Source organism: Streptomyces sp. NPDC104581 (assembly GCF_055583685.1).
Genome location: NZ_JBVJNN010000052.1, coordinates 1 through 44,866 on the forward strand (window position 1 = coordinate 1; position 44,866 = coordinate 44,866).

General features: G+C 71.6%; 37 protein-coding genes. 22 read left to right on the forward strand and 15 right to left on the reverse strand.

Features of this window, described 5'->3' with window-relative positions; translation table 11 throughout:
* Positions 1 to 112: 112 nt before the first annotated feature.
* On the reverse strand, positions 113 to 340 hold the full coding sequence (locus tag ACZ61E_RS29100) for a type A2 lantipeptide (RefSeq protein ID WP_469703021.1): 228 nt from the start codon (positions 338 to 340) through the stop codon (positions 113 to 115).
* Between the two features lie 344 nt (positions 341 to 684).
* Positions 685 to 933 carry a hypothetical protein gene (locus ACZ61E_RS29105; protein ID WP_469703022.1) on the reverse strand — a complete coding sequence of 83 codons (249 nt, stop codon included), beginning with the start codon at positions 931 to 933 and terminating at the stop codon, positions 685 to 687.
* A gap of 1,240 nt (positions 934 to 2,173) precedes the next feature.
* Between ACZ61E_RS29105 and ACZ61E_RS29110 the strand changes: the two genes are divergently transcribed.
* Both ACZ61E_RS29110 and ACZ61E_RS29115 read left to right on the forward strand, forming a co-directional pair.
* The gene (locus ACZ61E_RS29110; RefSeq protein ID WP_469703023.1) at positions 2,174 to 3,475 is read left to right on the forward strand and encodes a hypothetical protein; all 1,302 of its coding nucleotides are present in this window, start codon (positions 2,174 to 2,176) and stop codon (positions 3,473 to 3,475) included.
* Positions 3,476 to 3,641: 166 nt separating this feature from the next.
* Entirely contained in the window at positions 3,642 to 6,311 is a 2,670-nt protein-coding gene (locus ACZ61E_RS29115; protein ID WP_469703024.1) for an ATP-binding protein, read from the forward strand.
* A 451-nt stretch (positions 6,312 to 6,762) separates the two neighbouring features.
* Here ACZ61E_RS29115 and ACZ61E_RS29120 read toward each other — a convergent pair whose 3' ends face one another.
* Positions 6,763 to 8,094 carry a D-alanyl-D-alanine carboxypeptidase family protein gene (locus tag ACZ61E_RS29120; RefSeq protein ID WP_469703025.1) on the reverse strand — a complete coding sequence of 444 codons (1,332 nt, stop codon included), beginning with the start codon at positions 8,092 to 8,094 and terminating at the stop codon, positions 6,763 to 6,765.
* A gap of 353 nt (positions 8,095 to 8,447) precedes the next feature.
* Between ACZ61E_RS29120 and ACZ61E_RS29125 the strand changes: the two genes are divergently transcribed.
* The 5 genes from ACZ61E_RS29125 to ACZ61E_RS29145 all read left to right on the forward strand — a co-directional run bounded on the left by ACZ61E_RS29125 (position 8,448) and on the right by ACZ61E_RS29145 (position 13,282).
* On the forward strand, positions 8,448 to 10,253 hold the full coding sequence (locus ACZ61E_RS29125) for a sensor histidine kinase (RefSeq protein WP_469703026.1): 1,806 nt from the start codon (positions 8,448 to 8,450) through the stop codon (positions 10,251 to 10,253).
* The gene (locus ACZ61E_RS29130) at positions 10,250 to 10,657 is read left to right on the forward strand and encodes a roadblock/LC7 domain-containing protein (protein ID WP_469703027.1); all 408 of its coding nucleotides are present in this window, start codon (positions 10,250 to 10,252) and stop codon (positions 10,655 to 10,657) included. The genes ACZ61E_RS29125 and ACZ61E_RS29130 overlap by 4 nt, the downstream gene beginning before the upstream one ends.
* The gene (locus ACZ61E_RS29135; protein ID WP_469703029.1) at positions 10,654 to 11,025 is read left to right on the forward strand and encodes a DUF742 domain-containing protein; all 372 of its coding nucleotides are present in this window, start codon (positions 10,654 to 10,656) and stop codon (positions 11,023 to 11,025) included. Before ACZ61E_RS29130 ends, ACZ61E_RS29135 begins: the two co-directional genes overlap by 4 nt.
* On the forward strand, positions 11,006 to 11,617 hold the full coding sequence (locus ACZ61E_RS29140; RefSeq protein WP_469703030.1) for a GTP-binding protein: 612 nt from the start codon (positions 11,006 to 11,008) through the stop codon (positions 11,615 to 11,617). The genes ACZ61E_RS29135 and ACZ61E_RS29140 overlap by 20 nt, the downstream gene beginning before the upstream one ends.
* 75 nt (positions 11,618 to 11,692) lie before the next feature.
* Positions 11,693 to 13,282 (forward strand): cytochrome P450, encoded by a 1,590-nt coding sequence (locus ACZ61E_RS29145; RefSeq protein WP_469703031.1) that lies wholly within the window; start codon positions 11,693 to 11,695, stop codon positions 13,280 to 13,282.
* A 55-nt stretch (positions 13,283 to 13,337) separates the two neighbouring features.
* Here the strand turns inward: ACZ61E_RS29145 and ACZ61E_RS29150 are convergent, their stop codons facing one another.
* On the reverse strand, positions 13,338 to 14,420 hold the full coding sequence (locus ACZ61E_RS29150) for a terpene synthase family protein (RefSeq protein ID WP_469703032.1): 1,083 nt from the start codon (positions 14,418 to 14,420) through the stop codon (positions 13,338 to 13,340).
* Positions 14,421 to 14,673: 253 nt separating this feature from the next.
* On the reverse strand, positions 14,674 to 16,308 hold the full coding sequence (locus ACZ61E_RS29155) for a CAP domain-containing protein (RefSeq protein ID WP_469703033.1): 1,635 nt from the start codon (positions 16,306 to 16,308) through the stop codon (positions 14,674 to 14,676).
* A 301-nt stretch (positions 16,309 to 16,609) separates the two neighbouring features.
* Between ACZ61E_RS29155 and tdh the strand changes: the two genes are divergently transcribed.
* The 5 genes from tdh to ACZ61E_RS29180 all read left to right on the forward strand — a co-directional run bounded on the left by tdh (position 16,610) and on the right by ACZ61E_RS29180 (position 22,584).
* Complete coding sequence (gene tdh / locus ACZ61E_RS29160) at positions 16,610 to 17,641, forward strand: L-threonine 3-dehydrogenase (protein ID WP_469703035.1); 1,032 nt, start codon at positions 16,610 to 16,612, stop codon at positions 17,639 to 17,641.
* A gap of 128 nt (positions 17,642 to 17,769) precedes the next feature.
* Positions 17,770 to 18,951: a glycine C-acetyltransferase gene (locus ACZ61E_RS29165; protein WP_469703037.1), complete on the forward strand. Its 1,182-nt coding sequence runs from the start codon at positions 17,770 to 17,772 to the stop codon at positions 18,949 to 18,951.
* 109 nt (positions 18,952 to 19,060) lie between these two features.
* The gene (locus tag ACZ61E_RS29170; protein ID WP_469703039.1) at positions 19,061 to 19,975 is read left to right on the forward strand and encodes a LysR family transcriptional regulator; all 915 of its coding nucleotides are present in this window, start codon (positions 19,061 to 19,063) and stop codon (positions 19,973 to 19,975) included.
* A gap of 543 nt (positions 19,976 to 20,518) precedes the next feature.
* Positions 20,519 to 21,253: a D-Ala-D-Ala carboxypeptidase family metallohydrolase gene (locus ACZ61E_RS29175; RefSeq protein ID WP_469703041.1), complete on the forward strand. Its 735-nt coding sequence runs from the start codon at positions 20,519 to 20,521 to the stop codon at positions 21,251 to 21,253.
* Positions 21,238 to 22,584 (forward strand): ABC transporter substrate-binding protein, encoded by a 1,347-nt coding sequence (locus tag ACZ61E_RS29180; protein ID WP_469703043.1) that lies wholly within the window; start codon positions 21,238 to 21,240, stop codon positions 22,582 to 22,584. The genes ACZ61E_RS29175 and ACZ61E_RS29180 overlap by 16 nt, the downstream gene beginning before the upstream one ends.
* A 221-nt stretch (positions 22,585 to 22,805) precedes the next feature.
* Here ACZ61E_RS29180 and xylB read toward each other — a convergent pair whose 3' ends face one another.
* Positions 22,806 to 24,281 carry a xylulokinase gene (gene xylB / locus ACZ61E_RS29185; protein ID WP_469703044.1) on the reverse strand — a complete coding sequence of 492 codons (1,476 nt, stop codon included), beginning with the start codon at positions 24,279 to 24,281 and terminating at the stop codon, positions 22,806 to 22,808.
* A gap of 250 nt (positions 24,282 to 24,531) precedes the next feature.
* Between xylB and xylA the strand changes: the two genes are divergently transcribed.
* Together xylA and ACZ61E_RS29195 are read left to right on the forward strand one after the other, a co-directional pair.
* On the forward strand, positions 24,532 to 25,701 hold the full coding sequence (gene xylA / locus ACZ61E_RS29190; protein ID WP_469703046.1) for a xylose isomerase: 1,170 nt from the start codon (positions 24,532 to 24,534) through the stop codon (positions 25,699 to 25,701).
* A gap of 315 nt (positions 25,702 to 26,016) precedes the next feature.
* Positions 26,017 to 27,135, forward strand: a complete 1,119-nt coding sequence (locus ACZ61E_RS29195) for a YVTN family beta-propeller repeat protein (protein WP_469703048.1) — start codon at positions 26,017 to 26,019, stop codon at positions 27,133 to 27,135.
* A gap of 231 nt (positions 27,136 to 27,366) precedes the next feature.
* On the opposite strand, the gene ACZ61E_RS29200 is transcribed toward ACZ61E_RS29195, so the two are convergent.
* The 3 genes from ACZ61E_RS29200 to ACZ61E_RS29210 all read right to left on the reverse strand — a co-directional run bounded on the left by ACZ61E_RS29200 (position 27,367) and on the right by ACZ61E_RS29210 (position 29,604).
* Positions 27,367 to 28,605, reverse strand: coding sequence for an ROK family transcriptional regulator (locus tag ACZ61E_RS29200; protein ID WP_469703049.1), 1,239 nt, complete (start codon positions 28,603 to 28,605; stop codon positions 27,367 to 27,369).
* Between the two features lie 115 nt (positions 28,606 to 28,720).
* A complete protein-coding gene (locus tag ACZ61E_RS29205) occupies positions 28,721 to 29,149 on the reverse strand; it encodes a hypothetical protein (protein ID WP_469703051.1) in 429 nt (142 codons plus the stop codon).
* A complete protein-coding gene (locus ACZ61E_RS29210) occupies positions 29,143 to 29,604 on the reverse strand; it encodes an ATP-binding protein (protein WP_469703052.1) in 462 nt (153 codons plus the stop codon). The genes ACZ61E_RS29205 and ACZ61E_RS29210 overlap by 7 nt, the downstream gene beginning before the upstream one ends.
* 198 nt (positions 29,605 to 29,802) lie before the next feature.
* Between ACZ61E_RS29210 and ACZ61E_RS29215 the strand changes: the two genes are divergently transcribed.
* The 4 genes from ACZ61E_RS29215 (at position 29,803) to ACZ61E_RS29230 (ending at position 32,610) form a co-directional block, all read left to right on the forward strand.
* The gene (locus tag ACZ61E_RS29215) at positions 29,803 to 30,663 is read left to right on the forward strand and encodes a helix-turn-helix domain-containing protein (protein WP_469703053.1); all 861 of its coding nucleotides are present in this window, start codon (positions 29,803 to 29,805) and stop codon (positions 30,661 to 30,663) included.
* Complete coding sequence (locus tag ACZ61E_RS29220) at positions 30,664 to 30,900, forward strand: DUF397 domain-containing protein (protein ID WP_078074169.1); 237 nt, start codon at positions 30,664 to 30,666, stop codon at positions 30,898 to 30,900.
* 196 nt (positions 30,901 to 31,096) lie between these two features.
* Entirely contained in the window at positions 31,097 to 31,897 is an 801-nt protein-coding gene (locus ACZ61E_RS29225; RefSeq protein ID WP_469703054.1) for an SAM-dependent methyltransferase, read from the forward strand.
* 254 nt (positions 31,898 to 32,151) lie between these two features.
* Positions 32,152 to 32,610: a YchJ family protein gene (locus ACZ61E_RS29230; protein ID WP_469703055.1), complete on the forward strand. Its 459-nt coding sequence runs from the start codon at positions 32,152 to 32,154 to the stop codon at positions 32,608 to 32,610.
* A 15-nt stretch (positions 32,611 to 32,625) separates the two neighbouring features.
* On the opposite strand, the gene ACZ61E_RS29235 is transcribed toward ACZ61E_RS29230, so the two are convergent.
* Complete coding sequence (locus tag ACZ61E_RS29235) at positions 32,626 to 33,690, reverse strand: ATP-dependent DNA ligase (RefSeq protein WP_469703056.1); 1,065 nt, start codon at positions 33,688 to 33,690, stop codon at positions 32,626 to 32,628.
* A gap of 75 nt (positions 33,691 to 33,765) precedes the next feature.
* On the opposite strand from ACZ61E_RS29235, the gene ligD reads away from it, so the two are divergent.
* Complete coding sequence (gene ligD, locus ACZ61E_RS29240; RefSeq protein WP_469703057.1) at positions 33,766 to 34,797, forward strand: non-homologous end-joining DNA ligase; 1,032 nt, start codon at positions 33,766 to 33,768, stop codon at positions 34,795 to 34,797.
* A gap of 73 nt (positions 34,798 to 34,870) precedes the next feature.
* Here the strand turns inward: ligD and ACZ61E_RS29245 are convergent, their stop codons facing one another.
* Entirely contained in the window at positions 34,871 to 37,027 is a 2,157-nt protein-coding gene (locus ACZ61E_RS29245; RefSeq protein ID WP_469703064.1) for an OmpL47-type beta-barrel domain-containing protein, read from the reverse strand.
* A gap of 62 nt (positions 37,028 to 37,089) precedes the next feature.
* Positions 37,090 to 39,567 (reverse strand): ThuA domain-containing protein, encoded by a 2,478-nt coding sequence (locus tag ACZ61E_RS29250; RefSeq protein WP_469703065.1) that lies wholly within the window; start codon positions 39,565 to 39,567, stop codon positions 37,090 to 37,092.
* A gap of 203 nt (positions 39,568 to 39,770) precedes the next feature.
* On the opposite strand from ACZ61E_RS29250, the gene ACZ61E_RS29255 reads away from it, so the two are divergent.
* The 3 genes from ACZ61E_RS29255 to ACZ61E_RS29265 all read left to right on the forward strand — a co-directional run bounded on the left by ACZ61E_RS29255 (position 39,771) and on the right by ACZ61E_RS29265 (position 42,103).
* On the forward strand, positions 39,771 to 40,799 hold the full coding sequence (locus ACZ61E_RS29255) for a multicopper oxidase domain-containing protein (RefSeq protein WP_469703066.1): 1,029 nt from the start codon (positions 39,771 to 39,773) through the stop codon (positions 40,797 to 40,799).
* A gap of 130 nt (positions 40,800 to 40,929) precedes the next feature.
* Positions 40,930 to 41,727, forward strand: a complete 798-nt coding sequence (locus ACZ61E_RS29260) for a VOC family protein (RefSeq protein ID WP_469703059.1) — start codon at positions 40,930 to 40,932, stop codon at positions 41,725 to 41,727.
* A 79-nt stretch (positions 41,728 to 41,806) separates the two neighbouring features.
* Positions 41,807 to 42,103, forward strand: a complete 297-nt coding sequence (locus ACZ61E_RS29265) for a WhiB family transcriptional regulator (RefSeq protein WP_469703060.1) — start codon at positions 41,807 to 41,809, stop codon at positions 42,101 to 42,103.
* Between the two features lie 75 nt (positions 42,104 to 42,178).
* Here the strand turns inward: ACZ61E_RS29265 and ACZ61E_RS29270 are convergent, their stop codons facing one another.
* The 3 genes from ACZ61E_RS29270 to ACZ61E_RS29280 form a co-directional block, all read right to left on the reverse strand.
* The gene (locus ACZ61E_RS29270) at positions 42,179 to 43,039 is read right to left on the reverse strand and encodes a chitosanase (protein WP_469703068.1); all 861 of its coding nucleotides are present in this window, start codon (positions 43,037 to 43,039) and stop codon (positions 42,179 to 42,181) included.
* A 229-nt stretch (positions 43,040 to 43,268) separates the two neighbouring features.
* Positions 43,269 to 44,243: an acyl-ACP desaturase gene (locus ACZ61E_RS29275; protein ID WP_469703061.1), complete on the reverse strand. Its 975-nt coding sequence runs from the start codon at positions 44,241 to 44,243 to the stop codon at positions 43,269 to 43,271.
* A gap of 115 nt (positions 44,244 to 44,358) precedes the next feature.
* Complete coding sequence (locus tag ACZ61E_RS29280) at positions 44,359 to 44,589, reverse strand: hypothetical protein (RefSeq protein WP_469703063.1); 231 nt, start codon at positions 44,587 to 44,589, stop codon at positions 44,359 to 44,361.
* Positions 44,590 to 44,866 lie beyond the last annotated feature (277 nt).

Sequence of the window (44,866 nt, forward strand, 5' to 3'; positions counted from 1 at the left end):
CCCCCCCCCCCCCCCCCCCCCCCCCCCCCCCTCCCCCCCCCCACCCCCCCCCCCCCCCCCCCCCCCCCCCACCCCCCCCCCCCCCCCCCCGCGGCCGAACTGGAGTCTCAACTCAGAGGCTGGAGACCACACCGGTGGCGAGACCGGTCACGCCCGACGTGTCGATGCCGGTGGCACCCTCGACGGTGCCGACGACGCCGCCAACCGTGCTGGAGACCGGGACGACGGAGTCGACGGTGCCGGTGACGGTGCCGACGAGGCCCCCGACGAGACCGCCCGACACGTTGTCGAGGTCGGCGTCGGAGATTTCCTGGGTCTCAACCTGGGGAGAGCGGTTCATGATGTGAGATTCCCTTCGCATGGCTATTCACAATGGCCACGACCGGCCTCGCCGTAACAGGCGGCGCCAGGTCGTCGCAGCGGTCGTCGAGGCGCTACCGCGGATTTTCCGAGTATCAGGATTCGGAAATCCGCAGAATGGCGCCGGGTGACTTCCCGCAGTGCGAAGGATCAAAGCACGACGGCCCGCCGAGTAGCCACTCGAACGCCGAACACCCGGGCCCGGCCGTGGTGTTGGAGCACGCCGAAGTGCCCGGTCGTCCATGACTTGGTGGCATCTTCTTCACGTGATCGACAACCGCGAAGTGGACATTCCCCCACCAAAGTGCCCGCAGTCGGGGTGTCTCAGGTACGGACCTGCGGCGAACTGTGTCCACCTGCGCATTCGGTGTGCAGATTCGCCGCAGAAGGCAGCCGCCGCGAAAGCCCGCCGCCGGCCGGGCGGATTGCCTCGTCACGGTATTTCCGGGGAAACGGCGCGCCTTCCAGGAGAAGGCAACATAAACGCATAACACCGTTGCGCCGGACGCGGGGCAAATGGACTGCTTCCGTCCGGTCGCCGCCCGGTTCGATATTTTCGGTGCCTTCTGTCATCCTGTGACTGGAATCGACTCTCTCGCCGGTTCTGTCCGGCGGACCGTGGGCCTCCGGTAACGCGCGCGCACTCGATGGGTGGCTCGGAGGCGTGCACCGCCGCGCGGAGGCGAGGCCGTGTTTTTCCAGTTCACGAAGGTGTCGTTGCGGCATCCTCGCCGTTTCTCCGTGCCGCCGGGCGTCGGCCGAGGGCCCCGGGAAAAGCGGAAGTTCTCATTCTCCTTGCGGTGATCGATACCGCCGGTGATTGCCCGCTCAGGTCGTCCGGCAGGCCCGGCGACACGGAGGACGGCACCCAAATGTGCCTATCCGGCGCCCGGAAAGTTCTGTGTACGGTCCGAGCCGGAGGTGAGGACACATGATTCTCGAACGCATTCGCCACCGAATTCCCGAGAGCCGCTCGGAAGAATTCGAAGCCGCCCGCGCGCGGCGGCCGGCCCGCTGGGCAGGTCGCCCGTCTGCCACGGCTTCGAGCTCTCGTGCTGTGTGGAGGAGCCAGGCCACTCCATCCTGTAGATCCGCTGGGAGTCGCTCGACAAGCATCTCAAGGACTTCCGGTCCAGCGCGGAGTTCCGCGCCTTCTTCACGGAGATCCGGCCCTGTGCCGGCGCGATCGAGGAGATGCGGCACTGCACGCCGACCGAAGTCACCGGAATCGGTGCCGGCACACCCGCGGCCCCGACCCTCTGTGAATGGGCCGGAGGCGGCGAGGCGTTCGATCGCCTTTCCAGCCGCTTCTGTGAAATCGCCGCCACCAACGAATTGCTCGCGCCGATGTTCGCCGGAATGAGCGTGGACCATCCCCGCCATGTGGCGCTCCGGGTCGGCGAGGTGTTCGGCGGCCCCGCCGAATACACGGCTCGCCACGGCGGTTACGAGGCCGTGCTCGCCCACCACGTCGGCAGTGCCGTCACCCCGGCGCAGCGCCGGCGCCGGGGTGGGACTCCTCACCGACGCGGTGGACGACATCGGTCTCCCCGCCGACCCGGAATTCGCGCCGCCTTCACGGGCCACCTCGAATGGGGCGCCCGGATCGCCCTGGAGAACTCCCCCCGACGCGGCCCCGGTACCCCGTGCCCCGGTCCCGCGCCGGGGCCGGGGAGTGGCGCCGCCGTACCGGCCGTGATCCCGGGGGACCGGCCCCCGGCCCCAACTGCCGCGCGGTAACCTCCTGATGACCGACCCGGAGGAACCCGAGGAGGACCGTGGAGCGGCGCCGCGAGCGAGGGACACGGCAGCGATGACCGACAACGTCCGCGCCCTCGAAACCGTCACCGGCGCACGCCAGACGCTCACCGTCGTCCTCCCCGTCCGGCTGCACCGCACACCCGACCCGCGCACCGGATGGACCCAGGGCCCGTACCCCTTCACCCAGGGTGCCCGCCGCACCGACACCGCCACCCGGTCCGGGTACTTCGCGCCGGCCTCCGCCCGTGTCCTCTACGGGACACCGGACCGCCCCTGCCGCTGGCACCGGGCCCTCGCGGTCAGCCACGACGGTCTGCACCTCGTCGGCCTGGAGATCCTGCGCACCGCCACCACCCGCGACCCCCGGCACGCCCTCGCCGTACTGCACTTCACCGTCGACGGGCCGCTGCTCCCGGTCCTGCGGGCCATCGGCCACCGCCCCACCGCCGGCCCCGAACCCCTCAGCGGCCCGCTCGACCCCGGCACCCTGCTCGACCCGGTCGCCGAAGTACGCGACAGGGCCGGCACATTCGCCCTCGCCCGCCCCTACACGGTCGCGTTCCTGACCCCCGGGGCCCACCACGCACCGGCACTGCGCCCGGACCCCGAAGCGACGCTGCCGCCCACCGCCGACCGCTGGCTGTGGCAGCTCGCCTCCCGCTCCACCCCGGGCGACTTCCCCGTCGCACCCGAGAGCGCTCCGCACCACGACGCCTCCACGGTGCGGATATCCGCCGACTGGAGCGCCCTCGTCCTGCGCCACGGCGCCGCGTTCCTCGGACACCGCGCCGACAGCGGGGACGGCGACTTCTACGACTTCGGCGCCCTGCACGCCCGCACCGTCTACCTCGACGCGCTCCTCCTCGGATCGCTCCAGCGCGACCACATCGACGAACTCACCGAGGAACTCTCCGAAGCCTTCGACTCCGAGCGCCTCACCCGCCGGGTGACCGCCCTGGAGAAGAACATCGCCCGCTTCCGCAGCACCTACTGGCGCCAGCACCTCACCGCCCACGGGCCCGCCAACGGTCTGCTGCGCGCCTTCCAGCACCAGCACCGGCTCCCCGAGCGGTTCGCCGAGATCCTCGCCGAGGCCGCCGACTACAGCCGGCTGGTCCAGACCCTGGAGAGCCAGCAGATCAGCGGCGCGCTGGGTGTCCTGACCATCCTCGGGCTGCCGCTCGGCACGGCGCTGAGCGTCCTTCAAGTACTCGGCGACGAATCCGTCCGCCATCTCCTCGTCGCGCTCGGCCTCTCCGTCGCCGCGACGGCCGCGGCCCTCACCACCCGCTACGGCCGGCTGGTCCTGTCCTCGCTCCGGGGCGGCAGCACCGCACCCGGCAGACGCCGCTGAACGCACCGGCGAGGGCCCCGCCGGACCTGCGCGCGATCGGTACATGGATACGAACGATCACCATCGGCCGAAAACGTTCGGATCCGTACGCGTCCCTGCCCATCCGCCGGATGAGCGGACTAGTGTCGGCAACTGATCTGCCCGCCCGCTCACCTCAAGGAGAGTGATGGTGCCCGCGTCGGAGCACTCGGTCGGCCTCCCGCTCCTCGAACGCGAACCGGAGATCGCCGCCGCCGCGCACGCCGTCGACGGGCTCTTCGGAGCGACACCGTCCGGCGGGCTTCTCGTCTACCGCGGCGCGGCCGGACTCGGCAAGACCGCTCTGCTCTCCGAGGTCCGGCGCATGGCGGCCGGCCGCTGCACGGTCCTTTCGGCGCGCGGCGGCGAGACCGTGACCTCCGTGCCCTTCCACGTCGTACGGCAGCTCCTGCAACCTGCCCTGACGGAGCGTCAGTCCGACGGAATACGCCAACTGCTCGGCGACGGGTACGACATCGTGGGACCCGCACTCGGAGTCGCGCCGCCCGGCGCGCGGCACGCCGATCCCCAGGGCGTCAGGGACGGCTTCGACACCCTCTTCCGCGCACTCGGCGAACAACTGCCCCCGCTCGTCCTGATCATCGACGACGCACACTGGTCGGACCTCGAATCCCTCGCCTGGCTCGCCTCCTTCGCCCGGCGTACGGGCGGCCCGCCGATCCTGGTCGTCGTCGCGTACCGCGTCGAGGACGCCATCGGTGAATGCGCCCACCTCCTGCGGGCCCTCGGCGAGAGCGCCCGGCTCCTCGTCACGCTCAAGGCACTCACCTCCGAGGCCACCGCCGAACTCGCCCGCGCCACCCTCGGAGAACACGCGGACGAACCGTTCTGCCGCGAGGTGTGGGAAGTCACCGGCGGCAACGCCTACGAAACCGTCGAACTCCTCGCCAAGGCGCGCGACCAGGCCCTCGACCCGGTCGGCGAGTCCGCCGACGCGCTCGGCGCGCTCGGCGCCGCGACACGGGGCACCGGCCTCGTCGCCGGACTGGAGGAACTCGGCACCACCACGGTCCGCTTCGCCTGGGCCGCCGCGATCCTCGGCACCGACATCTCGCCCCAACTCGTCATGTCCCTGGCCGGGATGGGCCCAGCGGAGGCCGCCGACTGCGCGGAACGGCTCCGGCTGGCCCGCATCCTCGTCGGCACCGACCCGCTGGAATTCGTCCACCCCCTCATCGCCACCGCCGTCTACCGCGCCATCCCGACGGCCGTCAGGACCGCCCTCCACGGCCGGGCCGCCTGGCTCGTCACCCGCAGTGGGCGGGGCGCCGCCCTCGCCGCCCGGCACCTCCTCGAAGTCCACCCCGACAACGACGCCGAACTCGTGGAGCAGTTGCGCGAGGCAGCCGCCGAACATCTCTCGGTCGGCGCCCCGGACGCCGCCCGTCGCTGCCTCGAACGTGCCCTGAAGGAACCGCCGTTGCCCCGCATAGGGGCCGAGGTGCTGTACGAACTGGGCTGCGCCACACTCCTGTCGTCACCGGCCACCACCGTCGGCCATCTGCGCGCGGCGATCGACACCCAGCTCCTCGACGACAGCCTGCGCGTCGACGCGGTCTTCCGGCTCTCCCAGGCCCTGACCCACAACGACCAGACCCGGGAGGCGGCCCAGGTCGTCGCCGCCGAAGCAGCCCGCACCGCGCCGGGACCCGCCCAGATGCGCCTCAGGGCCGCGCACTTCCTGTGGGAGGGCGTCCAGGACGCCGAGGACGACGGCGGGGAACGGGCCCGCCGTCTCACCCGGACAGCGGCCCGTCTGAGCGGACGCGACAACACCGAACGCGTCCTGCTCATGCTGCGCGCCTTCGACGCCACGGCACGCGGTGAGAGCGCCGACGAGATCGTCCAGATCGGAGAACGCGCCCTGGTCGACGGCGCGCTGGCGCCCGGCACCGGCTGGACCGGCACGTCCTGGGGCTTCGAACCACCCGCGCTGCTCGCGCTGTCCTTCGCGTTCGCCGACCGGCTCGACCGCGCGGAGAGCCTGTTCGACGAGGGCATGCGGGCCTTCGAGATCTCCGGCTGGAGCGGCGGCCATCTCGCCTTCGCCCATACGCTCGTCGGCTACGCCCACCGCAGACGGGGCCGGCTCGCCGAGGCGGAGGCGTATCTGCGCGAGAGCCTGCGCCTGGCCGACCGGGTCGGCGACCGGCTGCCGATGCACTGGAACGGCATCTGCATGCTCGTCGACACCCTGCTCGCGCGTGGCCATGTCGACGAGGCGCACGAAGCCGCCGAGCGCTATGCCTTCGCGCCGCCGTACGCCTCCTCCATCGCCGTCCCCGACGCCCGCTCCGTACGCGGCCGGCTGCTGCTCGCCCTCGGCCGCACGGAGGAGGCGATCACCGAACTCGAGAACACGGGGCGGGCGTTGACCGCGCGTGGCAGGCACAACGGGGTGATGGCGCCCTGGGCGTGCGACCTGGCGCGGGCACTGGCCGATGTGAACCCGGATCGCGCCGCGGAACTCGCCGCCTACGCCCGCGACCGGGCCGAGCGTTTCGGCACGCACACCGCGATCGGTGTCGCGCTGTGCACCTCGGCCGCTCTGACCGAGGGACCGGCCGCCGTGGAACTGCTGGCCGACGCCGTCACGCATCTCGAAGCGTCACCCTGTACGTACGAGCTGGCGGTCGCGCGGGTCGAGTACGGCATCGCCGCACGTTCCGCCCCGGATCTCGGGCGTGGCCGCGTGCTCGCCGAGGAGTGCGGCGCCGACGGGCTCGCGGAGCGTGCCCGGCTGGCGCTGGAGGGCACCCGCACGGCGGGCGGCGGCGCGGGTCACCACCAGGACTGAGGACCGCGCCACGGATGGGCGTCGTCCCCGCCGGGACGGCTCCTTCCTGTCGGCTGAACGGCGCACGCGGCGGCGCGGAGGGCTGAGGGCCGGCGCCGCGCCACGGGTGGGCTCCGCCCTGTCGGCCGAACGGCGCACGCGGCGGGGCGTGTCACCGCCAGGGTTGAGGGCTGCCGCCGCGCTACGGGTGGGCGTCGGCCTCGCCGGGGCGGCTCCTTCCTGTCGGCCGAACGGCGCACGCGGCCGAATGGCGCCGCGGCGGCGCGGAGGGCTGAGGGCCGGCGCCGCGCCACGGGTGGGCTCCGCCCTGTCGGCCGAACGGCGCACGCGGCAGCCGGTCGCGGCCGTCGCCCCGGGACGCACGTGCCGGGACGAGGGCCGGACGCCCACGCCCCTCGCGTCCGCCGTGTCGGCGTGGGCGCCGTCCGCGTCCCCACCGCGACGCACGCGTTCAGGACACCGGCGGCGTCGGGTGCGGCTCCGTCGGACTCCGGCGGCGCCGCGCGTTGCGCCGTACGAGGAACAGCGCCAGCGCGGCGAGGCACGCGGCCCCGATGAACACGACGGGCCAGACGTACCCCGACGGCGCGGACGGTTCGGCCCGCGCCGCGTCGGCGAGACGGGGCGCCCGCGCGCTCTCGGTGGCCGTGGCCGCGACCGACTCCGGCCCCGCCGCACGGCCCACCCGCGCGATCAGCCCCCGCTTCTCCTGCTCGGACGCCTGACGCGGCGGGCTCGGGGGCCGGGGCGGCTCCAGCGACCCCACGGGCGTCACGGCGGGCGCCGCCCTGAAGCCCCAGTCCAGCAGGGTCCTGGCCTCCTCGTACACCGCGTGCGAGACCCCGGACTGCGGGTTCATCACCGTCACCAGCAGGGTGCGGTCCCCACGCCGGGCCGCCGCGATCAGCGTGTTCCCCGCGTTCGTCGTGTAGCCGTTCTTGACGCCGATCAGCCCCCGGTAGCGCCGCACGCCGTCGGCGCCCGTCAGCAGCTTGTTCGTGTTCCGGATACCGAAGGCCGAGCCGCGGTCACCGGGGAACCGCGCTTCTGCGGTCGAGCAGTACTTCGCGAACTCCGGCATCTTCAGCCCGGCGCGGCCGAACACCGCGAGGTCGTACGCCGACGACACCTGCCCCGGCTCGTCATAACCGTCCGGTGAGACCACGCGGGTGTCGCGGGCTCCCAACTGCCGTGCCTTCGCCTGCATCTGCGCGATCGTCGATTTCCAGCCGCCGTTCATCCCGGCCAGTACCCGCACCGCGTCGTTGCCCGAGCTGAGGAACACACCCCGCCACAGATCGGCCACGTCGTACTTCTGTCCAGCGGCGATGCCCACCAGGCTGCTGCCCTCGCCGATCCCCGCCAGATCGGCCCTGGTCACGCTGTGCCGGGTGCCCGAGGGGATCCGGGGCAGCGCGGTGACGGCGAACAGGGCCTTGAGCGTGCTGGCGGGCGGCAGCGCGCGGTGCGCGTTGCGCGCGGCGAGCACCGCGCCCGTGTCCGCGTCGGCGACGACCCAGGAGAGGGCGGAGACGTCCTTGGGAGGCGCGGGCGCGCCCGACGTCGTGCGTACGTGCGTACCGGGCCGGTGGAGCAGCGCGGGGTCCGCCCGCGAAGGCGTGTCGGCGGTGGAGGCCGTGGTGGTCCCGGTGGTCGCGGCGGTCGCGGCGGTGGCCGTGGGGCCGGACACCGCCGCCGGGAGAAGGGCCAGCAGGCCGGCCAGTCCGCTGGTCAGGGCCACCGTGCGGGCGAACGCGGGACGCGGGAGCAATCTGATGATCATTCAGCCACCGTAGAAACGGCGGAAGCCCCGCGCACGGCCGCCTGAGCCGACCGGAGGTATCCCCGTCCGCCGCCGCCCGCCCGGTCCGACCGCGGTCGCCAGGGGCACAAAAACCCGCAATTCGAACTGGTGTCGTCACTCTCCGTGCCGTCTGCGCCGCGCTCCGTACGAAACGCGCGAGTCTATGCCTGCCGGGCCGGTCCCCGCGCGAGGTTCATGAATATGCCGGTGACCACTTTCCCTCGCACTAGGCTCTCGCGGAGCGCCCCGAGTTGATACGTAATCAGGCGCTTGTTCCCGTGTGCCGCAATAGTTTCGAATACCCGGCCTGAATCGACCGCCAGAGGGCTTACATGGTTCGTGTTGAAGCACCGATGAATGATCAGGCGTCACCCACCGTTCGCGCGCTTCTGCTCTCCGCGGCCCTGATGACGACGGTGACCGCCGCCGTCGTGGTACTCGTCGCCGACGCCGCCCGGATCCCGGTCGCGGCGTACGGCGCGGTCGCCACCCTCCTCGTCACCTGGGGGGCCGTCGAGATCGCGCGGCGGGGACAGGCGACCCGTGAACTGCGTGTGCGCCACGGCCAGCACGTCGCCTTCCTGGAAAAGCGCATCGCCGAGCACGACAGCCGGAGCGTGCGCCTCGGCAAGGAACTGATGCCGCTCGCCATCCACCAGCTCCGCCGGGGGAACTCACCCCAGGAGGTCATGGACGTCATCGTCGACGGTGACGAGCGCTACCGCGAACTGCCCGACTCGCAGCGCGTGTTGCTCCGCGCGATCCTCGACATCGTCGACGACGAGGAGGCCATGCGTGAGTCCGCGCAGCGCTCCTTCGTCAACATCGCCCGGCGCGTCCAGTCCCTCGTGCACCAACAGGCGAGCGAACTGCGCGAGATGGAGGAGCACCACGGCCGTAACCCCGAGGTCTTCGACGACCTGCTGCGCATCGACCACGGCACGGCCCTCATCGGACGGCTCGCCGACAGTGTCGCCGTACTCGGCAAGGCCCGGCCCGGACGCCAATGGCCCCGGCCCGTACCGCTGTTCAGTGTGCTGCGCGGCGCGATGTCCCGGATCCTGGAGTACCAGCGCGTCGATCTGCACTCGATCGCCAAGGTCGCCGTCGTCGGGACGGCCGTCGAGCCGCTGATCCACGCGTGCGCCGAACTCCTCGACAACGCCACCCGGTACTCGCCGCCGCAGACGCGCGTCCACGTGACCGCCGTCGAGGTGCAGACCGGTATCGCGATCGAGATCGAGGACGGCGGCGTCAGCCTCAGCGAAGAGGCGCGGGCGAGGGCCGAGCGGATGCTCGCACAGGCGCAGGCCGGCATCGATCTCAACGACCTCGGTGAGAGCCCGCGGCTGGGCATGGCCGTCGTCGGCAGGCTCTGCCAGATGTACAACCTCCAGGTGTCGCTGAGGCAGTCCGCGTACGGAGGCGTCCGCGCCGTCCTCGTCGTACCGCGCGACGTGGTCACCACCGGGCCCGCGCCCGGGATCGCCCACGGCATCGGCGCGTCCGCGCTGGGCACCGGCGGCGCCGAGCTGCCCGAGACGCGCCGCCCGCGCACCGGCGACGCCTCGCGTACGGGGGCCGTCGCCGCTACGCCCGGCCCGGCCGGCCGGACCGCACCGGTCCCGGACCCCGCGCCCGCCCCGGCAGTCGTTCCCCCGCCCCGCCCGGCCACCGGTCCCGTGCGGTCCACCCCCGTCGGGGCGGCCATGGAGGACGACGTGCCCGTCGTCACCGAGTGGACGGCGAACGGGCTTCCACAGCGCCGCAGCCGCGGCAGGGCCCCGCTCGGCTCGCACAACATCGTGCGGGCACCCGCGCCGCGGCGGGCGAACGGCGCCTCCGCCACCGGTGCTCCGGGGACGGCCGGTGCTCCGAGCGCGCCGGGCACCGTGAACGGCGCCGGGGAAGCCAGGAAACCCGGCCCCGGTATCTGGCTCGAAGCCTTCACCAAGGCGGTCAACGGCGACCCGCACCCGCAGGAGCCGCCGACCGGCACCACCGGCACCACCGGCACCACCGGCACGTCAGGGACGTCAGGCGTCACAGGCGTGACAGGCACGGGAGACACGCCGCCGGACCGGCCCGGCGAGCGCGGGGAATCAGACGACGTGTGGGGCAAAGGGGACCTGAAGTGATCCAGCAGCGTGCCAACTTGGACTGGATGCTCAAGGAGCTCGCGGACGGCGTTCCGCAGATCCAGCAGATCGTCGTGCTCTCGGCCGACGGACTGCGGATCGCCGGGCACGGCGGCGACCCCGATGCCGCCGACCGGCTCGCCGCCGCCTGCGCGGGACTTCAGAGTCTCGCCGCCGCCGTCGCCGCCGAGATCCCCATGAGCGACGGCCGGATGCGGCTCGTCGTCATCGAAGTGAGCGGCGGATTCTTCTACTTGATGGAGGCGGGCACCGGCGCCTACCTCGCCGTTCTCGCCGACGAGACGGTGGACGCCGGTCTCGTCGGCGCCCGGATGCGGGACATGGTCGTGCGGATCGGCGCCCATCTGACGAGCCCGCCGCGGTATGACGGGCAGACCGGATGACTCCTCCCCGACGAGAACGCAGGCTGCCCGGGGCGGACGTCGGGGACCCCGAACGGCTGTACGTGATCACGGGAGGCCCGGACGGCGCGCGGCGCGCCTCGCTCGACCTCGTCACCATGATCGTGGCACGCGAGGCCCCCTCGCCGAGGGTGCCGCCCGAACAGGCCGCCATCCTGCGGCTCTGCGGGGCGCCGCTGTCGGTGGCCGAGCTGTCGGCGTATCTCGGACTGCCGTTCAGCGTGGTGACGGCGCTACTGACCGACCTCCTCACGACCGATCTGGTCGAGTCCCGCGCGCCCGTGGCCCGCGCCGCACTCCCCGACAGATCCCTTCTCGAAGCGGTGATGCATGGACTCCAGAAGCTCTGACACGATCGCGGGCCCCAGGAGCGAGGACGTACTCCCCACCACGGCGACATCCGCGGTGAAGGTCGTGATCGTCGGCGGATTCGGGGTCGGCAAGACCACCATGGTCGGTTCGGTGAGCGAGATCCGCCCGCTCACCACCGAAGAGACCATGACCCGGGCCGGCGTCGGGGTGGACGACAACTCCGGGGTGGAGAGCAAGACCGCCACCACCGTCGCCATGGACTTCGGCCGGATCAGCATCAGCGAGCGACTCGTGCTCTACCTCTTCGGCACCCCCGGCCAGGAACGCTTCTGGTTCCTCTGGAACGGGCTCTTCGAGGGAGCGCTCGGCGCCGTCGTCCTCGTCGACACCCGCCGCCTCGAAGTCAGCTTCGACGTGATCGGACGGCTGGAGGAGCGCGGTGTGCCGTTCGTCGTCGCGGTCAACACCTTCCCCGACGCGCCGAGCCATCCCGTCGAGGCGCTGCGCGCCGCGCTCGACCTGCCGGACGAGGTGCCCATGGTCGACTGCGACGCGCGGCTGCGGGCGTCGAGCCGTGACGTCCTGCTGACCCTCATGCGCTATCTGCACTCGCTGGCGCTGCCGGCCTGACTCCCCCCGGCCCCCACCCGCTCGCGGCCCGGCCCCCTTGACCCGATCCCTGTTCCTCCCCTCCCTGGAGCGACCGTGACAACGCCCCATCCGCACCGGCCCGGCCCGGACGACCACGCCGCGCCGCCGCCGGGCTGCCCGGCCCACGGCCTGGTCGCCGACGCCTTCGGCGACCACCTCGCACCCTCCGGACCGCGACGGCTCTACGGCCCCGAGGCCGAGAACGACCCCATGGGCCTGTACGAGAAGCTGCGCGCCGAGCACGGGCCGGTGGCACCGGTCCTGCTGCACGGCGACGTACCCGCCTGGCTGGTCCTCGGCCACGGCGAGAACCTGCACATGACGCGCACCCCGTCCCAGTTCTCGCGGGACTCCCGCCGCTGGCGCGCGGTCAACGACGGCAGCGTGCCGCCCGACCACCCCCTCGCGCCCGTCTTCACCTGGCAGCCCATCTGTGTCTTCGCGGACGGCGCCGACCACGAGCGGCTGCGCGGCGCCGTCACCGACTCGATCGCCCGGATCGACCACCGGGGCGTACGGCGCTTCATCAACCGCTACAGCAACCGGCTCGTCAACGACTTCTGCCAGGACGGCAGGGCCGACCTCGTCAGCCGTTTCGCCGAGCACCTGCCGATGATGGTGATGACCCAGATACTCGGCATGCCCGAGGAGTACGACGAACGCCTGGTCGAGGCGGCCCGCGACATGATCAAGGGCACCGAGACGGCCGTCGAGAGCAACGCGTACGTGATGGCTGCCCTGGACCGGCTGGTGGCGCGCCGCCGGGCGGCGCCCGCCGAGGACTTCGCGAGCCGGCTCGTCGAGCACCCCGCCGGACTCACGGACGCGGAGGTCGCCCAGCATCTGCGCCTGGTGCTCATCGCCGCGTACGAGACCACGGCCAACCTGATCGCCAACGTGCTCCGCATGGTCCTCACCGACCCGCGGTTCCGTGCCCGGCTCAGCGGCGGCCATATGACCCTCCCCGAGGCCGTCGAACAGACGCTCTGGGACGAGCCGCCGTTCACCACCATCTTCGGCCGGTGGGCGGTCGGCGACACGGAGCTGGGCGGGCAGCGGATCAAGGCCGGTGACGCGCTGATCGTCGGGATCGCCGCGGCCAACGTCGACCCGGTGGTACGACCGGACGTCAGCGCCTCCATGCGGGGCAACCGTGCCCATCTGGCCTTCAGCGGGGGGCCGCACGAGTGCCCGGGGCAGGACATCGGGCGGGCGATCGCCGACACGGGCATCGACGCGCTGCTGCTGAGACTGCCCGACCTGCAACTGGCCGTGCCGGAGGAGGACTTGCGCTGGTCGGCTTCGCTGATGTCGCGACATCTGCTGGAGCTGCCGGTGACGTTCGCCGCGCGTCCGCCGCAGGACGTCGCCGGACCGCCGTCGGCCACGCCGGGGCACGCGCCGCGCACCGAGTGGCAGGTGGAGTCGCCGCCGCCGGTGCCCCCGCGGGGCGCGCCAGGCGCCCTCGCCGCACCGTCGCGGGCGCACCCCGCCGGGTCGGAGCCGCCGGCCACCGTGACCGGGGCGCCCTCCGGGGCCCCGTCCGCTCGACCGGCGCCCGCCGGGGCGATCCCGGCGCAGCGCGGACCCGGCGCGCCGGCGCGTGCCTGGCGGGCCGTGACGCGCTGGTGGCGAGGTTACTGAGACCGGCGGTCCGACGGGCGAGGGCGGGCGGGAGCCGGCCGGAGCGGCCAGGGGGTCAGCCGGTGGCGTCGAGCTGCTCCCACCACCAGGAGATCGTGGGGATCGGCAGCGGCTCCCGTCCGGCGTCGGAGGGGGCCGCCTTCCACCACCCACCCGGCTCGGCCGCCGGACCCGACGGCACCGAGTAGCGTGGACAGACCGAAGCCCAGTCCAGATGACCCCGTACGAACTGCCCCAACCCCTCAATGTAGGCGCGCAGTTCGTCGCTCGCGTCCCTGAGCACCTGCTCGCTGAGGCGGCGGTGCAGCACCATCACCCGGTCCCGCATCGCCACCGCGTGCCGAAGCGCCTCGCGCGGCTCGCAGCCCAGCTCCTGGCAGAGCACGTCGATCAGATTGAGATCGTCGCCCGCCCGCAGCAGTTCCTTGTTCCGGGAGTAGAGGTCGTTGTCCCAGCTGACCAGCGTCCAGGCCATCTCGGTGAGCGCCTGGACACGCGGGTCCGCCAACTCCTCGTCCCGTACCGAGAATCCGCCGACGATCTCGATCATCGCCGTGGACGGCGCCATCCCTATGGCCCGCATCCACAGGGTGATGTAGTCGTTCAGGGACGGCAGTTCGGGGCTCCGGCGCCAGGACGCCTCCCACACGAGACCCGAGGTGTACACCCGCATGGCGTCGGTCCAGCGGCTCAGCTGCCGGGGGGTGGCGTACTGCGCCAGCTCCGTCCGCAGGGCGCGCAGCGCCGCGGTGTGCGGGGAGTCGGCGCGGGAGTTCGCTGCCGGGGCCTCGACCGCGCGCAGGATGCGGGAGGTCTCCTGTGCCAGCAGATCCGCCGTGGCGTCGGTCTCGTCGCAGACCCCGTCGTCGAGCGAGAAGAGCACGGCGTGGAGCCTGGCCATCAGGGTGAGTGGTTCGAGACTTCCGTACGGCATCGTCCAGGCCGTGAGTCCGCCGAAGTCGCAGACGGCGAGGCGTTCGAGCTGCTGCTCGTCGGTGTCCAGGTTCTGGCGGAGCATCCAGTCCACGGTCAGGTCGTTGAGGACGTCGGCGCCGGGATGCGCGGCCGGTTCCACCGGGCAGTAGAACGGCACGGCCGGTAGCTGCCGGGACAGGACCTGTTCCTCGACGCACGTCATGACCGGCCTCCTGGGAAAGCTGTGGGCGCAGGGCGGGTTCGGTGTGAATCTGGTGCGGTGCGGTGTGAGGCGGAAGTGGTACGAGTGGAGCGTATCTGCCCATGACGGTTCGTCAACAACGGAACAACCGACCCATGTCTGACCGAAAACCGACCGACCGTGACCGCCACGTCACCATCGGGTCGCCGGACCGGGCGAAGCGCGTGGCTTCCGTCGGCCCGCCACTCGCCCCTCGGTCAGCCGCGCTCCCGCGTCAGCCGCGCGCCCCGAACGCCTGGGTCCACCACGGTCCGCCGGTCCCCTCGTGGACACCGACGCCGATCTCCTTGAAGGCGCAGTTCAGTATGTTTGCCCGGTGGCCGGGACTCTTCATCCAGCCCTCCATCACCTGGGCGGCCGTCTGCTGTCCCCGGGCGATGTTCTCGCCGTACGTGGACCATGAGTAGCCGGCCGCCGTGATGCGGTCACCGGGGTCCTTGCCATCGGGACTGTTGTGGTCGAAGTAGCCTTTGGCCGCCATGTCCTGGGAGTGGTTCAGCGCGGCGGTGTCCAACTGCGAGTTGGCGCTCACCGGGCCGCAACCGGCCTTGGACCGCTCGGAGTTGACGAGTGTGGTGACCTGTTCGGCCAGTCCGGCGCCACCGCCCGGCTTGGGGTCGTCCGCCGGCGGTTCCGGATCGGGCTTCGGGGCCGGATCGGCCGTGGAGGGGCGCGGGGCGGCCGTGGTCCTGCTCGGCTCGGCCGGCTTCTTGGACGGCGAACGGGTCGGCGACGGTGACGGGCTCGCGCTGGTGCGCGAGGGGGAGGGGCTGGGGGACGTCTCCGCCGGGCTCGCCGCCGACCTGGGCTCCGGCGCCTCCGGTTCGACGGCGGTCGACGCGCGTGACTCGTCCTTGTCCCGGTCGCTCGCGACGAGCTGGGCGACGCCCCCGGCGGTGAGCAGCGCGGCGACGGCCGCGGTCACGGTCACGGCGCGGCGCCGCTTGGCCCGCCGGTCGCGGCGCTGGGCGTCCCTGGCACCGGTACGGCTTCCCTCGTGCGAGACGCCCCTCGCCACGGCGCCGTGCGGAACACCGCCGCCACTACCGCTGCCACCGCCGAAGCCGTCGCCGGACGCCGCGCCGCCCGCGCCGTACGAGGCGGCGGCCCGGTCCCCGCTCCCGCCCACCGGCACCGGTGCGAGACCGGCCACCAGACCGTCGGCGGGCGCCAGTCCGGCCGCGTACCCCGAGCAGACCGTGCAGTCGTACGTGTGCCGAGCCATGCGCTCGCGCCAGAGCGGGGACGGCACACCGTCCCAGCCGCCCGCGAGCTGCTCCAGCAGGACGCAGGGCTCCCGCGCCGACAGCGCGCGGACGACCACGCGGGCGGTGTCCAGTTCGTGCCGCATGCGGGCGACCCGCGCGTCCACCTGCTGGGCGTTCGCGGCCAGGGCGGCGGCGACCTCGGACCGGGTGAGCTCACCCGCGGTCTCCAGCCACCACAGCGCCACGAGCGCGTGGTGCTCCCGGTCGACCCAGCGCGTGGCCTCGGCGACCTCCCGGTGCTGACCGGAGAGCCCGAGGCGGCTGATCATCAGATCGACGAAGTCGAAGTCGGGGCGGGGCAGGGTGAGGTCGTACACATAGTCCGCGTGCTCGCGGATCCGCGCGACCGTCGCGGTGACCAGGTACGGGCGGAAGTCCCCGGGGCGGCGCAGTCCGCCGAGACCGCCGAGGGCATGGCGGAGCGCGTCGCGCGCCAGCGCGTCCACGTCCGGATGGCCGTGCAGTGCGTGGCCGACGAGCTGGTGGACAAGCGGCAGCGACTCGTGGCCGAGCCGGTCGAGCGCCGACCGGTCCCCGGCCTGCGCCGCCTTGACCACTGAGGTCTTGAACGGACTGCTCACGCTGTCTCACTCCACTCGTGACTCGCGGTGGGCACCGATCGTAAGGGGAACAGCGGGACCGTACCCCCTTGATGACGTACGCGGCGCCGTACAAGTGGGCGAATTCATATCCGGCCACCCGTCCGGATCTTGATGCGCCTGTTCGACGTGAAGCACAGCTGTCGACCCGCTTAAGAAAACCTCGATGGACTGAACGGTCGCGACGGCGGCACATTGGTGCCGACACCGATCAGTGCCGTTCGCGTCACGCACCCGCGTGCCTGCGCGCGTCCGCGCACCCGCACCGCCTGGAGCCGCCCCGATGAAGGCACTTGTGAAGCTGACGGCCGAGCCGGGGCTACGGCTCACCGATGTGCCCGAGCCGGAGGCCGGCCCCGCGGACGTCCTCATCAAGGTTCTGCGCACCGGCATCTGCGGCACCGATCTGCACATCCGCGCGTGGGACGGCTGGGCCCGCCAGGCGGTCGAGGCGCCGCGTGTCCTCGGCCACGAGTTCGTCGGCGAGGTCGCGTCCGTCGGCGCCGACGTCCGTGACATCGCCGTCGGCGATCTCGTCAGCGGTGAAGGGCACTTGGTCTGCGGCAAATGCCGTAACTGTCTGGCCGGGCGCAGGCATCTGTGCCGCAGCACGGTCGGACTCGGCGTCGGACGGGACGGCGCGTTCGCCGAGTACGTCGCGCTGCCCGCGTCGAACGTCTGGGTCCACCGCTCACCCGTGGACCTCGACATCGCGGCGATCTTCGACCCGTTCGGCAACGCGGTGCACACCGCGCTCACCTTCCCCCTGGTCGGCGAGGACGTGCTGATCACCGGCGCCGGCCCGATCGGCATCATGGCGGCTGCCGTCGCCCGGCACGCGGGCGCGCGCAACGTCGCCATCACCGACGTCAGCCCCGACCGTCTGGCGATCGCCCGCAAGGTCGGGGCCACGCTCGCGCTCGACGTCTCGGCCCCGGGCACCGGCATCGCCGAGGCACAGCGACTGCTCGGTCTCAAGGAAGGCTTCGACATCGGCCTGGAGATGTCCGGCCGGCCCGAGGCGATGCGCGACATGGTCGACAACATGACGCACGGCGGCCGGATCGCCATGCTGGGCCTGCCCGCGGCCGAGTTCGCCGTCGACTGGGCGAAGATCGTGACCTCCATGATCACGGTCAAGGGCATCTACGGCCGCGAGATGTACGAGACGTGGTACGCGATGACGGTGCTGCTCGAAGGCGGCCTCGACCTCGCGCCCGTCATCACCGGCAGCTACGGCTACGAGGACTTCGACGCGGCCTTCGACGAGGCGGCCAAGGCATCCGGCGGCAAGATCATCCTCAACTGGGCCTGACCGGGCCGGACCCGGTTCCCGCCGGGCCCGGCCCTCGTGGGCCCGGCCCCCGCCTCCGGCCCCGCCCCGTCGCCGCGCCCTGCCGCCCCGCACCCTCGCCCGCCCACTCTTCCCACCGGGAGCCCCCTATGTACGCGTCCGTCCGCGACGACCTCCGCGCCACCCTCGACGAGATCCGCGACGCCGGTCTCTTCAAGCCCGAGCGCGTGATCACCACCCCGCAGAGCGCGGCCGTCTCCGTCGCCTCCGGCGACGTCCTCAACTTCTGCGCGAACAACTACCTCGGCCTCGCCGACCACCCCGATGTCGTCGCCGCGGCCAAGGACGCGCTCGACCGGTGGGGCTACGGCATGGCCTCCGTACGCTTCATCTGCGGCACCCAGGAGATCCACAAGGAGCTGGAGCGGCGGCTCTCCTCGTTCCTCGGCCAGGAGGACACGATCCTCTACTCCTCCTGCTTCGACGCCAACGGCGGAGTCTTCGAGACCCTTCTCGGCCCCGAGGACGCGGTCATCTCCGACGCCCTCAACCACGCCAGCATCATCGACGGCATCCGGCTCTCCAAGGCCCGCCGGCTGCGCTACGCCAACCGGGACCTCGCCGAGCTCGAAGCACGCCTCAAGGAGTCGCAGGACGCGCGCCGCCGGCTCGTCGTCACCGACGGGGTCTTCTCCATGGACGGCTACGTCGCGCCCCTCGCCGAGATCTGCGACCTCGCCGACCGCTACGACGCCATGGTGATGGTCGACGACTCGCACGCCGTCGGCTTCGTCGGACCCGGCGGCCGGGGCACTCCCGAACTGCACGGTGTGATGGACCGCGTCGACATCATCACCGGCACGCTCGGCAAGGCCCTGGGCGGCGCGTCCGGCGGCTACGTCGCCGCGCGCGCCGAGATCGTCGCCCTGCTGCGCCAGCGCTCGCGCCCGTACCTCTTCTCCAACTCCCTCGCCCCGGTGATCGCCGCCGCCTCGATCAAGGTCCTCGACCTGCTGGAGAGCGCCGACGGACTCCGCGAGCAGCTCAACGCGAACACGGCCCTCTTCCGTACCGAGATGACGGCTGCCGGGTTCGAGATCCTGCCCGGCGACCACGCCATCGCCCCCGTCATGATCGGCGACGCCGCGGAGGCCGGACGCATGGCGGAGCTGCTGCTGGAGCGCGGGGTGTACGTGATCGGGTTCTCGTACCCCGTCGTACCGATGGGACAGGCGCGCATCCGCGTCCAGCTGTCGGCGGCGCACTCGGCGCAGGACGTCCGGCGGGCGGTGGCGGCGTTCACCGACGCGCGCGACGCGCTCAAGGGCTGAGGCCACCGGGCGCCGGGGGAGCGGCGGGGCCGGAGGGCACTGACCCCGGCACGCCCCGGCTCCGGCACGCTACGGGCCCGGACCCGCTGTGGCCTGGCAGTATGGGCGGGTGATCGACCCCCGGCGTCTGCGCATCCTGCGAGCCGTGGCGGACCACCGTACGGTGACCGCCGCGGCCGCCGCGCTGTATCTGACCCCGTCGGCCGTCTCCCAGCAGCTCGCCGCACTGGAGCAGGAGACCGGCCACGCGCTGCTGACCCGCAGCGGCAGGGGCGTACGGCTGACGGCCGCAGGGGAGATCCTCCTCACACACGCCCACGAGGTCCTCGCCCAGCTGGAGCGGGCCGAGGCGGAGCTGGCGGCGTACGCGGGCGGAGCGGCCGGCGAGGTCACGGTCGCCGCCTTCGCCACGGGGATCGCCGAGGTGCTGGCCCCGGCCGTCGCGCACCTCGCCACGTCGGACCCCGGCATCCGCGTACGGGTACGGGACTCCGAGGGCGACGAGAGCCTGCCCCTGCTGCTCGACGGCCAGGCGGACGTCGCGCTCGCCGTCGAGTACCGGGGCGCCCCCACCGAGGACGACCCGCGGCTGTCACGCGTACCGCTGTACGCCGAGCCGTTCGACGCGGTACTGCCCGAGGGGCATCCGCTGCGCCACGAGACCGAGGTCCCACTCGCCGGGCTGTCGGACAGCGACTGGATCAGCCCCTACCCGGGCAACCCCTGTCATGAAGTGATGCGCCTCGCCTGCGAGTTGGCGGGCTTCGAACCGCGCCTGGTGCACTCCTCGGACGACTTCCGCGCGGTGGTCGCCCTCGCGGGCGCGGGCGCGGGGGTGGCGCTCGTGCCGCGCTCGGCGCTGCGCGGGATGGAGCTGAAGGGCACGGTCGTCCGCCCGGTCTCCGGCCCGCCCGCCACCCGCCGGGTCTTCGCGGCGGTCCGCAGGGGCGCGGAGCACCACCCGCTGATCCGCCCGGTCCTGGACGCCCTCACGGAGTCGGCGTCGGGCCTGACGACGGGCTGAGCACCAGCCCCGATCGTCGAACTGAGCTGTCACCGGGCCCCTTTGTGGGGCGAACGACCGTCACACCCGGCGATCCGGCCCCACTACCGTGCCCGTCGTACGAGGCCGACACCGGTCGTCGGGGCGCGTGACGTCACTCGCCCCGGTGGCCGCCTCGGCGAGCAGAGACCCCCACGAGCACTGGAGACGCCATGGCGAAGCGCGGTCCCGTCCGGCGCACGCCCGCCCCCGGTCTCGCCGCCCCGGCCGGCGTCCGCGACGCGGAGGCGGCACGGCCTGCCGGGTCGACCGGGCCGCCGCGAGCGCCTGCTCCGACCGGGCGGCCCGGCCGTACCGCCGAGCGGCTGTCGGTGCCCTTGCCGTCCTGAAGACCCCGGCGGGCCACCGGCCGACCCTTCGATGCGGCCCGCCGGGGGACCCCACCCCCGTCCGTCTCCGGGCGCCTCCGGTCCGCGCCGTGCCGTCGCCCGTCCTCCCGTCCACCGCGCACGAACGCATGAACGCATGAACGCATGAACAGCCCCTACCGACAAAGGAGTCGCCGTGTTCAGAAACGCGTTGCACACCTCGCTCGCGCTTGTCATGATCTCGACGGGTGCGGTCGCCGGTGTGACCGTCACGGCCGGTTCCGCGCAGGCCGCGTCCAACTGCGGCCAGCCGATCACCGGCCTGCCCTTGCAGCAGGGCAGCCAGGGCACCTCGGTGGAGCGTCTTCAGGTCCGTGTCGCCGGGTTCGTGGACAGCGGCGAGGTGCTGTCGACCGACGGGGTCTACGGCGCGCGCACCAAGGAGGCGGTCCGTAAGTTCCAGGCGGAGTACGGCCTCAAGGCCGACGGGATCGCGGGCAGCCAGACGGTCGACAAGATCTACTCGCTCCAGGACTCGGACTGCACGCCCATCCATTTCTCGTACGCCGAGTGGAACAAGTGCAACTCCACCTGGGCGGGCGGCGCGGTGTCGGCGACCGCCGCCAAGGCAAACGCCCGCAAGAGCATGTGGAAGCTGGAGGCGCTGCGCAAGAAGCTCGGTGGCAGCCCGGTCCCGATTTCCAGCGGCTTCCGCTCGAACAGCTGCAACGCGGCCGTGGGCGGTGTCTCCGGCAGCCGGCACACCTACGGGGACGCGGCGGACATGCCGGGCACGCAGACCTGGCGCTGCAAGCTGCACAACGGCGCCAAGAGTTCCGGGTTCAGGGAGATCCTCGGCCAGGGCTTCCCGGGTCACAACGACCACACCCACGTGGGCATGACCGGCTCACGGCAGTGGCACGGCTGCTAGACCGGGCCGTGTCCCTCACCAGACGGAGCTTCCTCGGCGCCGGGGCGTCCACCGTGCTCGGCGCCGGTGCGGCCGGGTGCGACTCGGGCTCCGCCGACCGCGGCCCGGCCGCCGAGCCCCTCGTCGTCCTCGTGCCCGAGGACGCCACCACGCGGATCCACGCGGCGACCGTCCGCCGCTTCAACGAGTCACCCGCCGGGGCGCGGGCGGAGGGGGCCGCCGAACTCCGGGACGCCCCGGCGCCGTCGTACGCCCGCGCGCTGGACGGGGCACTGGAGGGCGGCGACCGTGGCCCGGACCTCCTCTTCACCTGGAACCCCGGAGCCGTGCGCGTCTCCGCGGAGGAGCACCGGCTGGTCGACCTGTACAACCTCACCGAGGAGTACCCCGAGTTCGGCGAGCGGCTGCTGCCGGGGGTCCTGGAGGGCTGTGCCGTCAACCTCCGCCCCTTCGGCATCCCGGTGCGCGGCACCCGGCCGGTCGTCCTGTTCTACCACCGCGCCCTGTTCGCGGATCTCGGCCTCGAACCGCCCGCCACCTGGTCCGCCCTGAAGAAGGCCGCGGCCCGGCTGCGTGCCGCGGGCGTCGTACCCGTCGCACTGGCCGGGTCCGATCCCGCCGCCGCGGCGAGATGGCTGGAGTACCTGGTGGAGCGCATCGGCGGCCCGGAGGTCGCGGACCGGGTCCGGTCCGGTGACAACTCCGCGTGGAACGACCGGACCGTGCTGCGTGCCGCGCGGGAGATCGCCTCCCTGCTCGACAGCGGTGCGTTCGGCGCCGACGGCGGCGCAACCGCTACCGGTGGCGCCGCCGCCGCGCTGCTCGCCAGGGGACGGGCCGGCCTGCTCCTGGCGGAGTCCGCGCAGCACACGGAACTCGCCCGTGCCTTCCCGTCGTTCACCGGCAGGAACCTGGGATGGGTGCCGTTCCCGGCGGTCGAGCGGGGCAAGGGGCGGCCGGGGAGTCTGCTGGGCACCCCGGCCGGCTATCTGACGATGAGCGAGCGCACCGTGAACCGGCTCGCCGCCGTCGCCCTGCTCAAGGAGTTCACCGGTACGGCGCACAGCCAGGCCCTGCTGCGGGCCGGGGAGGTCCCCGCCACGAGCGGCGCGGCGAAGCTGCTCGGCCACGCGCCGTACCCGGAGTTCGCCCGGTTCCAGTACGACCTGGTGAGGAAGGCCCCGGACTTCACCGTCAGCTGGGAGAGAGCCGTGCACCCGGCCTGGCGCGATCCGCTGCTCACCGAGGTGGGCAAGCTGTTCGCCGGCCGGTCCACGCCACAGGAGTTCGGCAGGGCGATGGGGCGCGTGGAGCTGCCGGTGGGCGGGTGAGCGCGGCCGGCGGGACGCTCGGAACGCGCCCTGGGCGACCGGCCGCGCGATCAGGACGACCACGATCACGTCACCGCCCCGGCCGCGATCAGCCGCCGTTCCGGACGGTTCGAGAGAGTGGTGCAGAGGGCCTTGCGGGACAGGGGCCGGCGGGGCGGACGGGGGGCCGGGCACTGCCGTACACCGCTGTCCCACCCGCCCCGCGGGCCCCGCTGAACGCCCTACGACAGCAGACTCGGCGCCGCCCGGTCCAGCACCGACCCGACGCGTTCCCAGGTCGCCATGTCGCGTTCCACCGGCGGGAGTTCGGGGCCGTCGCCGGTCTTCCAGGCGGTGGCGATCGCCACCGGGTCCCCGCCGCCGGCGGCCGACGCCGCCAGCGCCGCCGCGCCGAGCGCGACCAGCTCGCCGCTCTCCGGCACGATCACCGGGCGCCCGGAGAGGCGCCGTACGGTCTCCACCCAGGTGCGGCCCTGGGCGCCGCCGCCCACCAGTCGCAGCGGCCGGTTCGCCGCCACCGGGTCCGCCGGGTCGAGACCGCAGGCGCGCAGTACCTCGTCCAGCGCCCGCAGGACCGTGTACGCCGCGCCCTCGTACGCGGCGCCGAGCAGCTGCTGTGGCGTGGTGTCCTGCCGCAGCCCCGTCAGCAGACCGGCCGAGGTCGGCAGATCGGGGGTGCGTTCGCCGTCGAGGTAGGGCAGCAGGACCGCCTCGCCGCCGGGTGCCACGTCCTCGCGGTCGAGGCGCAGCAGTTCGGCGACCTTGTCGACGGCGAGCGTGCAGTTCAGGGTGCAGCCGAGCGGGAGGTACGTGCCGTCGGCCGCCGCGAAACCGGACAGCGCGGCCGAGGCGGGCCGCGTGCGGGTGGCGGCGAAGACCGTGCCGGACGTACCGAGGCTCAGCACGGGGTGGTCCAACAGCCCGGCGCCGCCGAGGCCGAGGCCGACGGCCGCGCTCATGTTGTCGCCGGTCCCGGCGGCGACCGCGATCCCGGCGGGCAGACCGAGCTGTTCGGCGGCGGAGGCGGTGAGCGAGCCGACCCGCGCGGCGCCGGTCGGGGCGACGGCCGGCAGCAGTGACGCGTCGAGGCCGACGAGCGCGAGCAGTTCGGGGTCGTACGCCCCGGTCGCCGTGGAGTACCAGCAGGTCCCCGACGCGTCACCGGGGTCGGTGGCCGCCGTGCCCGCGAGGCGTTCGGTGAGGAAGTCGTGGGGGAGCCGGACGGCCGCCGCCGCGTCGGCGGAGGCGGCGTCGTTCTCCCGGAGCCACTGCCACTTCGCGGCCGTCATGGAGGCGACGGGCACGGATCCGGTCCTGGCGGTCCATGCCTCCGGCCCGCCCAGCGCCTCCGTGAGGGCGGTGGCCTGCGGGGCCGAGCGGGTGTCGTTCCACAGCAGTGCGGGCCGCAGCGGCTTCCCGGCCGCGTCCAGCACCACCAGGCCGTGCTGCTGGCCGGCGACCGCTATGCCCGTGACGGCGGACGCCGGGACGCCGGACTCCTTCAACCCCATGGCGACGGCCTCGCGCAGCGCCTGCCACCACACCTCGGGGTCGGTCTCCCGCGCCCCGGCCTCGCCCGTCACCCGGTGCGGGGCGCGCCCGACGGCGAGCAGCCGTCCGGTCGCCGCGTCGGTGAACGCCGCTTTGGTCGACTGGGTGGAGCTGTCGACGCCGATGACCACCTGGCTGTGCGGCACGCTCGTACCTCTTCCTGATTCCGGGCTTGCGGCGGGATTTTGACCGCAGGCCAACAAATTACGCGATGTTGTCGTGCATCCGGCAGGTACTGATGTCATTTCCTTGCTGAAGGGGGTGTTCGACGCCTCGAACAGGGTTGGTTGAACACGGGGTCTTTTCCGTGTCCACCCGGACGTGCATTATTAGTCATGTCAGGAAACAAAAAGGTCTGCACCTGCCGGACCTGAGGTATCGAAGGCGGCCTGAGAAATGACGGAACGCTTCACTCCCACCCCCTCGGACAAGTTCAGCTTCGGTCTGTGGACGGTCGGCTGGCAAGGCAGGGACCCGTTCGGTGACGCGACGCGCCCGGCGCTCGATCCCACCGAGTCCGTACAGCACCTCGCCGAACTGGGCGCCTACGGGGTGACCTTCCACGACGACGACCTGATCCCGTTCGGCTCGTCAGACGCCGAGCGCGAGGCGCACATCAAGCGCTTCCGGCAGGCGCTCGACACCACCGGGCTCGTCGTGCCGATGGTCACCACCAACCTCTTCACCCACCCCGTCTTCAAGGACGGCGGCTTCACGGCGAACGACCGCGACGTCCGCCGCTACGCGCTGCGCAAGACGCTGCGCAACCTCGACCTGGCGGCCGAGCTTGGCGCCAAGAAGTTCGTCGCCTGGGGCGGCCGGGAGGGCGCGGAGTCCGGCGGCGCCAAGGACGTGCGTCTGGCGCTGGACCGGATGAAGGAAGGCTTCGACTTGCTCGGCGAGTACGTCGTCTCGCAGGGGTACGACATCAAGTTCGCCATCGAGCCCAAGCCGAACGAGCCGCGCGGCGACATCCTCCTGCCGACCGTCGGCCACGCGCTCGCCTTCATCGAGCGCCTGGAGCGCCCCGAGCTGTACGGCGTCAACCCCGAGACCGGCCACGAGCAGATGGCCGGGCTGAACTTCCCGCACGCCATCGCGCAGGCCCTGTGGGCGGGCAAGCTCTACCACATCGACCTCAACGGCCAGCACGGCACCCGCTACGACCAGGACCTGCGCTTCGGCGCCGGCGATCTGCGCGCCGCGTTCTGGCTGGTGGACCTGCTGGAGTCGGCGGGCTGGGACGGCTCGCGGCACTTCGACTTCAAGCCGCCGCGCACCGAGGACTTCGACGGGGTGTGGGCGTCCGCCGCCGGCTGCATGCGCAACTACCTGATACTCAAGGAGCGCGCCGCCTCCTTCCGCGCGGACCCGGAGGTCCAGGAGGCGCTGCGCGCCGCGCGCCTGGACGAGCTGGCGCAGCCGACCGCCGCCGACGGGCTGACCGGCCTGCTGGCCGACCGGGGCGCCTACGAGGACTTCGACGTGGCGGCCGCCGCGAGCCGAGGCATGGCGTTCGAACACCTCGACCAGCTCGCCATGGACCACCTCCTGGGCGCCCGCTGATCCGGCGCTGACACGACCGAGCCCTGACGCGACCGAGTCCTGACACGACCGAGTCCTGACACGACCGCACACGCGGGACGGCCCCCACCGCCGGTCCGCCCCGCGTGTGCGCGTCACCGGACTCCGCCCTCCGTAGCGAGGGCCCACGCCCCGCGACCCCCGCGGGGCGTCCTCCGTTGGACGAGGGCCGAAGGTGGGATTCGGCTCGTCCATCCAGCCTCAGACACGCGATCCCGGAGCCTTTGTGGGGATACCGGCACTTGGCGTGGCCGCAGCCATCGCCGGTTCGGCATCGAGTCACTTCAGGAGGTCTTCGTGTCAGAGATCGCGGTACAGCAAACGCCGGAACGAAGAATCACCGGGCGACGCCACGGCGGTGAGCGCTCATGGGGCGCGGTCGCGCGGGCCTGGGCAGGACTCGCGCTGCTCACGGGCCTCGCGGTCCCACTCGCCGTCGCCTCGCCCGCCGCCGCGCACGACCACCCCGCGCACCAGAAGCCCGCCCACGCCTATGTCGCCAACGTCGAGGACGACACCGTCTCGGTGATCGACACCCGGACGAACACCGTCACCACGACCATCCCCGTCGGCGACCGCCCCCTCGGCGTCGCCGTCACCCCGGACGGCCGCCGCGCCTACGTCACCAACAACAACGGCGACAGTGTGTCGGTGATCGACACCGGGACGAACACCGTCACCCGGACCATCCCTGTCGGTGACGGGCCCGTCGGCGTGGCCGTCACGCCGAACGGTGCGCGTGTCTACGTCACCAACTTCGCCGACGACAGTGTGTCGGTGATCAGCACCCGGACGAACGCCGTGACGACCACTGTGCGCGTCGGTGACGGGCCCTTCGGTGTGGCCGTCACGCCGAACGGGCAGCGTGTCTACGTCGCCAACGACCTCGGCGACACCGTGTCGGTGATCAGCACCCGGACGAACGCCGTCACCACGACCATTCCCGTCGGTGACGGGCCGGGGAACCTGGCCGTCACGCCGAACGGGCAGCGTGTCTACGTCACCAACGCCACCGGCGACAACGTGTCGGTGATCAGCACGAAGACGAACGCCGTCGTCGCCACCGTCCCCGCCGGCGACCTCCCCAACGGCGTCGCCGTCACCCCCGACGGCCGGCGTGTCTACGTCACCAACCTCAACAGCGGCACGGTGTCGGTGATCGACACCCGGACCAACACGGTCTCCACCACGATCACCGTCGGCACCTGGCCCCGGGGGGTGGCCTTCACCCCGAAGGGCGACCGCGCCTACATCCCCAACCAACTCTCCAACACCGTCTCGGTGATCGACACCCGGACGAACACCGTCACCACCACCATTCCCGTCGGTGACGGGCCCACCGGTGTGGCCGTCGCCCAGGGATGCCGGAGCCACGACCGGGGCTGCGCCGAAGGGGGAGCGGGGCACCGAGGGTGACGTCGTCGGCGGACGGTCCGGCCGAGGCCGGGAGGAGGACCGGGTCCTCCGCACCGTCCGCGTGACGCGCGGTCACCACCCAGGGGCGGGACGTTCGGCGGAGGCCGCCGGGCGCCCCGCCCCGCGCCGTCGTGGAGCGGCGGGGCCTCCCCGGGACCTCCAGAAGAAGGCGCGCCCCGCCGGACTCGCGGGCGTCGCCCGGTACTTCGCCGGCGCGCCGGACCCCGCGCGCTACGCGCTCGTGCGGTCGGCGTACGCCACCGGGTCCGCCAGGACCGCGCGGACCACCAGGGCCGCCGCGCCACGGGCCGCGTCCCCCGCCGAGGACGACGCGCGCAGCCTGCCGCTGTCGTGCGGCCACAGGCCGGAGACCACCCGGTCGGTCAACTCGCCGTCGGCGGGCGGCGAAAGCCACGGCATCAGGCTCCGGTAGATCCCGCCGAGCACCACCGCGTCGGGGTCGAAGAGGTTCACCGCGCCCGACAGGACCCGCCCCAGCATCCGGCCGGCCTCGCCGATGGCGGCGATCGCGCGCTTGTCGCCGGCCCCGGCCAGGGTCTCCAGCTCCGCGACGCCCGGCACCCCGGCGTTCTCGTCCAGCCCGGCGCCCCGCAGCAGCGCCGACTGGCCCGCGTACTGCTCCAGGCAACCGCGTGAGCCGCACCGGCACAGCGGCCCGTCGGCGTCCACGACCACATGGCCGATCTCACCGGCGAACCCGTTGGCGCCGCGCAGGAGTTCACCGTCGAGCACCAGCGCGCCGCCGACGCCGATCTCGCCCGACAGATAGAGGAAGCTGCGGATCCCGCCGAGGCCGCCGAACCAGAGCTCGGCGAGCGCCGCCAGATTGGCCTCGTTCTCCGAACGCACCGGCAGCGGCGGCACTGCGGGCCGGGCCTCGGCCAGCGCCCGCCCGAACAACTCCTCCGCGGGCACCCGGTTCCAGCCCAGGTTCGGCGCCTGGCGGACCGTGCCGCCGGAGACCAGACCGGGCAGCGCGAGCTGCACCCCGACCGGCGACAGGTCCTGCTCGGCGGCCGAGTCGAGGGTGCGCGCGGCGATCCGGGCGCCACGGGCCAGGACTTCGGCCGGGGCGGCGCCGCGGTTGTCGAGGTGTTCGGTGAGGCGTACGCGGTCGGTGCCCGACAGGTCGACCACGCACACCGAGACGTAGTCGATGTTGATCTCGACGCCGATGCCGGCCGGGCCGGAGCGCGTCACCTTCAGCACGGTGCCGGGCCGCCCCGCCTGGCCACTGAACGTCTTGCCCGACTCGGAGAGGAATCCGCTGTCCAGCAACTGCTCGACCAGCGAGGACACCGCGGCCCGGGTCAGTCCCACCCGCGCCGCCACACCGGCCCTGGTCGCCTCACCCTCGTCCCGCACGGCGCGCAGCACCAGGCTCAGATTGTGCCGGCGCACCGTCTCTTTGTCGGCCTTGGGACCGAGCGATGTGTGGTTGTTCTTCATGGTGCGGTCGAGCCTATGTGATCGGAATCCGGACAGCCGGCCGGTCCCGTGAGACGCATGTCCCTTCCAGGCAGTTGTGGTGCGGGGACCGCCGGCCCTTCACCGGAGGGCGGTGTCAGCCGCGCTGCCGTACCGGGATCTCTCCCTGGCGCCGCGCCTCCCACATCGGTGTCGTGCCGGTGAGCTGACAGACCATGAGATAGAAGGGGATCGGCGGGGTGTACGGCGTGGGGGCGTCCGGCCAGTGGATCAGCCGGGGCTGCCGGGCGGGGACCCGCGTCCCGGAGACGTAGCGCGCGGGCAGGGGCCAGTCCAGGTCGAGGTCCGAACCGGCCGGGACGATCCACCACCACCACTCGGTGTCGGCGAAGACGCAGCCGGTACTGGGCAGCCGGCCCATCAGCCGGAACCCGTGCCTGGCCGGGACGCCCACCGCGTCACAGCCGAGCGAGGCGGGCAGGGTCGGCGGCAGCGGCAGTTGCGCGAAGCCGCTCCGCTCGTCACGCAGCCCGCGGGCGAACCGGCGCATCGCACCCATCAACATGGCTGCCCCGCCTCGTGCGGCAACTCCGCCCACACGACACGCCCCGCGCCGTAGCCGGAGGTGTCGTGCGTTCCCCAGCAGCTGCTCATCGCTTCCACGAGGAGCAGCCCACGCCCGCCCTCGTCGTCGGACACCCGGTGCAGCTGAGGACCCGTGGGGCCGAAACCCCGGTCCTCGACCGCTATGCGCAGACGCCCGTTCTCTTCGCGCAGTTCGCAGATGACATGGTCGCCGGGCGCGTGCACGACGGCGTTCGTGACCAGTTCGGAGACGATGAGAATCGCCGTTTCGCGCGTCTCGGCCGTGGTACCCCACCGGTCGAGCCGGGTCTGGGTGAGCTGTCTGGCACGGCAGACCGACTCGGCACGGGCGGGAAGTGCGAAACCGTAGCGGCGGACAACGTTGCCAGGGCACACGGTCATCAGTGTGGGGGAGAGCGCGTTACCAGGTGCCACGACCGATTCCTAACGGTGGGGAAGCAGCCACCGTGCGGAACCTCCGGGCGGAGCACGACAACTGCATGAACTGGTTCACCGAAACACTCTCCACCCGTGCGAGACACTTGGCAAGTAGCACTGTGAAATTTCCAGAGTGCCGTGTTCTTACTGGCAAGCGCATGGCACACTGCTGGGAACCGTGCATGGGGAGGTCCAGTGAGTGAACCGCGGTCTGCCCCGACCGTGGGACAGGTCGTACTCGGCAAACGCCTGATGGATCTGCGCGAGCGAGCCGGCCTGAAACGCGAGGAAGCCGCGCGGATTCTGCGGGTGGCGTCGGCCACCGTCCGCCGCATGGAGACCGCCGAGGTCACGCTCAAAGTCCCCTATGTACAGGTCCTTCTCCGCGCCTACGGAGTCGGCGAGGACGAGGCGAACGCCTTCGTCGAGCTGACCGAGGAGGCCAACAAGCCCGGCTGGTGGCAGCGGTTCCACGACATCCTGCCGGACTGGTTCAGCATGTACGTCAGCCTGGAGGGCGCCGCCTCGCTGATCCGGGCGTACGAGCCGCACTTCGTGCCGGGGCTCCTCCAGACGGAGGGCTACGCGCTGTCGGTCATGCACGCCGGCGCCGTGGGGCAGGTCCAGCCGGACGCCATCGACCGGCACGTGGCACTGCGGATGCGGCGCCAGTCCCTGCTCACGCGGTCGGACGCACCCAAATTGTGGGTGATCATGGATGAGACGGTGCTTCGCCGTCCCGTCGGGACGCCCGAGATCATGCGCGAGCAGATCGACCGGCTCGTCGAGGCGTCCGAGATGCCCAATGTGACGCTTCAGATCGCGGAGTTCTCCTCCGGACACCACCCCGGAACGTACGGGCCGTTCGTGCTCTTCCGTTTCGCCATGCCCGAACTGCCCGACATGATCTACAGCGAGTACCTGACCGGCGCCGTCTACCTCGACGCGCGTCCCGAGGTGGCGACCCACCTCGAGGTCATGGACCGCATGGCGGCTCAGGCTGCAACTGCACAACGCACGAAGGAGATCCTCAAGGATGTCCGCAAGGAGCTGTGAATGGATCCGATATACAACGGCATGCCCGCCACCGACCTCGGCGCCGAAGGCTGGCACAAGCCGTGGAGCGGCGGGAACGGCGGCAACTGCATCGAGGCCATGAAGCTGGCCGACGGCAGGGTGGCCGTGCGCCAGTCCAACGACCCTGACGGCCCCGCGCTGATCTACACCCACGGTGAGATCGCCGCGTTCATCCAAGGTGCCAAGTCCGGCCAGGCCGACTTCCTGCTGACCTGACCTGACCGATCTGGACCGCCCGGCCCGATCGCACCGGTATCCCCCAGTGATCAGACGTGACCCGGAATGACGCGAACCGTTCGCCCGGATCGGCCGGATCCCGCCTGGTAAGAGCCGATCGCGCCTGATCGGATCTGAACCCACCTGTTCCTTGCCGCAATTCCCCGCCAGCGACGCCGAGCCTCATGGAGTGCACATGACCGGGCATGACCCCATCGACACCAGCAGGCCGCATCCGGCCCGGATGTACGACTGGTTCCTCGGCGGCAAGGACAACTATCCCGTCGACGAGGAGATGGCACGCCAGCTCCTCGAACTCAACCCGCTCGGCCGTGAGATGGCCAAATGCAACCGGGCGTTCATGCACCGGGCCACCCGCTGGCTCGGCGACACCGCGGGCGTGCGCCAGTACCTCGACATCGGTACGGGGATACCGACCGAGCCCAACCTGCACCAGATCGCGCAGGAGGTCGCCGCCGACTCGCGCGTCGTCTACACCGACAACGACCCCATCGTGCTGCGGCACGCCGAGGCGCTGCTGCGCAGCAGCCCCGAGGGCCTGACCGAGTACATCCAGGCCGACGCCCGCGAACCCGACCGGATCGTCGAACAGGCCGGCAAGATCCTGGACTTCGACAAGCCGGTCGCCCTGTCGCTCATCGCGCTGCTGCACTTCGTCCCGGACGAGGACGGCGCGCACGAGCTGGTGCGCAAGCTGCTGGAGCCGCTGGCCTCCGGCAGCTATCTGGTGATCTCCCACGTCACGGGCGACTACGACCCGGAGAACTCGGAGAAGGCCGCCGAACTCTACAAGGCGAAGGGCGTGCCGCTCGCCCTGCGTTCGCGTGCGGAGGTCGGGCACTTCTTCGACGGCCTGGAGCTGGTCGACCCCGGGATCGCCCTGGTGGCCGAGTGGCGCCCGGAGCTGGGCGAGGTCGTCCCCGTACCGGGCGACGGCCTCATCCCCGGCTTCGTCGGCGTGGCCCGCAAGCCCTGACGACTCCGCGGTCCTGACGGCCCGCACCGCGGACGGCCCGCGAGCCCCGCTCCGGGCCGTCCGCCGGACGGCGGGACAACGGGACCCACACGGTCCGGACCGGCGGGGGTCCGGACAGCAAGCGCCTCGGCGCCGCCGCACTCTCGGGGGGTGCGCGGCGCCGAGGCGTTTCCCGGCCCCGGCCGCTCCGCCACCCGCCCGTCGCGGGCTCCTCCCCGTCCGCCGGCCCCACCGCGGCCGGGCACAATGTACGGATGGCCCGACGCCCCACACGCCCCACGCGCACCTCCTCGAACGCCCGCGCCGCGGCGACCTCACCCGCCTCCCGCGACGCCGCGCCCTGCCTGTGCGGCCTGCCCTCCTCCTACGGAGAGTGCTGCGGCCGGTTCCACGCCGCGACCGCCGCCGCCCCCACCGCCGAGCGCCTGATGCGCGCCCGCTACAGCGCCTTCGCGGTGGGCAACGAGCCGTATCTGCTGACCAGTTGGCATCCCGCCACCCGCCCGTCGCGGGTCGACCTCGACCCGGCGATGCGCTGGGCCGCCCTGGAGATCCTGGCCACCACGGAAGGCAGCGCCTTCCACACCACGGGCACCGTCACCTTCCGCGCCCGCTACACCCGGCGCGGCGAGGAGGGCGCCCTCCACGAACGCAGCCGCTTCGAGCGGCACGGCGGCGCCTGGGTCTATGTCGAGGGCACCTTCGTGGAGTAGCGGGCCCCGCCGGCGTCACCCCGACGCCAGCACCGACGCCAGGTCGTAGCGCACCGGCTCCTCCAGCTGCGCGTACGTGCACTCCCCGGGTGTCCGGTCCGGGCGCCAGCGGCGGAACTGCGCCGTGTGCCGGAAGCGGTCGCCCTCCATGTGGTCGTAGGCCACCTCGCACACCCGCTCCGGCCGCACCGCTGTCCACGACAGGTCCTTCTTCCCCGTCCAGCGGCTCGGCGCGCCGGGCAGCCTGGCGCTCTCATGGGCCGACTCCCGTGCCCAGGCCGCCCATGGATGCCCCTCGGCGGAATCCATCACCAGCGGGGCCAGCTCGTCCACCAGCTCGGCCCGGCGCTTCATGGAGAACGCGGCGCACACCCCCACGTGCTGAAGCGTCCCCGCCGCGTCGTGCAGGCCGAGCAGCAGGGAGCCGACGACCGGGCCGCTCTTGTGGAGGCGGTATCCGGCCACCACGACATCCGCCGTCCGCTCGTGCTTGATCTTGTACATCACGCGGACGTCGGGCCTGTACGGCAGATCCAGCGGTTTCGCCACCACCCCGTCCAGCCCGGCGCCCTCGTAGCGCCGGAACCACTCCTCGGCCAGCTCCTGGTCCGTCGTGGCCGGGGCGAGATGGACGGGGGCCGCCACGCCCCCGAGGGCCTCCACGAGCGCCGCACGGCGCTCGGACTGCGGGGTGTCCAGCAGCGACCGGTCCGCCAGCGCCAGCAGGTCGAAGGCGACGAAACTGGCCGGGGTCCGCTCGGCGAGCGTCCGCACCCGGGAATCCGCCGGATGGATGCGCTCGCTCAGCCGGTCGAAGTCCAGCCGCCCCTCGTACGCGATCACGATCTCGCCGTCGACCACGCACCGTTCGGGCAGCTCACGCAGGAAGGCGGTGACCAGCTCCGGGAAGTACCGGGTCAGCGGCTTGCCGTTCCTGCTGCCGATCACCACCTCGTCGCCGTCCCGGTGGATCAGCGCACGGAAGCCGTCCCACTTGGCCTCGTACTGCATACCGGGCGGGATTCTCGCCACGGACTTGGCCAGCATCGGTTTCATCGGAGGCATCACCGGCAGATCCATGCGTCCGATTGTGCTCGGGAGCAGGCCGGTCCGCCCGATATGCGGGCCGGGGGAGCCCGGCCTACGGTGGCGCGTATGGCGAGCAAGGGCGCGGCGGTGGAGCTGGAAGTCGGCGGGCGGGCGGTGCGGCTGTCCAGCCCGGACAAGATCTACTTTCCCGGGCGGGGCTTCACCAAGCTGGACGTCGCCCAGTACTACATCGCGGTGGGGGAGGGCATCACCCGCGCCCTGCGGGACCGGCCGACCACCCTCCAGCGCTATGTCGAGGGCATCGCCGGCGAGTCCTTCTACCAGAAGCGGGCGCCCAAGAACCTGCCCGACTGGATCCCCACCGCCCGTATCGCCTTCCCCAGCGGACGCACCGCCGACGAGATCTGCCCCACCGAACCGGCCGCCGTCCTCTGGGCGGCCAACCTCGGCACCCTGACCTTCCACCCCTGGCCCGTGCGGCGCGAGGACACCGAGCATCCCGACGAACTGCGCATCGACCTGGACCCGCAGCCGGGCACCGGCTTCAAGGACGCCGTCGGGGCCGCCCACGAGCTGCACGGCCTCCTGGACGAGCAGGGCCTGAACGGCAGGCCCAAGACCTCCGGCGGACGCGGTCTGCACGTCTTCGTGCCGATCGAGCCGCGCTGGACCTTCACCCAGGTACGGCGCTGCGCCATCGCCGTCGGCAGGGAGCTGGAGCGGCGCATGCCGGGCCGGGTCACCACGGCGTGGTGGAAGGAGGAGCGCGGCGAGCGGATCTTCGTGGACTACAACCAGACGGCGCGCGACCGCACCATCGCCTCGGCCTACTCCGTACGCCCCAACCCGTACGCCACGGTCTCCGCGCCGCTGCGCTGGGAGGAGCTGGACGACGTCGCGCCGCGCGACTTCGACATCATGACGATGCGCACCCGCTTCGCCGAGATCGGGGACGCGCACGCCGGCATGGACGCCGAGGCGTTCGGCCTGGAGGGCCTGCTGGAGCTGGCGGCGCGGGACGAGCGGGACCACGGCCACGGCGATCTGCCGTATCCGCCGGACTATCCGAAGATGCCGGGCGAACCCAAGCGCGTCCAGCCCAGCCGGGCGCGGGACGCCTCTCCGGAGGACCGGTAGACCCCTGGAACGGCGAAGTGCCCCCTCCCGTGCGGGAAGGGGCACTTCTGCGGCTCAGCCTCCTACAGAGGCGTCAGAGCTGCTTGATCCGGATGTCGCGGTACGAGATGACGTCCGTCGTGCCGTGCACCTGGAGCCCGACGTAGCCCGACGAGTACCGCCGGCCGTCGGTCCCCACGTCACCATCGCGCGGGGGAGTGAACTCCTGGCCGCCGATGTTGTCGAACTCGTTGATCACCACACCGTTGCGCAGGATGGTGTAGTGCTGGTCGACCACCTTGATCTCGTAGTCGTTCCAGGTGCCCTTCGGAGTGACGGCGGCCCCGGCCAGACCCACGCGGTCGAAGCCGTAGATCGATCCCGTCTTGTACATGTCGCCGTCGGGGCGGTCCAGGATCTGGACCTCGTGCCCGTAGTTGATGGCGACCCACTCCGGCCGGCTCTCAAGCGGGTGACCGTTGACGTTCGGGAAGCGCACGAAGACACCGCCGTTGGCGTTGCCCGTGCCCGGCGCGTCGTCACGGAACTGGAGCTTCAGCGAGAAGTCGTCGTACTTCCGCTCCGGGAACCACAGCATGCCCATGCCCTCGACGGTGGTGCTGCTCGTCATCGCACCGTCCTCGGTGAGCGAGAACTTGCCGCCGCCGACCTGGGCCCACTTGGAGAAGGTGGCGTCCGTGCCGTCGAAGAGCGCGCGGTAGCCGGTCGTCTGACCCGGCCGGCCGATCTTCGACTGCCTGGCCGCCTTGGTGATCTTCGTGAACTCGCGCTGGTCGATGACACCGTCCGACTTGAGCTTCGTCAGCACCGTCTCGACGTGCTTGAGGAACAGGGCCTGCGAGGACCAGTCCTTCTCGTCCTCGATCAGCTCGTTGATCGTGCACCGGTTGGTGGTGAGTCGGTTCGGCACGCCCGTGTCGACGGCGCCGACGATGACCGTCAGACGTACGTCGTACTCGGGGCAGTTGGGGGCCGGGACGCCACCGCCCTTGGCGATGGTGAACGTGACCTCCTTGGCCGCCGAGGTGTTGCCCGCCTTGTCCGTCGCACGGTGCGCGAGCTTGTGGTAGCCCACCGCGTCGACGATCACCGGCTTGGTGTACGCGAGGTACGGACCGCCGTCGAGCGAGTACTCGATCTTCTCGACACCCGAGTCGTCGTCCGTGGCCTTGATGGTCGCCGTGGCGCTCGTGATGAACGCCCCGTCGGAGTTCTTGTCACCGGTGACCGCCACCGTGGAGACCGGCGCGGTCGTGTCCTGCGCCGGGGGAGTGACCACGGTGAAGTCGACGGCCTTCTCGGCCGCGGCGTTGCCGGCCTTGTCGGTCGCGCGGTAACGGATCTTGTGCGTGCCCACCTCGTGGACCATCACCGGCGCCTCGTAGAGCTGCCAGGCCCCGTCGGCGCCGATCGCGTACTCGATCTTGTTGACACCGGAACCGGCGTCCGACGCGGTCACGGTGACCGTGGCCATGTCGAGGTAGTCGCCGTTCGCGTCCTGCTCGCCGGTCACCGTCGCCGAGGTCTCCGGCGCGGTGGTGTCGTCGGTGGGCGGTGCGGCGACCTCGAACTCGGCCGTCTTCTCGGCGGCCACGTTGCCCGCCTTGTCGGTGGCCCGGTATCTGATCGCGTGTTCACCGACGGTGTTGACCACCACGGGCGTGGTGTAGAGCTGCCATTCGCCGTCGGCCCCGACCGCGTATTCGATCGTGTCGACACCTGATCCGGCATCGGTGGCGGAGAGCGTCACCGACGCCTGGCCTATGTAGGCGCCGGCCTCGTTCTGATCGCCGTCGATCTTCACCGCGGTCTCGGGCGCGGTGGTGTCCTCACCACCGCCACCTTCGGTGACCGTGAGGATCCCGGTCATCATGCCGTGTCCCGGTATCGTGCAGAAGTACCGGTAGGTGCCCGGGGTCAGATTGACCTCGGCCGTCTGCTTGCCGCCCTGCGCGTCGTCCGGGCTGGCCATCAGGTTGAGCGTCACGTCGTTGTTGTAGTCGGGATTCGACGTGTCGAACGTGACGGTGTGCGGCATCGACGTGGTGTTGCCGGTGGCCGCGCTGTTCTCGAAGACGATCGTCGCGGGACCCGCGACGGCGGTCGTCGGGAACGTCAGGTACTCCGTGGTGGAGTTGCCCGCGGTCCAGGTCAGTACCTGGTCCGCCGCGGACCGCCGGTTGTCCTCGCGTCCGTATGCCTGTGTGGAGGTCAGCCCCAGCACCAGCATCAACGAGCCCAGCAGGGCCGTCCACAGATGCAGAGGTCGTTTTCTCGCTGCGCCACCCTGTCTCACTGCGCCGCCTTCCTTGCCAGATCCGCGGCGGCGGGAGTGGCCTCGCCGCCCTTGTAGGTCACACGCCACAGTGCCGACTTCGCGTCCGAAGTAAAGAAGCCACGCCCGTAGTCGAGGACGTAGAGCGAGCCGTCCGGAGCAAACTTCCAGTCCATGAGGTTGCGGATGCCTGTGTCGCCGACCGGAATGATCTTCTTCAGGGATTCGGCGTGCACGGGCAGTCCGCCCTTGCCCGCGGTCCTCGGGTCGAGTTCGACCGCGTGCCGCGGCTGTGTCTGGTCGTAGAAGTCGCCCACGAACCACTTGCCGTCCCAGTACGACGGCCAGCTCTCGGCGGTCGCGTTCTCCGCGTCGAACCGGTAGAGCGGGCCGTTCATGGTCGCCTGACCGCCGCCCTTGAGCCACGGGAGGAGGTAGGTCGCCTCCTCCGCCTTGTAGCTCGGGACCCCGTTCGCGTCACGCGGGTAGTCCGGCGCGCCGCCCTGGGGCGAGTACCAGATGGTGTTGCCGGTGACCGGCGGGATGTTCACGAGCCCGTCGTTGTTCGGGGACTCGTTCTTCGGCGCGTCGCAGTTGTACCAGCCCAGCGGCTTCGTCGGGTCCGGCAGGTTGCGGTCGCGGTAGGGCTGCTTGTTGCCCATGCAGTACGGCCAGCCCTGGTTGCCCGCCTTGGTGATGGCGGCGAAGGTGTCGTACTTCGCCGGGCCCCAGGTGGTGCTCGGGGCGCCCGCGTCGGGGCCGACCCAGCCGGCGTACAGCGTGTCGGTCTTCTTGTCGACCGAGATGCGAGCCGGGTTGCGCACACCCATCACATAGATCTCGCCGCGGGTCTTGTCGCCGCCCTCGGCGGTCTCCTCGCCCGTGAAGAGGTTGCCGTCGGGCAGGGTGTACGTGCCGTCGTCCTCAGGGTGGATCCGCAGGATCTTCCCGTTGAGGTTGTTGGTGTTACCGGCCGTACGGCGCGCGTCGGCGAAAGAGACGCCCTTGTAGTTCGGCTGCGGGTTGTTGCCCGAGTAACCATCGCTGAACTGCGAGGAGTTGTTGTCCCCGGTCGCGATGTACAGGTTGCCCTTGGAGTCCCAGGCCATGCCGCCACCGGAGTGGCAGCAGCTGTTGATCTGCACCGGCCAGGCCAGCAGGGTCTTCTCGGTGGCGAGGTCGAGCTTGTTCGTCGCCAGGTCCAGCGTGAACCGGGAGACGCGGCGCTCTGCCATCCGGGTGTCGCGGTTGATCTCGGAGTGCGGCGTGTAGTGCAGGTACACCCAGCCGTTGGTCATGAAGTCGGGGTCCAGCTCGATACCGAGCAGGCCCTCCTCGTTCTTGACCAGCTCGTCGCCGCCGCCCTTGTTGCCGAAGATGGTCAGGCCGCCGGCCTTGGTGACCTTCTTGGTCTCCGGGTCGTAGACGTGGATCTGGCCCTCGCCCTTGCCGATGTCCGGGTTCGCCCAGTCGGTCACGACCGGCTGGGTGTTGTCGCCGCCGCCGCGGCCGATGTAGAAGACCCGGCCGTCGGGCGCGACGACGGTGCCGTGCGGCTCGCCGATCTGGTCCGACTCGCCCGGCTTGTTGGGCTGAGTGACGCGCTCCGCCGCGTAGTTGGCGTCGATCGTCGCCTTGCAGTCGGCGCGCGAGATCCGCGTGGTCCATTGGAGTGCGCCGCGCAGGTGGTCGCGGAAGTCGGCCTCGGAGTACGAGTCGACGGTGGCGCCCATGCCCGTGTAGAAGGACCGGCCGCCGTCGTAGTCGCGGCACCAGGAGATCGGGTGGTCCGCGCCGTTGGCGCCCTCACCCGGCTTGTAGGTGCTCTCCCTGAGCCGGGCCACGGTGTGCACGTCGCCCGACGGGTTCTTCTCCCAGTTGAACCACTTGTCGGAGCGCTTCCACTCCTTCGGCAGGTTCTTGGTCGCGGGGTGCTGGCGGTCGCCCACCTCGACGGTCGCGCGCTGGACTGAGTCCGGGCTGTTCGACGCGGGACGGGCACCGATCAGTCCGGTGAACCAGTCGGAGTACGGCTCGGTGCGCGCCGCGTCCCGGATGCCGAGGAAGCCTCCGCCGGCCTCGACGAAGGCTTCGAGTCCCGCTTCCTGCTCGGGATCCAGTACGTCGCCGCCGCCCGTCAGGAAGACGACCGCGTTGTACTTGCCGAGCTTGGTGGCGTTGGTGAAGACCGAACCGTCACCGTTGGTCTCGGTCTTGAACCGCTGTGCGGCGGGGCCGGAGAGGCCGATCTTCTCGATGGCCTCGATCCCGGCGTTGACGATCGGGGATTCCTCGGTGGTCGAGCCGTAGAAGACGAGTACCTTCACGTCCTTGCCGCCCGGCGGCGAGGGAAGGGACAACGTTGTCGACGGCGGCTCCGGGTACGGACCCGCCATCGCGTTTCCGCCTAGCAGAGACGCGGCCATCGTCCCGGCCACCACGGCCGCGGCCATTGCGCGCCGGGATCTTGACCGGCGATGTGGTACGCGCTGCATGTGTTCACCCACCCATCTTTGGTCACAGCAACAGGCGTGAAGCTAGACCTCTTTGGGCGGTGAGCCAAGAGGTATCACCGGAATGGAACTAACTTTGTCCTGAGTGTGGATAAACGAAGATCCCCGAGTTACCGTGTGGCCGTCCCGGGGCTTCACTCTGTCCCGAAAGTCTCAGCACCGCACGTGGGGAGTTCGGCATGGCGATGGACAGAAGGAGTTTCAACCGGCGCCTGGTGGCCGGCGGCGCGGTCGCGGCAACTGGCGTGACATCGTTGTCCGTTGCCTCGGCAGCCCCCGCGCCGATGGCCGCGGCGGCGGGCCCGAAGCGGGCACCCGCCGGCGGCAAGGTGCACCATCTCACGATGGTGGCCGAGCGGTTGGGCACGGGGAAGATCGGCTACGGCTTCGAGAAGGGCAAGGCGACCGTCCCCGGTCCGCTGATCGACATCGTCGAGGGCGACACCGTCCACATCGAGTTCACCAACCTGACGGACGTCGACGCCAGCCTCCATGTGCACGGCGTGGACTACGACATCGCCAACGACGGCACCCGTATGAACAAGAGTCACGTACCGCCTGGCGGCAAGCGCACGTACACCTGGCGCACCCACAAGCCCGGCAAGCGCGCGGACGGCACGTACCGCGAGGGCAGCGCGGGCTACTGGCACTACCACGACCATGTCGTCGGAACGGACCACGGCACGGGCGGCATTCGGCAGGGGCTCTACGGCGGACTGGTGGTCCGCCGGGAGGGTGACATCCTGCCCGACAAGCAGTTCACGATCGTCTTCAACGACATGCAGATCAACAATCTGCCGGGCGCCCAGAGCCCCAACTTCGAGGCCACCGTGGGAGACCGGCTCGAAGTCATCATGATCACGCACGGCGAGTTCTACCACACGTTCCACATCCACGGTCATCGCTGGGCCGACAACAGGACCGGCCTGCTCAGCGGTCCGGGTGACACCAGCCGGATCATCGACAACAAGATCACCGGACCGGCGGACTCCTTCGGACTCCAGATCATCGCGGGGGAGGGGGTCGGAGCCGGCGCCTGGATGTACCACTGCCACGTGCAGAGCCACTCCGACAACGGCATGGCGGGCCTGTTCCTGATCGCCAAGCCGGACGGCACCATCCCCGGGTACGAGCCGCACCACCCGACAGCGGCCAAGAAGGGCGCGAAGGACGCGAAGGGCGCGAGCGCCCAGGGCGGCCACGCGGGGCACTGACGGGCGGAGTCCGGCGCCGGGTGGTGCCCCAGCGGACCGCCCGGCGGGCACCCCGCGTACACATGCGAGGGGGCCCGATCGGTAGCAGACTCGGGAGGGCCAACGCGGGGGGCCTCACGAAGGAGCGACGATGCTCACCACCCGTTACGTGCAAGGCTCACCGAACTGGGCGGATCTCGCCACGCCGGACATCGAGGGCGCCAAGACGTACTACGGAGGCGTCCTCGGCTGGAACCACGTATCAGCGGGGCCCCAGTTCGGCGGCTACGGGATGTTCCAGTCCGACGGCAAGACCGTCGCCGGGGCCATGCAGCTCCCGGCCGAGCAGGCCCCGCCGGCCTGGACGCTCTACTTCCAGACCTCCGACGCCACGGCCACCGCGTCGGCCGTGAAGGACCACGGCGGCACGGTCGTCAACGAGCCGATGGACGTCGAGGACCTCGGCCGGATGACGCTCTGCGCCGACCCGGCCGGGGCGCACTTCGCCACCTGGCAGCCGGGCAGGAACACCGGCCTGGAGGCCGTCGACGCCGCGGGCAGCCTCTGCTGGGCCGAGCTGTCCACCCCGGACACGACCGCCGCCACCGGCTTCTACGGCGCCACGTTCGGCTGGGAGACCACCACCATGCCGATGCCGGGAGGCGGCGGCGACTACATCATGGTCCACCCGGCCGGTAAGGGCTCGGAGGGCATGTTCGCGGGGATCGTGCCCATGGACGCCGTTCCCGGCTCCGTCGCGACGGGGCCGAACTGGCTCCTGTACTTCGGCACGGGCGACTGCGATGCTGCGGTGGCGGCCTCGGACCGGCTCGGCGGCACGACGGTCCAGGAGCCCACGGACATCGAGGGTGTCGGCCGGTTCGCCGTGGTGAGCGACCCGTACGGCGCGCGTCTGGCGTTCATGCAGGGTGCCTCGCAGGACGCGTGAGCGCGGTCGGGCGTCACTCCGGCCCTTGCCCATCAGGCCGTTGATCGAATGTTTATCGGCACCAGGCAGCGTGTGTGCCATGCCGATCAATCCCATGAACTCCCTCACCAGCATCACCGGGCGCACGGGGCAGGAGCTCGCCTGGCAGGAGAGCGCCCTGTGCGCCCAGACCGGGCCCGAGTTCTTCTTCCCTGCCCCCGGCTCGTCGACCCGCGAGGCCAAGCAGCTCTGCGGTGCCTGCGCGGGGCGGCGGGAGTGTCTGGAGTACGCCCTGGACAACGACGAGCGCTTCGGGGTGTGGGGCGGTCTGTCGGAGAAGGAGCGCGAGCGTCTGCGCCGCGCGGGCGGCGGCACCCGGACGGCCGAAGTCGCCTGAGACGGAGGCCGGTTCACCCGGTCGGCCCGGCCAGGGCGGACCGGTCGCCCCCGGTCAGCCGCGGATCAGGACCGGTCAGGAAGCGGGAAGCTGGAACGTTTCGCCGTACATCTTCCATCGCAGCGGCAGCGTGAGGTCCATGTTGCCGTCCCTGAGGAAGACCCGCTGCGCCGTGTCGACGCGCGAGGTGTCCCGCTGGGTCCGCGTGACCTTCGTCCGGATCACGGCCCGGCTCTCGTCGAGGAAGGCGTCGAGGTACTCCTTCTCGGAGCCGCCCTCGGCCGCCGTCCTCGCCTCCTCCATCGCCGCCTGCCGGATGCCGTAGAAGCCGCCCGCTTCGAGACCGGGCCCGTGCAGGACCATCGCGTCGTAGTAGATGAACTGACCGAGCGTGCCCAGGCCGTCCATCTTTGCGAGCCGGACCGCCGGGTCGAAGTACAGCCGGTCCCGTGTGCTGTCCTGAGCCGCGCGGAAGGCGGGATCCCCGGCCGCCGCCGCCCATGCCTCCGTGAACCCCGGGTCCAGCCCCTCGTGCGAATCCGTGCCGTCGACCTCCCGCAGCGCGGGCAGGTACGAGGCCAGCGGGTTGTCCGGGTGCTGCTCCGTGTACGCCTCGACGAGCTGGAGCATGTCATTGGTGCCCGAGCAGAATCCGATGATCCCGGCCGTGTAGCCGTTGCCGTCGTCCAGGTCCTCGATCGCGTCGTACTGGTCGCGCCAGTCCAGCGTGGAGTTCTCCGCGCTCGCCACGATCCGGGCGGCCGTCTCCTTCTTGTCGGGGGCCGCGAGACCGGGCGGCAGCTTCCTGATCCGCTCCTCCAGCTCCGCCTTCTCGTCCTCGCTCCCGGAGGCGAGGGGATTGGGAGCAGCGGCGCTCGCCGCGCTCCGCGGGGGATTGTCGGCCAGCACCCCGGAATCGTCGCCTCCGCCGACCATGACGGAGACGACGACAACGATCGGGGCGCCTATGAGGAAGAGACGGGTGACAGGCTTCACGCCGCAAAGCGTACGATGCCGGATTCGAACACCCGTGGGGAGCTCCCCCTCGGCGCCGGCACACCCTGGTGGGCAGGGTGCTGAGGCCGTGGTGACCGCGGACCGGCCGTGAGTCCGGCGCTCGGGCGTCCGGGCCGCGGGCGGTGACGCCCGGACACGCCCGACCGGGTCAGCGCGCGGCGCGCGCGGCCATCCGCGCCTTGCGGGCGGCGAGCTTCTCGTCGAACTTGCTGGCCTCCGAGTCGAGCCCGCCCATGTACAGGCCCAGCTCCTCCTGCGCCTTGAGGCCCTCGGGGCCGAGCCCGTCGATGTCGAGCACCTTCAGATAGCGCAGCACCGGCTGGAGGACGTCGTCGTGGTGGATCCGCATGTTGTAGATCTCGCCGATCGCCATCTGCGCGGCGGCGCGCTCGAAACCGGGCATGCCGTGTCCCGGCATCCGGAACTGCACGACCACGTCGCGTACGGCCTGCATGGTCAGGTCCGGCGCGATCTGGAAGGCCGCGCCCAGCAGGTTGCGGTAGAAGACCATGTGCAGGTTCTCGTCGGTGGCGATCCGCGCCAGCATCCGGTCGCAGACCGGGTCGCCCGACTGGTGGCCGGTGTTGCGGTGCGAGACGCGGGTCGCCAGCTCCTGGAAGGCGACGTACGCGACGGAGTGCAGCATCGAGTGGCGGTTGTCCGACTCGAAGCCCTCCGCCATGTGGGCCATCCGGAACTGCTCCAGCTTGTCCGGGTCGACGGCGCGGGAGGCGAGCAGGTAGTCGCGCATCACGATGCCGTGGCGGCCCTCCTCGGCGGTCCAGCGGTGCACCCAGGTGCCCCAGGCGCCGTCGCGGCCGAAGAGGCTGGCGATCTCGTGGTGGTAGCTGGGGAGGTTGTCCTCGGTCAGCAGGTTCACCACGAGGGCGATCTTGCCGATGTCGGTCACCTTGGACTGCTCCGGCTCCCAGGCCGTGCCGTCCTCGAAGAACCCGGGGAAGTTGCGCGCGTCGGACCAGGGCACGTAGTCGTGCGGCATCCAGTCCTTGGCGACCTTGAGATGGCGGTTGAGTTCTTTCTCCACCACCTCTTCCAGCGCGTACAGCAAGCGGGCGTCGGTCCACGCCTCCGAACTGCCGAGATGGGGAGAGGTGAGTGTCACGGATGCTCCTGGGGACGGGAGTAGTACCTACGGGTTCGTAGGTTACGTGACCGTAGGTTAAGGGTGCGATAAGGCGGGAGCCAAGCCCGGATACGCGATTGCCGCGTACACGCGGTCATGCGCGCAGGTCGCGCGGCCGAAGGGAGAGGCAGGTCACGTCCCCTTCGAGGCTGTCGGACCCGCGGATGTCGACGGGAGCGGGGGCCGGCGGCTCGAACGCGGCGCGCACCTCGTTCGTCCGCTCGCCCGCCGTGTCGCCGGCCTCGCGGACATCGCCGCCGTGCGGCGTGCCCGGCCTCCGTGCCCGCTCGACCGGGCTGCCGAGCGCGGTCGGCGCCTCCTCCACGGCCAGCGTCCCCGGCCGGCGCGAGGCGGAGGAGCGGGCGAGCGGCGCGACGCACGGAACACCACCACCGTGTCCTCGCCGAGGACGGCGTCCGGGCAGTCGTCGGCCGGAGCGCGTTCCTGACGCGTCACCGGCCCAGGGTGGGACGAGACGGTCGTGGGCGCCCCCCCCCCGGGGGGGGGGGGGAAAGAAGGCGGCCAGGGGGGGGGGCGGCCCCCCAAGGAGGTTGTCTTCGGTCGCCGGAAGGGCGGAGCAGGCCAAATGCCTCCTAAAGGAA

Coding starts and splice junctions, on each gene's coding strand:
- ACZ61E_RS29235 (WP_469703056.1), bottom strand. CDS start 33,690: ATGGATCTGCCGGTGATGCCTCCGATGAAACCGATGCTGGCCAAGTCC.
- ACZ61E_RS29105 (WP_469703022.1), bottom strand. CDS start 933: ATGACAGAAGGCACCGAAAATATCGAACCGGGCGGCGACCGGACGGAA.
- ACZ61E_RS29270 (WP_469703068.1), bottom strand. CDS start 43,039: ATGGTCGGCGGAGGCGACGATTCCGGGGTGCTGGCCGACAATCCCCCG.
- ligD (WP_469703057.1), top strand. CDS start 33,766: ATGGCGAGCAAGGGCGCGGCGGTGGAGCTGGAAGTCGGCGGGCGGGCG.
- ACZ61E_RS29255 (WP_469703066.1), top strand. CDS start 39,771: ATGGACAGAAGGAGTTTCAACCGGCGCCTGGTGGCCGGCGGCGCGGTC.
- ACZ61E_RS29205 (WP_469703051.1), bottom strand. CDS start 29,149: ATGTTGATGGGTGCGATGCGCCGGTTCGCCCGCGGGCTGCGTGACGAG.
- ACZ61E_RS29110 (WP_469703023.1), top strand. CDS start 2,174: ATGACCGACAACGTCCGCGCCCTCGAAACCGTCACCGGCGCACGCCAG.
- ACZ61E_RS29250 (WP_469703065.1), bottom strand. CDS start 39,567: ATGCAGCGCGTACCACATCGCCGGTCAAGATCCCGGCGCGCAATGGCC.
- ACZ61E_RS29150 (WP_469703032.1), bottom strand. CDS start 14,420: ATGACGTGCGTCGAGGAACAGGTCCTGTCCCGGCAGCTACCGGCCGTG.
- ACZ61E_RS29225 (WP_469703054.1), top strand. CDS start 31,097: ATGACCGGGCATGACCCCATCGACACCAGCAGGCCGCATCCGGCCCGG.
- ACZ61E_RS29260 (WP_469703059.1), top strand. CDS start 40,930: ATGCTCACCACCCGTTACGTGCAAGGCTCACCGAACTGGGCGGATCTC.
- ACZ61E_RS29125 (WP_469703026.1), top strand. CDS start 8,448: ATGGTTCGTGTTGAAGCACCGATGAATGATCAGGCGTCACCCACCGTT.
- ACZ61E_RS29220 (WP_078074169.1), top strand. CDS start 30,664: ATGGATCCGATATACAACGGCATGCCCGCCACCGACCTCGGCGCCGAA.
- ACZ61E_RS29265 (WP_469703060.1), top strand. CDS start 41,807: ATGCCGATCAATCCCATGAACTCCCTCACCAGCATCACCGGGCGCACG.
- tdh (WP_469703035.1), top strand. CDS start 16,610: ATGAAGGCACTTGTGAAGCTGACGGCCGAGCCGGGGCTACGGCTCACC.
- ACZ61E_RS29200 (WP_469703049.1), bottom strand. CDS start 28,605: ATGAAGAACAACCACACATCGCTCGGTCCCAAGGCCGACAAAGAGACG.
- ACZ61E_RS29230 (WP_469703055.1), top strand. CDS start 32,152: ATGGCCCGACGCCCCACACGCCCCACGCGCACCTCCTCGAACGCCCGC.
- ACZ61E_RS29245 (WP_469703064.1), bottom strand. CDS start 37,027: ATGCTGGTGCTGGGGCTGACCTCCACACAGGCATACGGACGCGAGGAC.
- ACZ61E_RS29140 (WP_469703030.1), top strand. CDS start 11,006: ATGGACTCCAGAAGCTCTGACACGATCGCGGGCCCCAGGAGCGAGGAC.
- ACZ61E_RS29100 (WP_469703021.1), bottom strand. CDS start 340: ATGAACCGCTCTCCCCAGGTTGAGACCCAGGAAATCTCCGACGCCGAC.
- ACZ61E_RS29115 (WP_469703024.1), top strand. CDS start 3,642: ATGGTGCCCGCGTCGGAGCACTCGGTCGGCCTCCCGCTCCTCGAACGC.
- ACZ61E_RS29120 (WP_469703025.1), bottom strand. CDS start 8,094: ATGATCATCAGATTGCTCCCGCGTCCCGCGTTCGCCCGCACGGTGGCC.
- xylA (WP_469703046.1), top strand. CDS start 24,532: ATGACGGAACGCTTCACTCCCACCCCCTCGGACAAGTTCAGCTTCGGT.
- ACZ61E_RS29135 (WP_469703029.1), top strand. CDS start 10,654: ATGACTCCTCCCCGACGAGAACGCAGGCTGCCCGGGGCGGACGTCGGG.
- ACZ61E_RS29165 (WP_469703037.1), top strand. CDS start 17,770: ATGTACGCGTCCGTCCGCGACGACCTCCGCGCCACCCTCGACGAGATC.